The organism is Candidatus Poseidoniia archaeon, from assembly GCA_030748895.1.
Taxonomy (GTDB): domain Archaea; phylum Thermoplasmatota; class Poseidoniia; order MGIII; family CG-Epi1; genus UBA8886.
Map to the genome: position 1 here is coordinate 56926 of JASMLC010000004.1, position 57671 is coordinate 114596.

Below are 57671 nucleotides of genomic sequence, written 5' to 3' on the forward strand. Positions count from 1 at the left end.
CACTGGTCGGCCTCGCAGACTCGCTCTATCTCAGCTACCTGCACTACCTTGTCGCCGGCGGCGGCGGCTGCCCGACGCAGGACCTGCCGGGGCTCGATTGCGGCGTGGTGCTGGCAAGCGCGCAGGCGACCCTGCTAGGGATTCCGGTAGCGTGGCTGGGGGTGCTCGGCTTCCTGTTCATCGGGGGGCTGGCGCTCGACCGCTTCCTGAACCTCGACCGGGAGCGCACGCTGCTCAACCGGCGGCTGTTGCCGCTGGTCGGCCTCGGCGGCTGCGCCTTCGGCGCCTGGCTGACTTACGCCGAGGCTTTTATCATCCACCAGTGGTGCCCGTTCTGCCTGCTGGCGTTCGGACTGATGCTGGCGATGACGGGAGTCGCGCTGCGCACCTATGTGGATGACCTGCGGGCAATGCTCGGGAAATAGATGGCGTCAAAACGGAGACGGAAGCAGCAGCAGAAGGAGGAGCGCAAGCTGGAGCACCGCATGGACCAGCGACGCGAGGCGTTCAACGACATAGCGCTCAAGCTGGCGGCGACGCTAGTAGTCCTACTGGTCGCTGCGGGTGCAATCTGGTACCTGTTCTACTACGAGGATGTGCCTGACCAAGCGCCCGCCTGGAATCTGCAGGACAGTGATAGTTCCGACAAATACTGGGACTCAACCGAATTCTATGACTCAGGCAAGCCCACTCTGGTCGAGTTCATCCACACCGAATGTGGGCACTGTAACGCACAGGCGGATACCATGTGGGACATCCACGACAACTACCTCGGGCGGATGCACCTCCTGGCAATTGGTGGTTTCAAGCTTGGCAACAGTGTCGATGACCAGATGGACCTGCGCAATTTCAAGGCGAACCACGAAACGTACTGGCCGCACCTCTACGATGCCTCAGGCGAACTGATGAGCGGCTATGGATTCACCAGCTACCCCTCGTTTGCACTGGTCGTCGACGGCCGTATTGTATGGGACCACTCCGGCAAAATCTCGTACGATGAACTGGCGAAGGTGCTCGATCAGTACGTCGAGCCGGAAGAGTAGCGCCAAATAGCGGCGGCCGCTCCAGCACTGATGTTGCTCGAGTTCAGCGAAACGGGAGTCGAGCTCCTCTCACAGGAGTGGGGCTGGCTCGACATCATCCGTATGCTGGTCTCCGGCTTCCTCGCGGCTATCTACCTGTAGTCCGGCCTCGACAAGATTTTCGACCGGCAGGGGAACCTCGATTTCATGGGCGAGCACTTCTCGGGAACGGTGCTCGCGGGCAGCTTCCATTACGGGCTGGCCGTCGTCACCGCCACTGAACTTCTTGCCGGCCTGCTCTCGGCGGCCGGCGTGGTGTGGCTGCTGCTGGGATGGGGCATTGTGCCGGGGATTGTGGGCGCGCTCTTCGCCGCCATTTCCGGCTGCATCCTGATGACCGGGCAGCGACTGGCAAAGGACTACGTCGGCGCCGCGGCGCTGGTGCCTTACTTCCTAATCGCCATAATAGGGCTCTACATCTACCAGATGTAGGTTCAGAAGCCACAGATGGTTGCTATGTCATCGGTCGCGCCAGGGCTGGTGAGGCCAATGGCGACAAAGAGCACGATGAGGAAGAATATTGGCACGGCGGCGGTGCGGGTCGCCAGCGGAGGGTCCCAGCGCAGGTGCATGAAGAAGGAGGCGATGAACCACACCTTGACGAAGGCAATGGAGAAGAGGATGAACATCGTGGCGCTGAAGCTGAACTCCTGCAGGATGGCCATGACTTCGATGATGGTGAAGAAGACCAGCCAGCCGAAGACCGCCATGAAGCCGTTCGCGTAACTCGGGAAGGTGTGCTCGTCGTGCGCCTCATCCGGCACTGCGTCATCTGGGTTTTCGTTGTCGCTCATGGTTCAGAACAGGTAGAGGAAGGGAAATACGAAGACCCACACGATGTCGACGTAGTGCCAGTAGAGCCCGAACAGCTCCAGCGTGTCGTGATACTCCGAGTTGTAGCTGCCCCGGTTGGCCTTGATAATCAGGTACGCCAACGCAATAACGCCGACGAGGACGTGCGCCCCGTGGGTGCCGGTGGTGATGTAGAAAGTGCTCCCCTCAAGGCTGGTGTTGAGCCAGAAGCCGTGCTCGTACTTGGGGTCGATACAGTAGTTGGCAATATCCTTGACCGTGCAGCTATCATTCCAGAAGTGGCCGTTCTTCATCTCCCACCACTCGAAACCCTTGATGACCAGGAAGAGTATTCCCAGCAGGAAGGTGCAGCCGAGGAAGCGGGTGGTCGCCTTGTGGTCGTTGCGCTTCGCCGCATAGAGCGCCAGTACCATCGTCAGGCTGCTCAGCAGCAGTGCCATCGTGTTGATAATGCCAAAAATCAGGTGTGAGCGGATGACATCCGCGGCCGGCACCCAGTCCGCGCCGGCCGCGGCGCGGTAGCGCAGGTAAGTGCTGAGTAGTGTGCCGAAGACCATCATTTCGGTCAGCAGGAAAATCCAGGTCCCGAACTTGCGCGTCGAGAGAGTGGCGAAAGCAGGGTGGTACGCCTCGATTTCCTCATTCTCCTCGGAAGTCATCGGGTAATACTCGGAGAGCCACATGATGAAGCCGGTCAGCAGCACGAACAGCCCCACCAGGAAAACGAACCAGAACGAGGGATAGCCGTTCACCGCCAGCGTCAGGCCCAGCATGATACCCATCAGCCCCACCGCCGAGACCATCGGCGAGGCGGTGCCGTGGTGTTCTGCGTGCTCCACATCGCTCATGCGTCGTCCTCCCCGTCAGCGACGTGCAGCGTCGGGATTTTCAGGAAGCTGTTGGGCGGTGGTGGCGAGGAGGTAGTCCACTCCAGTGACCAGCCGCCCCACGGGTCGGCGCTCGCTTTCTCGCCGCCGTTCCAGGAACGGAGGATGTTCCAGACCAGCAGCAGCTGGACCGCGCCGAAGAAGAAGGCTGAGTAGGAGACGAACTCGTTCAGCTCCGCCATCGATGCATCGTAGTCGGCGTAGCGGCGTGGCATCCCCATCATGCCGAGGATGTGCATTGGGTAGAACGCGGCGTGGAAGCCGATGAACGACGTCAAGAAGTGCAGTCGCCCCAGTTTCTCATCCATGAAACGGCCAGTCACTTTCGGGAACCAGTAGTAAATTCCAGAGTAGAAGCCAAAGAGAGTGCCACCAATCAACACATAATGGAAATGTGCAACTACAAAATAGGTGTCATGCAGATGTATGTCAAGCGGTATTATTGCCACCACGATGCCAGTGATGCCACCGATGGTGAAAGTGGCGATTGCTCCCAGCGAGAAGAGCATTGCCGTATTGGTCGTAATCGAGCCACCAGTAATGGTGGCTAGCCAGTTGAAAATCTTGACCCCGGTCGGCACCGCCACCAGCATCGTCGTCAGCATCACGATGAAACGGAACAGCGGGTCGGTCCCGGCGGTGAACATGTGGTGACCGTAGACTATGAACGAAATCAGCCCGATGGAGGCCATGGCGTAGACCATTGAGGTATATCCAAAGATGGGGCGCCGCGCGAAAGTAGCGACCACGTCGGAAATGACGCCGAACGCAGGCAGAATCAGGATGTAGACTTCGGGATGGCCGAAATACCAGAAGAGGTGCTGCCACAATATCGGGTCAGCACCCGCTTCTACCGAGAAGTAGAGGCTGCCGAAGGTGCGGTCGGCGTAGAGCAGGATTACCGCCACCGTGAAGACCGGAATCGCGAGCAGCAGCAGGAACACCGCCACCGTGATAGACCAGGTAAAGAGCGGCATGCGCATCAGTGTCACACCAGGCGCGCGCATACGCATAATCATAGTCAGGAAGTTAATCGCGGTCAGCGTCGAGGAGGCGCCGAGCATAATCTGTCCCGCAGCCCACAAATCAGTACCGGGAGAAGTAGCGTGGTCGCCCGACGAGTAGGGGACGTAACCAGTCCACGCCACATCGCCCGCACCTCCGGTGAAAAAGCCAGCGTAGACCACCAGCGCGCCGGTTGGCAACAGCCAGAAACTGAGCGCGTTCAGGCGCGGGAAGGCGAGGTCGCGCGCACCAATCTGTAGCGGCACCAGATAGTTGGCGAAGCCAAAGATAATTGGCATGCCGGCCATGAAGACCATGGTCGTACCGTGCATCGTGAAGGATGAATTGTACTGGGTGTTGGTCAAGAAATCGTTATTAGGTTCCATGAGCTGGATGCGCATTAGGAGCGCCAGGAAACCGGCGACCAGGAAGAAGAAGAGGCCGGTTCCGATATAGAGCAAACCAATTTGCTTGTGGTCTGTGGCAGTCAACCATGGCTTCAGGTAGCCCCATAATTCGCCGAAGACCTGCTCGACCGACTGCTCCGTCGAGACCATGCGGTTCCCCACCACTACGGCCGCCAGCGTCCCAATCACGACCAGGCTGAGGTAGAACACCTTGCGCGACTCCGAGATTTCCTCCGGCCCGACCACGGCGTTGGTCCCAGGCACCGCAAAGGTGGCGCGGTTCCACTGGTCACTGCTGTCGGATGCGCCATTGCCGTTCACCGAGTTACCGTAGAGTGTGAAGTCGGCGATGCGCGTGTCGTCGCTGGGTGCGGTCCAGGAGACGTTCCAGCTGCGCTGGTCGTTGCCGGCCGCGGTATGCGTCAGGTAGCCATCAATCAGCTGCGTCGAGTCGTCGGCGCTCGCCAGGGCACCCTGCGTGGTGCTAAGGAAGAAGCCGCCCTGGTTTTCGCCGTCGGTCGCGACGCTGCTCTCCATGGTTATGGTGAACGTGTAGGTCTCCCCGGCGGTGAAATTGGCTGGCGTCGTGAGGTTTAGCGCGACGCCGGAGCTTGCGTCGGCATTGTGGCAGTTGCAGCCGTTGGCTGCGACTGCCGAGCCCAGGCTGGAGTCAATACCTGTGCTACGCGAAGTGGCGTTCGGCACCAGCGAGGCGCCGACCAGTAGCGCGACCAGCGCCAGCATCAACGCCGCGTTGCGCAGCTTCATGCCGCCGGCTCCGTGATAACTATCTCGCCCAGCATCTGGGAGTGGCCGTCACCGCAGAACTCGGCGCAGTAAATCGGGTAGGTACCCGGCTCGACCGTGCCAGTGTCGAACCACATTGCGGTAGTGGTGTTGGGGACGAGATCCTCCTTGATACCGAAAGCTGGCAGGTAGAATGAGTGGATGACATCGACCGCCTCGAGCTCGAACTTGACGCGCGTGTCAGGCGGCAGCTCGACCACGTCATAGGTGGTGCTGCCGTCAGGATAGGTGAAGGTCCATGACCACTGGCTGCCGCTCACCTGCACCGTCATTTCGTCGCCTTGGTCGACGTCCCAGTAGTCATCGAGTGGTCCCAGTGAAAGCCAGGTAATCCAGCACACCAGCAGCAGCGGCCCTATCGTCCACGCAATTTCGAGAGTGTGATCCGCTCGCTCTGCCGGAAATACACCGGCTTTAGGCGCGTCGGGCGGGTCAGAATCACCCTCCTTGTGTCGGTACTGGTAAACTGCATATACTAGCCAGCCAAAGACAAAAATTGTGATTATGATGGACCAGTAGAACACCTGCTGAGTCAGGCTGAGCGGATCTTCGCTGAACGGTTCCCATGATGTGGGAATCGGCAGGCTGAGAAGGTCTGCAACTAGTGACATTTTGGGTACCAGAACAACTTGCGGCCCGACCTAAGCAGGGTATAAAACATTTATGAACATAGTATACATACGATAATATTTATGTGATGTGTATTTATACGATGCTTTCAGGCGGTCAGCGCAACGGCAGCCACCATCGCGCCGAACAACAGGAACAGGAATATATTCGAGTAGCCGAACAGTGTCCACGCCACCCGTTTTGACGGGGTATGCTGCAGCTTCAGCGCTAGCTGCAGGAAGCGGCCGCCGAGCAGCACCGCCGCCGCGAGGAAGGGGTAGCCGAGCCCCGCCTGCCAGCCGGTGGCGAGCGATGTCAGCAACAGGGCGGCGGCGTAGCCGGTGACGTAGCGTCGCGTGGCGGCTTCGCCCGCCGTGACAGGGAGCATCGGGACGCCTGCCTGCGCGTACTCGCCCGGGCGCGCCAGCGTCAGCGCCCAGAAGTGGGGCGGCGTCCAGAGGAAGATGATGGCGACCATAGCCCATGGTAGCAGCGCCAACGGGTCACCTCCAGCGGCGGTCCAGCCAACCAGTGGTGACAGTGCGCCCGCCAGCCCGCCGATGACTATGTTCTGTGGGGTGCGACGTTTGAGCCACATCGTGTAGACCAATACGTAGAAGAGCGCACTGAACGCGGCGAATGCAGCGGCAAGCTGGTTAGCCAAGAGCGCCAGTACCACAACACCCGAAACACAGACAACGATGCCATACACCAGCACCGCATTCGGTGCCAGTTCCCCAGACGGCAGGGGGCGTTTGCCAGTACGCGCCATCAGCGGGTCGATGTCGCGGTCATACCACATGTTGATGGCCATCGAGCCTCCCGACGCGAGCGAACCGCCAACCAGCACGACCAGCGCGGTCTCGAGCGTCTCCGCCCACGTGCGCGCCAGGTCGTTGCCGACAAACATCGCGCGCAGCAGTTGCCGGTCGGCAATGTCGTGCGCCAGGATGGCGGCAATGGCGGTCACCTGCAACAGCACCACCACACGCAGTTTGAGCAGGCTCAGCCAGAGCCGCAGGTCAGCCACGCAGCGGCTCCGTACAGAGCAGCCACGCCACGGCGAGGTGCAAGAAGGTCACGACGCCCAGCAGCAGGTGCAGCAGCGAGAGCCAGCCCGGATACTCGGAACCAGAAGCCATCACGAGGTAGAAGCCGCCGACGAAGAGGTTCAGGATGAACGCTCCCAGCGCGCCATCGACCAGCCGCGTCACGACCGAGCGGCCGCCGTTGTTGCGCAGCCACTGGCCGCCCCAGAATAGCGCCGCGCCCACGCCAACGGCGAGGAAGCGGTGCAGCAGTTGCGCGATGACCCCCAGCTCGAGCCCGGGTAGCAGCGCGCCTTCGCAGAGCGGCCACGCTTCCCAGCCGCCGCCGCACGCGCCGCGGTGGTAGCCGGTCGCCAGCCACGCCCCCACCAGCAGCAGCACCAGCGCCGCCAGCGCCAGCCCGGCGACCGGGCGCGCCTGCTGTTCCGCGGTCGCGGGCGCGACTTGCAGCCCCTCCGGCAGCGCTCCTTCGGCGAGCCGCGCCAGCAGCGCGACGCGCAGTAGCGCGGTCACGAAGGCGAGCGCCAGCAACAGGTGCAGCGCGACCGACCACGGCGCATTGTCGAAACCGACTGTAATCGCGCCGGCAGCCGCCTGCAACAGTAGCAGCGCCGTCGCGTGCAGGTGCGCTTCGGCGGCGCCCGGCAACGCCGCGCGCCGCTGCCACACCGCGAAATGCGACCAGAGCAGCGGCAGCGCGATAACGCCAACCAGCAGCCGGTGCAGCCACTCGCTGAAAACCTGGTCGGTCGTGTAGGCGAAGTCGGGGTCGTCCAGCCAGCGCTGGTCAGCTTCGCCCGGATGGTCGGCCCACCATGCCTGCTGCTCTGCGGGCGGGACGTCGAAATGGTAGCCGCCGAAGCAGGCGGGCCAGTCGGGGCACGACTCGCCCGCGTCGGCAATCCGCACCCAGCCGCCGGTCAGGATAATCAGCAGCGCCAGCGCCGCCAGCACCAGCGGCACACGGTGGTTCCACGGAAGCATGGCGCGCGCGACTCCCCGCGCGATAAAAACCTTCGGCGTGCATGCAAGGCGGCCGGGGCGCGCCCGCTCCGGTGCGCCCCGGCCGCAAGCACCCTTAAATCCGGCACGGACGGGGGAAGCGCATGCGTGCCATCATCGCACTCGCCGCCCTGCTCGCAGGGCTGGCGCTGCTCGGCTCCGCGCAAGCGGCAGACTACGAAATCCACATCAACAACTTTGCGTTCGACCCGGACGAGGTCACCATCGTTGCCGGTGACTCGGTGACCTGGTACAACGTTGACAGTTCGTCTCATACTGTTAAAAATGACACAGGAGAATTTGATTCAGGGAATCTGGCCAGCGGACAAGAATTCTCCCATATCTTCCAAGCTGCTGGCAACTACAGCTACCACTGTGGCATTCATGAAACAATGACTGGCGTTGTTCACGTTGAAAAGGCAGAAGAAGAACCGGTTGATACGGACGGAGACGGCCTCTCGGACGAGGAGGAAGGAGAGTTGGGAACCGACCCGAATGACCCGGACACTGACGGGGACGGTGTCAACGATTACGACGAAGTCCTCTGGGAAATTGACCCCCTGAATCCTGATACGGATGGGGATGGCCTCAATGACACCGAAGGATCTGTGTACGGGACCGAACCCGCGCTGTATGATACTGACGGGGACGGATTTGGCGATGGGGAAGAAGTCTGGAGCGGTACCGATCCTAATGATTCTGAAGACTACCCCGGTTCCGACGAGGTGCCCTTCGAGCCAGTCTTCACCGAGATGGCGCTCGTGATGGAGACGCTGACAGCAGGGCAGATGCTCATGACCGCGCCGCTGGATGGCGAAGACGCCAACGCGTTCCGCTACGGTGTGTGGTATGCTTACGAGCTGATGACCGACGGCGATATGGACGAGGCTAACGCGAGCGTCAACAACACCATGCTGCTGGCGTTCGCCGCCGCATTCTTCGAAATAGGCGGCGAAGAGGATATGGATGCGGGCATCCAGCTCAACGACGTCAACGGCACCGTGGTCCCGGGCTTCCCGAGCGTCGTGCCGACTTCGTCGCTGCTCGGGACGCTGGCCGAGAACGAGAACGAATCGCTGGCGGTGACCATGATTCACACCCTCACTTTCGACGTCGCCGACCCGGGTGACTCACCCAGCTACTTCTTCCCGGGCGACGGCGCAGATGATGGTGAGCCGTCGCCGTTCGACATCCACTTCCACTTCGTCGCGCCCGAAGGCTGGGAAATCGCCAGCGTCGAAGGTCATGACGCTGATATTGTTGGCGACACCGCTAAGCTCGACCTGGCGGCCGGCGAGCAGATACCGGACGTGACCATCACGCTCGGGCAGTCGCTGCCGTACGACTGCGATGACGCGGCGACCTACTGCGTTATCATCAGCGACTACGCATTTACACCCTCGGAGCTGGCGGTCGGAGTGGGAGACAGCGTTGTGTTTGTCTGGAACGCGACAGTTGACGAGCACAACGTGGCGCAGGTCGCCGACGCGAACGCAATCACCTGGAACAACGGCTTCCGCTCTGGCGATAACGTCAGCGGCAGCGGCTACTGGATGCTGCCGGCTGAAGCGACCGCTGCTGATGCGACGGTCTACTACGTCTGCGAGCCGCACGCCGACATGGGCATGCGCGGTAGTATCACTGTCGGCGACGGTGGCGAGCCAGTGGACGACGGCGGCAACGATGGTGAACCACTCAATGACGATAGCGGACTTCCTGGACCGGGGGTCGTGCTTGCGGGCGCTGTCCTTGTCAGCGCTGCAATGCGCCGTCGCCGTTAGGCGTATTCCAAAATAGCCCCCGCACCTGCGACTCCGTGAGCGACTGCCTCTTCTGCCGGATTCGCGACGGGGAAATCCCGGGCGACCTGGTCTACGAGAGCGACGCCGTGCTGGCGTTCAACGACATCAACCCGCAGGCGCCGACGCACGTGCTCATCATCCCGCGCGAGCACATCGCGACGCTCAACGACCTCGAGCCGGCGCACCGCGAGCTGGTGGGCGAAATACAGCTCATCGCGCAGCAAATTGCGCGCGAGCGCGGCCATGCCGACGAGGGCTACCGCACGGTCTTCAACTGCAACGCCGCGGCAGGGCAGACCGTGTTCCACATCCATCTGCATCTGCTCGGCGGGCGCAATCTGGGCTGGCCACCCGGTTAAATAGCGGTCGTCGAGAATTCAGGCTAGCCCGCCACCCATCTCGATGACGCGTTCCCAGTGCTCATCGGAGACCGGCATCACCGAGAGCCGGCCGAATTTCACCAGGTGAAATTCGGCGAACTCCGGCTGCGCCTTGACCTGCGCTAGCGTGACCGGCTCGCGCAGCGCGGCGTGAAGCGCAACATCGACGACGGCGAGCCGGTCGTCGTGCGGCACGCCACAGTCGCACTCCGCCTGCCAGTGCGGATAGGGTTCACTCTCGACAGTGACTAGCCCGCGGACGCAGCGGTCGCTGCCCGTATGGTAGAAGAACGCCTCGTCGCCCGGCCGGCATTCGCGCAGGAGCTTTAGCGCCCAGTTGTTGCCGATGCCGGTCCAGCGAATGGTGCGGTCGCGCTCCATCTGCTCCCAGCTATAGCTCGACGGCTCGGTCTTCAGCAGCCAGCGCGCCATTCAGTCCTCGTCGGCGTCCGCGTCGTCCTCGTCGTCCTCGGCATCCGCACTGTCCGCGGGCGGCGCGCCCTCAGCGACGCCCTCGTCGAAGGCGGCCTTGGACTGCCCCAGACTCTTCGCCAGCTCGGGCAGCTTCTTCGCGCCGAACAGCAGCAGGATGATGCCGCCGATGATGAGCGCCTCGGTGGTGCCGAGCATGAAGCGGCAGCGGCGGGGGATGATTACGGTTTCGGGCGCAAGCGCTAAACTGCGCGCAGGCTGGCCCCCCGTGGACCGCGACGCGTGGATGACCGCCGCCGGGAGCGTCCAGCGGCATACTGCGCTGCACCTGCTGCTGGCGGGCGCGCTGTTCCTCGGCGCGTTCGAGCTGGCGCCGACGCTGCTGGCCGAGCTGCGCGACCGCCTCCTGCCACAGGACGCGACGCTGGTCTACCTCGCCCCGGCGGAATACCTGCTGCTGCGCTTCCGGCTCGCCGGCTACGCGGCGCTCTGCGGGCTGGCACTCACCGCCGGCCTCGACGCGTGGGTCGCCTTGCGGGGTCGCCTCGCGGTGGGCAGCCCCGGAGTCGTCCGCGTCACAACGGTGCTGCTGGTGGCGCTGACGCTCTTCGCGGTGGGCATCGCGTATGCACAGCTGCTGATGCTGCCACTGGTACTCGAATACCTGCACGGCGACGCGGCGACCGCCGGCTTCGCCTCGACCTACTCCCTGAGCGCATTCTACTCGTTCGTGCTGCTGCTCACGGTCACCCTGGGCCTCGCGTTCGAACTGCCGCTGGCGGTGCTGCTAGTGCTACGGCTCGAACTGGCAACCGTCGCGCAGCTGGCACACTACCGGCGACACCTCATCGTCGGCTTCTTCGTGCTCGCCGCCCTCATCACGCCACCTGACGTAATCTCGCAGTTCCTGCTGGCGGTGCCGCTACTGCTGCTGTTCGAGCTGTCGCTAGTGGCAGGGCGAATCGCTGGCAAGGGCTAAATCGCCCCGGCCATTGCGTGCTCCTTGTCCACGCCGATGATGAAGCAGTATTACTCCATCAAGCGCGAGCATCCTGACGCACTGCTGATGTTCCGCATGGGTGACTTCTACGAGACCTTCGGCGAAGACGCGCGCACCGTCTCGCGCGAGCTGGACATCGTGCTCACCGCGCGCGACCGGAAGGCGAAGAACCCGGTACCGCTCGCCGGCATCCCCTACCACGCGCTCGACAGCTACCTCGCCAAACTCATCCGCCGCGGCTTCCGCGTCGCCATCTGCGACCAGCTGGAAGACCCGAAGGCGGCGCGCGGGCTGGTGAAGCGCGGCGTGGTCCGCATCGTCAGCCCCGGCACCGTCGTCGAAGGCGCGCTGCTGGGGGCAGGCCACAACTTCCTCGCCGCCGCGCTCGAGAGCGACGGTCGCTTCGGGCTGGCGCTGCTCGACATCTCGACCGGCGACTTCCGCGCGGCGCAGTTCGCCAGCCGCGGCGGCCTCGAAGCGGAGCTGGTGCGGCACGCGCCGGCCGAAGTGCTGGTCGCGCCGGTCGCGAACGCGACCGGCGCCGACGGGGACGCTGGAGCCGCGCAAGCCGACGCTGGCCTTGCGGGCTGGCTCCGCGCGCGCGGCTTCGCCGTCACCGAAGCGGAGCTGGCGGGCTGGCTGCACCCGGTCGCGGCGAAGGCGCTCGACAAGCGCTTCGGCGCACTCGAGCTGGAGCCGCTGGCGACGACCGCCGCCGGCGCGGTGCTCGAATACGCCGGCGCGACGCAGTTCTCCGAGCTGGCGCACTTGCGCCCGCCGGTGGCGCTCGCGACGCGCGAGCAGCTGGTGCTCGACGCGGTGACGCTGCGCAACCTCGAAGTGGTGCGCGCGGTCGGCGGCGGTGGCGTGCGCGACTCGCTGTTTGGGCACCTGAACGCAACCGTCACGGCGGGCGGCGGCCGCACGCTGCGTGAATGGCTGCTGCGGCCGCTCGCGACGCTGGAGCCGCTGGCGGCGCGGCACGACGCGGTGGGCGAGCTGGTCGGGAAGACGCTGCCGCGACGCGAAATCCGCGACATCCTCAAGGGCTTCCAGGACGTCGAGCGGCTGCTGTCGCGCGTCGGCCACGGCTCGGCCTCACCGCGCGACCTCGCCGGGCTGGGGCAGAGCCTCGCCACCGTCGGCGAACTCCAGCAACTGCTGACGGAAGAGCCGCTCGAAGCGGCGCTGCTCGCGACGACCGCTGGCGAGATTGACCCGCACCCCGAAGTTTCGAAACATCTCGCACAGGCGCTGGTGGAAGAGCCGCCGCTGGTCATCCGCGACGGCGGGATTTTCTGCGCCGGCTTCTCGAAGAAGCTGGACGAACTGCGCGGGCAGGCGACGCAGGGGCGCGAGTGGGTCACCGCATTGCAGGCGCAGGAGCGCAAGCAGACCGGCATCGCCCGACTGAAGGTAGGCTACAACCGCGTCTTCGGCTACTACCTCGAAATCCCAAAAAAGGACGCGCAGAAGGTGCCCGAAAGCTACCACCGCAAGCAGACCGTCGCGACCGGCGAGCGCTACATCACCCCCGAGCTGAAGGAGCAGGAGTCCGCCATCCTGCGCGCCGACGAGCGCGCCACCGCGCTGGAGGGCGAGCTGTTTCGCGAGCTGCGCGAGTGGGTGCTGGCGCGGCTGCCGTCGCTGCAGGCGACCGCTCGCGCCGTCGGCCAGCTCGATGCGCTGGCGGCGCTGGCCGAAGTGGCCGGGACGCGCGACTACTGCCAGCCCGAAATGTCCGAGACCGGCGCGCTGCACGTCTCCGACGGCCGCCATCCCGTCATCGAGCGGCTGCGCGAAGGCGAGTATATTCCCAACTCGCTGCACCTTGACGACGCGCAGCGGCAGGTGATGATTCTCACCGGCCCCAACATGGGCGGCAAGTCCACCTACATGCGGCAGATCGCGCTCATCTGCCTGCTGGCGCAGGCCGGCTCATGGGTGCCGGCAGCGTCGGCGCGGCTGCCGCTGGTCGACCGCATCTTCACCCGCGTCGGCGCGCACGACGACCTGGTCCACGGCCACTCGACCTTCATGGTCGAGATGCTCGAGCTCGCCAACATTCTGCAGAACGCGACGCCGCGCTCATTGGTGCTGCTCGACGAAATCGGCCGCGGCACTTCGACTTACGACGGGCTGGCGATTGCGTGGGCCGTGGCGGAGCAGTTGCACGGTGGCAAGGGTGTCAAGACCATGTTCGCGACCCACTACCACCAGCTGACCGACCTGGCGCGGCTGCTCGACCGGGCGTTTAACGCGCACATGCAGGCACGCGAAGAAGGCCACGAACTGCTGCTGCTTTACCGCGTCGCCGAAGGCCCGGCCGATGCGTCGTTCGGCGTCCACGTCGCGCAGATGGCGGGCGTCCCCGACGCCGTGACGGCACGCGCCCGCGAAGTGCTCGGCAAGCTGGAGCAGGACGCCACCGTCGAGGTCTCGACCGCGGGCGGCCCGGTGCAGGCGGTCTTCGACCTGGCGCAGGCGGCAGCCGCCGAACAGAAAGCGGACCCGCTGCGTGAGGAAATCCGCAAGCTGGACCTGATGAACCTCACGCCGTTGCAGGCGTTGGAGAAGCTGCACGACCTGCAGCAGGAATTGCTCTAGGCGACGTCGAGCAGAAAGCTGCGCTGCTTCTCGTTGCCCTGCTCGTCGAACGCGGTGATGCGCGCGGTGTAGCTGCCGGTATCGAGCCCCTCATCTAGCAGGAAATACCAGCCGTAGCTCGCTGCGACACCCCATACGTTGCCGGCCGGCAGCGGCTGCAGCCGTCCATACGCCGCGTCGTCGAGCGGCTGCCCCGCCCCCCCCTCCTTCTTCAGCGCCAGCCGCGCTTCCGTGACTTCACGGTTGTCGCGCAGGTCGACAACGAAGAGCAGCGGTGCGTCGGCGTCGGGGACGACGGTGGAGTTCCAGCCGTCGTCGTCCTCGATGTAGAAGTCGAGCGCGCCGACGCGAGGTGGGGCGATGTCGCTGAAGGGGGGGTTCGATAGCAGGATGAAGACCCCCAGCCAGGCGAAGACCGCCGTAAGAATCGGGCCGGCCCAGCTCTTGCGCTCGAAGCTGCTGGTGTCGATTACCAGCGGCAGGATTTTGATAATGGCGAAGCAGGCGCTGAAGCCGAAAAGCAGGCCGTAGCGCGCCTGCCCCGTCGCGAGCGAGAGCTGCCAGCTCATGAGCCCGACGAGCAGCGCCCAGGCGACACCGATAAGCCCCGCCTTCGAGTCGCGCACCTCCTTCTCGAGCCACTCGGTGCGGTCGAATTCGGGGAACACGAACGACGGCTCCGCCTTTTCGCCCTTCTTCTTCTTGGCCATAGCGCCGCGCGCAGCGCAGCAGGCTACAAATAAAGCCCCCCGCTCGCGCGGCACCCGTGGCCAGCCTTCCCGATTTCAGGCAGCTCTCCGACAGCGTGCGCACGCTCGACCGCGGCCGCATCGAGCCGTTCCTGCAAGCGCACTGGCGGCTGCTGACGTTCCTGCTAGTGCTGCTGCTGCTCGGCGGTTTCTCGCCCTCGTCGGGCTATGTCCGCTTCGCGCTGCTGGTCGCGCTCTGGGTAGGCGGGCTGCGCTGGGCGCAGAACCGGGGGCAGCTCGAGCCGCTCGGCCTCGACCTCATCTGGGGCCGCTCGTTCCTGATGTGGCGCACCGACCACGGCAAGCGCTTCATCGAGCGCATGGCGCAGTATCCCGTCGTCTGGCGCCGCTTCGGCGACGTAGGGCTGGTGATGGTCTTCGGGACGATGGTGACGATGCTGTCGCTGCTGGTGTGGCAGGCGTTCCTCGTCTTCGACATTCCCAAGTCGGCCGCCGTCTCCCCCAAGCTGATGCTGGGGCTGCCCGGCCTGAACCCGGTCATCCCGCTCTGGTACGGAATTGCCGCGCTCGCGATTGCCATCGTGGTGCACGAGTTCTGCCACGGCATCCTGGCGCGCGTCGCCAACGTGCGGCTGAAGGCGCTCGGCCTGCTCTTCTTCGCCGCACCGGTCGGCGCCTTTGTCGAGCCCGATGAAGAAGAGATGGTCGCGATGCGGCGGATTGACCGCATGCGGCTCTACGCGGCCGGCCCCGCGTCGAACATCACGCTGGCGTTCCTGTTCGCGCTGCTCTTCTCGTGGGGCATGGTTGCCGCGCTCGAGCCGGCGCACGACGGGGCGCTCACGGCGTCGGTCGTCACCGACTACGCCGGTGCCAAAGCGGGGCTGGAGCCGTGGATGCTGCTCACCACGGTAAACGGCACCGACATCGAGAGCGCCGCCGACTTCGGCGCAGCGCTGAACCAGACCTGGGCGGGGCAGAACGTGACTGTGCAGGCGCTCGACAAGGGGCAGCCGCGCAGCTTCGATGTCACGCTCGACGACAAAGGCAGCTACTACCTGCAGTATTACCCCGATTATTACGAATCGTGGATGTCGGGGAAAGGTTTCCTCGGCGTCGCGGTCACCGACCAGTCGGCCGTCACCGAAGGGCTGGCGCACCCGGCGCAGGACGGCTGGTCGCTGCTGCGCTACATCACGCTGCCGTTCCTGAAGCTGCAGCCGTTCCCCGAGCATTTCACCGCGCTCTTCGAGCCGACGGGGTTGCCGGGAGTGCTGCCCGACGGGCTCTTCTGGATGACAGCCAACCTGTTCTACTGGATTTTCTGGCTCAACCTGATGATCGGCATGACCAACGCGCTGCCGGCGGTCCCGCTTGACGGCGGCTTCATCTTCGGCGACTCGGTCGCCGCCATGCTCGACCGGCTCAAGCGGCCATCGCTCTCGGCGGAGCGCAAGGAGCAAATCACTGACCGGCTTGTCTCGCTGCTCGCCATCCTGGTTATCTCGCTGGTCGTCTGGCAAATGGTCGGTCCACGACTGGTCGGGACTGAAGTGGCGTTCCTGCAGGCGCGGTTTGACGCGAGCGGTGACGAGGGGTGGAATGGTGACAGCTTCGATTTCGACGCGTCGCTCTCGGTCGGCGGCTTCGTCGAGTGGGAGTGGGATTTCGGCGACGGCGCCAACGCCAGCGGCGAGCAGGTCTCGCACGCGTGGGACGCCGGTGGAGCCTACTACGTCGTGCTGACCGCGAAGGACGCAGATGGCCGGCAGAGCCGCGACTACCACCCGGTGGTCATCGACCAGCGCGCGCAAGCGAGCGGTAATGTTTCCATGCTCGACAGCGCGACCGAGACAATCGCCGCCAGCCCCTACATCGGCGAGGTCCGCACCGTGATTACCGTGAGCGGCGAGACCCCGTTCCTTTCGACCGACGTCACCGTCACGCTCACTTCGCCTTCCGGGGAGACGCAGCAGCAGACCGTCACGGTTTCCCAGCAGTCAACGGTTGAGTTGCCCTGGACTGCCGACGGCGAGGTGGGTGACTGGAGGATCGACCTCGAATCGGAGGATTTCGAGTTTAGCTACGAAGTGGCGTGGGAGCTGGATTACCGCCTTGCGGCCTGATTAATCGCACTCATCGCAATCATAACTAATCTTAAGCCCCCCTGAGCCCTGCCGAGGCAGGATGAGCGAAGACCCGGTTCCACTGAAAGCGATTCACCACGTCGAGCTGTGGGTCGGCAACGCCAAGCAGGCGGCCTACTACTACCGCCACGCCTTCGGCTTCTCGCAGGTCGCCTATTCGGGGCTGGAAACGGGCGTGCGCGACCGCGCCAGCTACGTGCTGGGGCAGGGGCGCATCCGGCTGGTGCTCTCGACCCCGCTCGGCGGCGACAACGGCATGTCCGCCCATCAGGCGCGACATGGCGACGGGGTGCACGACATCGCGTTCCACGTCGATGACGCCGACGCCTGCTTTGCGGCGGCGGTCGAGCGCGGCGCAAAGGTGGCGAGCGAACCGCAGACGCTCAAGGACGAAAACGGGTCGGTGCGGCACGCCGCCATCCACACCTACGGCGACACGTTGCACTCGTTCATTTCGCACGACGACTACGACGGCCCCTTCCTGCCGGGCTACCGCGCCGCGGAGATTGCGGGCGAGTCGGTAGGATTGCGGTTCGTCGACCACATTGTCGGCAACGTCGAGCTGGGGAAGATGGGTGAGTGGGCCAGCTTCTACGCCGGGGTGCTGGGCTTCAGCCAGCTGCTGCACTTCAGCGACGACGACATCACGACCGAGTACAGCGCGCTGATGTCGAAAGTGATGGAGTCGGACAACGGTCGCATCAAGTTCCCCATCAACGAGCCGGCCGAGGGACGGCGCAAGTCGCAAATCGAGGAGTATCTCGACTTCTACGACGGTCCCGGTGTCCAGCACGTGGCGCTGCTGACCGACGACATCATCAACGCCATCGACAGGCTGCGCGTCAACGGCGTCGAGTTCCTGCATGTGCCTGATGACTACTACGACTCTCTGCAGGCACGTGTCGGCGCGATTGACGAGGATATGGAGGATATCCGCCGGCTGCGCATTCTCGTCGACCGCGACGAGGAGGGGTACCTGCTGCAGCTCTTCACCAAGCCGGTCGAGGACCGGCCGACGCTATTCTACGAGATTATCCAGCGCAAGGGGTCGCGCGGTTTCGGGCAGGGCAACTTCCAGGCGCTCTTCGAGGCCATCGAACTGGAACAGGCTGCGCGGGGGAATCTCTGATGCACCGCTACCACCGGCTGGGCGAGCTGCCGCGCAAGCGGCACATGGCGCTGCGCAAGCCGGACGGCGGCATCTACCATGAAGAATTGAAGGGCAACAAAGGCTTCGACGGCCCGTCGTCGCTGCTCTACCATCTCCACCGGCCTACGGCGGTGGTCGGAACGAAATTACTGCGCGAAGTGAAGCTGGAGGAAGACCCCGACCAGCGGCTGCGCATGCGCCACTTCTTCAGCGACCAGCTGAAGCGCGGCGGCAGCCCGGTGCTGGACCGCACGGCGATTATGTTCAACAACGACGTCGCGCTCTGGATGGCGTTCCCCGACGCGGAGGACAAGTTCTACTACCGCAACGCGCAGGCCGACGAAATCATCTACGTCAGCGACGGGAGCGGCGCACTCGAGACCGCCTTCGGGGAGCTGGCATATTCGCAGGGCGACTATCTTGTCATCCCGCGCGGCATCCTGCACCGCTACCGCTTCGGCAAGGGCGAGCAGCGCTTCTTCATCACCGAGGCGACCGGCGAGGTGCGCACGCCGAAGCGCTACCGCAACGAATACGGCCAGCTCATCGAGCGCTCGCCCTTCAGCGAGCGCGACTGGCGGGTGCCCGAGAATCTCACGACCGTCGACGAGCAGGAGCCGACGCCCATCGTGGTCAAGCAGCGCGACCTGCTGACCGAGGTGACGCTGGCGCACCATCCCTGCGACGTCGTCGGCTGGGACGGCTACTACTATCCCTACGCCTTCAGCATCCACGACTTCGAGCCGATTGTCGGCCGCTACCACGAGCCGCCGCCGGTCCACCAGACCTTCCAGGGCGACAATTTCGTTATCTGCAGCTTCTGCCCGCGCCCCTACGATTTCGGCGAGGACGCCATCCCTGCGCCGTATAACCACGCCAACATCATGTCCGACGAGGTTATCTACTACGCCAGTCCCAAGTTCATGTCGCGCAAGGGCATCGAGTACGGCTCAATCACGCTCCACCCCGACGGCATCACCCATGGCCCGCACCCCGGCCGCTACGAGGCGAGCATCGGCCAGAAGGCGACGGACGAGCTGGCGGTGATGGTCGATACCTACTACCCGCTCAGGGTCGCCAGACCGGCGCTCGAAATCGAGGATGGCGACTACGGCCGCTCCTGGCTCTCCGACGGCGAAGGCTTCGAGGACGCGCTCGGGGCTTGAGGGCTTGCTGCTTCCGGCTCTTGGCAGATTGTGGCCTCCGGTATTACCTGTGCGCTTCCAGCCAGGTTTCCAGGAAGCGGTCAACCATGCGGTCGACGAAAGAAGGTTGATAGGTGATCAGGTTGTTGACCACCCGGTCCGGGCTGCGCAAGGCATAGGTTCGCACGCGCCCTTCCTGTTCCACGTCGTCGTCTCCGTCTCCAGAGTCGCTGTCGTCCTCGTTGGAGTCATCGTTCTCCTCGCCACCCTGCTCGTCGCTAGAATCGCTAGAATCGCTGTCGCCATCCTCTTCATCTTCTTCGTCGTCCTCGTACTCATCATCCTCGTCGTCTTCCTCATCGTCATCTTCGTCATCGTCGCTGCCAGATGTGGAGTTAGACCCGTCAGAAGTGCTACCGCTATTCCAGGTAGAGCCGCCGGTTGTGTTTGATGTCTCGGTCGAGCCGCCAATTACATTACTGTAATCCGGGGCTGAGCTGGTCTGGGGTGTTATCTGGGAAGAGTTCGTCCCATCGTCCGGGAATATGGTATCTCCGGGCGATATCCAGTCTCCGCCTACGGCGGTCAGGCCAAGAAGGCCAGCTATGCTCAGCGACATAAGCGCTGTCAGGTAGGTTTTGCGGTTCATTTTTGCCTCTGGAGCCAGACTACCTGACTCCAAGTGTAACACCCCGGCTGCTAATAAAGGACTTCAGGGACAAAACCCGAATATTAGGACAAAACCCGAAATATCCATACCTCAGGAATTCCCCCCGGAACACCCCAAATCCTATAGGCCAGTCCCCTTGAACAGAACCATGAAGATTGCCCGGCTCCTGCCACTACTGGCAGCCCTGCTCCTGCTCAGCTCGTTCGCTGCTGCCGACGAGGGTGAAGACGACGAAAGCGATGACGACGAAGGCGGCGACGCTGGCGAAGGCTCGGGCGAAGTCGCCGCCTGGATGCTGGGCGCCGGCTTCATCTACGTCGTCGTGCGGCAGCGGCTGGTGCGTGACCGGCTCTTCATGGCGGGGCTGGAGCGCAAGCGCTACGGGGCGCTGCTGAAGCTGGCGCTAAACGGCCATATGTGGCTGATGGTGGGCGCCACCGCGCTGGCAGGCTACCACGGCTGGCTGATGGCGCAGTCGGAGGGCTGGCTGGAGGGCGACTCGCTCAGCGGACTGCTGGCGCTGGCAACGATGGCGTATCTCTCGGTCACCGGAATCCTGCTCTGGCGCCGGCTGCCGCCTGACTGGGTCAGCCGCCCGCTGCGCAAGCAGGCGCGGCTGGCACACGTCCAGCGCTGGGTGACGGTGGCGCTGCTGGTCACGCTGGCGCTGCACCTGGGTTAGAGCCGGGAGCGGACTAGAGCCACTTGGCCCAGGCGTGGATAGCGGCGGTCTCGCCGTCAGCCCACGCGCTCGGTATCTGGTCCCAGGTCTCGTGCCGGATATCGCCGATAGCGTAGAAGCGGTCGAGCGGGGCGCCGCCCTGCCCATCGAGTACCCGGCAGTCAGCATCAGTAAAAATGGTGCCATCTTCCGCGACGGTCGCGCCCAGCTCCAGCGGCAGTTCGTTATTGACCTTGAACCAGCCGAATGACATGAAGACCTTGTCGAAGACGCGTGCTGGCACATGCTTGCTCTTCAATATTCTTTGCGTTTGGCTCATAGTTTTCCTGTTGAAAGACGTTCAGTAGCGTAACCTGCGCCGGCAGGCAATTCCCAGCAGCAGGGCAATGGTGAGGATTGTCGACAGGCCCGGGCTTTCCTCTTCGTAGCCACTGCCCTTTGACGTGTATTCAGCTTCATTCCAGTGGTCTTCTTCACTCGCTTCGCCGTCACCATTCACGGCGTTCCCTCTCAGCGTAAACGATACACGTAACGAATCATCAGCAGGCGCCACCCACTCAACTTTCCAGCTCCGCTGGTCGTTGCCCTCAGAGTTGTGGGTCAGCGAGCCATCCTCTTTTTCCTGTGTGTTCGAATCTACTGAAGAAAGGTCACCAGCGCTTGCCTCGAGGTTGAAGCCTCCCTGGTTCGTCGGATTAGACGTGACCTCGGGACCACCAGACAGCGCGACTGTCAGATTGTAGCGGACTCCAGCGTCATACGTAGCGGGCAGTCCCGAAAGCGTCACCATGAGGTCACTGGCTGGCGAGCTACTGTGGCAGATGCATCCACTCTTTGAGTCATCAACCGAAATCCCACCACTGTAGGAACTAGCGTCCGGGAACGTGATAACTGCCACAGCAATTATCAGGACCCAAGCTAGCACAGTGCCCCGGAGTGGGACTTCATCCATCAATCAGAATCACTCCATTCCAGTGTGCTGGCGCCCCAGGGGTTGCTACCTGCTTGCTCGCCGTGACTCAAACTCCTGACAAGGTTATAGAGGAAAACCAGCTGTGCCAAGAAGGCAATTACGGCGCCAATTGTGGCCACGAGGTTGTAGAGTTCCCAGGTCACCTCATCGTAGATGTAGACGCGGCGAGGCATGTCAGTCAGCACGAAGAGTGAAGCGAAAAGCAGGAGCCCGAGCACTGTGCCCCAGAAGTGGATTTTGCCCAGCTTTTCGTCCAGGAACCGACCGAACATCCGAGGGAACCAGTAGTAAATTCCACCCACGACACCCATTACTACGGCGCCTAGCGTGTAGTGGAAATGTGCTACAATATAGTAGGTCCCCCTCAGGTGGTAGTCGATTGCGGCTGATGACAGGAATACGCCTGTCACGCCCCCGATGACGAATACGGCCACAGCACCCAGAGCAAACAGGTTGGCAGTGGGGAAAGTGATTCTCCCGCCATACAGCGTTGCTATCAGGCAAATCATTAACACTCCGAACGGAATCGAAATCAGCTCGGTGGTCACGCTCATGAACTCCCTCAATAGCGGGTCAATGCCAGTGATGAACATGTGGTGGACCCAGACGATAACACTGAGGGCCGTTCCGACAATGAGCGAATAGATGATGTAGCGCTTGCCATAGAGCGGCTTGCGGGCAAATACTGGAATTATCTCAGCTACAATCCCCAGTTCCGGCATCAGCACCACGTAAACCTCAGGATGGCCAAAGAACCAGAACAGGTGCCCCCACAGGATTGCGCCATTCGTCGAGTCCGCGAAGAACATCGTCCCGAAGATGCGGTCACCGACCAGCATCAGCAGTGCTCCTAGCAGGGCCGGGAAAATCACCAGCATTAGCACCACCGTGAACAGCATGGTCCAAGTGAAAATCGGCATGTCCCAGAGGCTCATTCCCGGCTTGCGGTGGTTCAGGATTGTGACTATGAAATTGATGGTTGAAGCCGTCACCGACATCACCAGCAGTACCAGCCCCGCGCCAGCCAGGTTAACTCCATTGCCGGGACTGTACTCGAGTGAGGTCAGCGGCGAATAGAAGGTCCAGCCCACGTCGGCGGCCCCACCTAGCAGGAATCCCGAAGCAGCTACCAGCCCTCCGAGCAGGAACGCCCAGAAGCTGAACGCGTTCAGTCGCGGGAACGCCATGTCCTTCGCCCCGATCTGCAATGGGACCATGTAGTTCGCGAAACCGAAGGAAAGCGGTGACGCGAAGAAGAGCACCATCACGGCACCATGCATGGTTACGATTGAGTTGTAGAACTCACCTGGCTCTCCCGGTCCCCAGTCGAGCAGGGCCGTCCCACTATTGGGCTGGTAGAGCTGTAGCCTAATCAGCAGCGAGAGCGCGAGGCCGATAAATCCGAACAGGAGTGTGGCGAAGAAATACATCAAGCCGACATCCTTGTGGTTGGTGGTTGAGAGCCATCGCTTCAGTACGACTGTGTTCATGCTGACCCTCCATCATAGAGATTGGTGTAGTCATCTGGTTCTACAATCACCAGAGTGCCTTTCATATCGGCGTGATCTGCGCCACAGAGTTCCATGCAGTAAATGGGATATTCTCCGGTATTAGATGCATCAAACCAGATTACGTTCGGCTCTGTGTCGCCTGGAATGGCATCAATCTTCAGCCGCAGGGCAGGAACGGCAAAATTATGCCAGACGTCATCCGAGGTCACCTCCAGAATGACCGTGGTGTCGGTTGGCACTGTGAGGGTGTCGTATGACTTATTGCCGCTGGGGTACTCGAACTCCCAGAAGTACTGCGCGCCAGTCACTTTCACAGTTACCTGTCTGCTCGCCATGCCTTCATCCGGGTTCTCGTAGAAGTTGACCATGTCAATCGTTCCAATTGTGAGCCCCATCAGGATGACGAATATGCCAGCTGTAACTGCCCAAGTCCAGGCCGGGTCTCCCCGGTGCTTGGGGATTTCGCCCAGCTTAGGGGCATCAGCAGGTTCGAAATCTCCCTCCTTGGCGCGGAACTTGAATAGGAGCCAGCCCATCCAGCCATACACTACGAGGGTGACGATACCACCAATCAGGGTATAGATGCTGAACAGCCTGTCATACTTCTCGGCATGAACACCGGTTGTACCGGTGCTAACACAGGATGCGCAGGCAGTAACCTCGCCTGCAAGCAGGATTATGACACCGAGTGCGCTGGCAATGGCGAGTGTAATTCTCCTCATTAGAGTACCTCCAGGTAGACGAAAAGAAGAATGAACACCCAGACTGCATCAACGAAGTGCCAGTAGAGCACGATGCTCTCCGGCAGTTGCGTTTCCTTGTGGAGCGAATCCGTCCTTGCCAGCCAGTGCAGGATGCTGAGGACCACGATACCCACCAGCACGTGTAGGCCATGCAGGCCGGTAAGCGCGAAGAAGGCGGTCCCGAAACTGGATTCCTGCGTCAGTCCAGCCTCATAGAGTGTGAAGTATTCGTAGCCCTGCCCGATTAGGAAAAGTGCGCCCAGTAGGATTGTGACTGGCAACCACATTGAATCAGAGGACTCGCTAAGTGACCGGTGAGCCGTGTAGGCACTTAGGAACAGGAAGAGGGAAGTTAATCCAACAAAAGGCATATCGAATTCGACTGTTTCAGGAGGCCAAGAATCAGCCGAATAATGGCGGGCCCAGAACCAGAATGTGAAGAAGACTAGGAACACCAGAGCCTCCGTGATAACGATGATTATCGTAGCGTAGTAACCATCTCTCCATCCACCCGTTTTACTCCAGGACCATAGTTCTACTTCTTCGCCAATCCAGTGCCAGAGCCCATATACTATTATGACCAAACCTAGTGGTAGCAAGGGCCATGCTAGGAGTCCGGCTAGTAGCAGCGCGATAGCTAACGCAACTAGGATTGGTTGGAAGCTGTCATGCTCGTTTTCTGGGTCGAGATTCGAACTCATGGTTGAGCATTACCTCTTAAACAACGTAACTATACGTTCTTACCAATACATACCTATTTATAGGTTTGGTTTTATGTTCACTTATCTAGAAAATGAATGGAGACGACTTCGACCTCTACAACACGCCTCGGGGGCTGAAGCCCATCACCAGTCCCATCAAGCGGGGAATCCTGAACTTGCTCAAGGACAGCCCGCGGACCCAGCGGGAAGTCATGGCCTCGATTGGGCGAGCGCAGTCTACGACTGCGCGTCACCTGCTTGAACTGGAAGCGGCGAGTCTGGTTAGGTCATCGGTAGACCCCGCGGACTCCCGGCGCAAGGTCTATCACCTCACAGGGCGGCTCGCTGCCACGGGTGGAGGACCCACTAATGCCTTCTCCAGCTATTTTACCCAGACCGTCCGCAATGGACTGGCCAATGATGCACCACTGATGGAGCGCATCAACCACGGCCTGCGCTACGTTACCCAATCATGGGGACTCTCGCTCGACTCGATGCTGCGCGAAGTGGGGCACGATATCGGAATCCAGATGGCGGAAAGCCTTGACAGCAGTGCGGAACTGGATGCCGTGATTGAGAGTCTTGCAACGCTCTGGGAGGATAACAAGATGGGGCTCATCGAGAAACATCAGGATAATCCACTGGTCCTGCGCATAGACGGAAACTACGACTGCACCGGCGTCCCCGATGTGGGCAAGCCGCTCTGCGCTCTCGACGAAGGCATCATGGAGGGTGTCCTCTCGAACTCCATCGGTGGTGACTGGAAAGTCCGTGAATTCGCCTGCCACGGCACCGGGCACGACCACTGCCTGTTCAAGGTCGAGCCCCCCTGGTGAGACCTAGTTCGCCGACCTTCCGGAAACCGTTCCATGAACCCGCTGCTAGAAATCCTGCTGGTTTCAATGCGAGATGCGTTCCGGCAGGTTGCAGTTTTCGTAGCGGTAATGGTGCTGCTCTTCTCCTGAATCCAGTACCGCACGGCAGGTGGACTAGTTGAATTACTGCAACGAAAAAGGCGCTGGCAGCCACTGACTGGTGCACTGATGGGGCTGACTCCCGGCACTGGCGGCACACGCTATCTCACAGGATGGCGATGCGCTCTTTCCGCTGCTGGCGCGCAATCGCATGGCGTCGCTCTGGGCGACTATCCATACCACTGTCCCGGCACTGCTGGTCGGCACTATCCTCTACCTGCTCGACTTCAGCGCCTGATGGCCCTTACGCCATATTTATTGCATAAATAATACAATCAGATTACAATCATAATCTTTTTATAATACATTGTATCGGCCATTCCATGAGCGAATGGAATTACACCAGTTGCTCGAAGCCCTTCGATTCAGTCGAGGAGGCGCTCGAGTTCATGCAGGCGCGAAAATTCTCCGGGCAGGTGCTGAAGCGGACCGAAGAGTACACCGCAGTCTGCCCGACCTATCCCGAAGGCTACTACCCCGACGCGGTTTCCGTCGCGTCCTACGCGCCGGAGAGCGGGGTGACGCTCGCGGCCGACGAAGGCGAGGCTACAGCCGACTGCTGTGGGAGCTGCTGCTAGCATGGGCCGCCGCTCGCACTACGCGATTACCAAGGTCTCGGCCGACCTGCCGGCGGCGCTGGTACAGCAGCTGGACGGCTGGAAGGGAGAAATCCAGGGCATCAACCGCTCGCGGTTGATTTCGGACCTGCTGCGCTGGGCGCTCGACCGCGGGGCGGTTGACGAGCTCTACCCGGAGTGCGAGTTCGACCACAAGCACGCTGACGCCGAGGCGGATTGCGGCTGCCACTGCGTGACCTGTTGACGATGGACGACCAGACCTTTCTCTTTCTGCTGGCGGCCATCATGTTCGCCGGCGCGCTGGCGTTCGGCTACATCCCGCTCGGCTTCCGCTTTTCCCACGCGCGGCTGGAGCAGTTCATGGCGCTCGGTGCCGGGGTGCTGGTCGGCTCCGCCTTCCTGGTCATCATCCCCGAGGGGCTGGAGCTGACGCTGGGCGCGGCAGCCGGAATCGCGCCGCTGTTCCTTGGTGGCGCAATCCTGGCCGGCTTCACGCTGATGCTATTGCTCGAGTTCTTCGGGCTGCCGCACGCAGTCCACCACGAGGCGGACCGCGAGCTGCTGAGCCTCTCGGCAACCATCGGACTGATCATCCACGCCTCGGCCGACGGGCTGGCGCTAGGCGCCTCGGTCACCAGCAGCACCGAGACGGGTCTGATTGTCTTCGCCGCCATCATGCTCCACAAGGGGCCGACCGCCTTCGGGCTCGCCTCCTTCCTGGCGCACATCGAGACCGGGCCGGCGCGGTCGCGGCTCTACCTGCTGCTCTTTGCGCTGACGTCGCCGATTGCCGCAATCCTCGCCTTCTACACGCTGCGCGACAGCGCGCTAGCAAGCGACGACAACGTGGGTCTGGCACTGCTCTTCTCGGCCGGCACGTTCCTCTACGTCGCAACGGTCGACGTGCTGCCCGAAGTGCACAGCCACGACCACGAAGGCGAGTCACCAACCAGCTTCGTCATCCTGGGGATGCTGCTGGTGCTGATAGTCGCGCTGCTCGGGCCGGGGCATTAGCGCCGCCTGAAAGCCTAATACCGCCCGCCTGAAGTCAGCGGAGATGCGACCCGCACGCGCGCTGCTGGCCGGGATGGTCGACTACGCCGGACTCTTCCCGCCGGCGCAGCTCCCACTGGACGATGCGGTGCGCGAATACGCTGCGCACCTCGGCGACGCGGAAGCGTGGATGCTGGGGCGCTTCATCATCCCGGCGCAGCGGCTGGGCGAGCTGGAACCGCACCTCAGGGCGTTCCCGGAAACACTGCGAATCGCCGCGCTGGGGAAGGGCGGTCGTTCCGAAGACGAATATTTAAAGAATATTGACGCCGACCTCGCCGCCATCAAAAGCTTTCGCGCTGCGCACGGCGACGCGGTCGCGGTCGAGAGTTTCGAAGCGCGGCTGCCGCCGCTGCCGGTCGCCGCCGACTTCGTCGCGGCAGTCGCGGAGCGGCTGCGCGGGGCCGGGCTGGCGCAGTTCCACGAGTTCGCGGTCGGCGACCATCTCGAAGCGACGCTGGCAACGCTCGCCGCTGCCGGGGCAGGAGCGAAGCTGCGCTGCGGCGGCGTGAGCGCCGACGCATTCCCGGCGCCCAAGCAGGTTGCGCGCTTCATCGTCGCCGCGCGCGACGCCGGCGTCGCCGCCAAGTTCACCGCCGGGCTGCACCATCCGGTGCGGTACTTCGACGAAACCGTCGGGACCGAGATGCACGGCTTCCTGAATCTTTACGTCGGCGGGATGCTGGCGCACACGGCGGGGCTGGGCTGGCAGGAATTGGCGGGAATCATCGCCGACCAGTCGCCCGACGCGTTCGCGCTGACCGGCGTCGGCGTCGAGTGGCGCGGGCGGCTGGTGCGCGCCGAGGATGTAGCGCGGCTGCGCGAAAACGCGCTGCTGGGGCAGGGGAGTTGCTCTTTTGCCGAGCCGGTGGCTGACCTGCGCGACATAGGATGGCTCTGATGGCTGGCGACGCGAATGACCCGAAGCTGCGGTCGTGGGTCGCGGTCGCCGCCGACTCGCATTTTCCAATCCAGAACCTGCCGTTCGGCGTCTGCCGCCCAAAGGCGGGCGGCGAGCTGCGCGTCTGCTCCGCCATCGGCGACTCCGTCGTGGACCTGGCGGTGCTCGACGAGACTGGCGCGTTCGACGGTACGCCGGTCGCCGGCACCGAAGCGTTCCACGAGCCGACGCTCAACGCCTTCATGGCGCTCGGCCGCGAAGCGTGGTCGGCCACCCGCCAGGCGCTCAGCCGGCTGCTGCGCGACAACTGTGGCGAGCTGCGCGACGACGCGGAACTACGCGCAGCGGCGCTGCTGCTGGCCGACGCGGTCGAGATGGAACTGCCGGTCGATGTTGGTGACTACACCGATTTCTATTCGTCGCGCGAGCACGCGACCAACGTCGGGACCATGTTCCGCGGCGCCGAGAATGCGCTAATGCCGAACTGGCTGCACCTGCCCGTGGGTTACCACGGCCGCTCGTCGTCGATTATCGTCAGCGGCGCACCCGTAAGGCGACCGCAAGGGCAGACGCGCCCCGACGACGCGCAGCCGCCGGTTTTCGGCGCCAGCCGCATGGTCGACTTCGAGCTCGAAATGGGCTTCTTCATCGGCCCCGGCAACGCCCCGGGCGACCCGGTCCCCGTCGCGGAGGCCGAGTCACACATCTTCGGGATGGTGCTGGTCAACGACTGGTCGGCGCGCGACATCCAGAAGTGGGAATACCAGCCGCTCGGGCCGTTCCTCGCGAAGAATTTCGCCACCACAATCTCGCCCTGGGTCGTGACGCTCGACGCGCTCGAGCCGTTCCGCTGCGCCGGCCCGGAGCAGGAGCCGCCGCCGCTCGAGAACCTGCGCGGCGGCGGTGACGGCGCGTTCGACATCGCGCTCGAAGTCTGGCTGGCGCCTGACGGTGGCGGCGCGACACGGCTCTGCCAGAGCAATTGCCGCTACCTCTACTGGTCGATGGCACAGCAGCTGGCGCACCACGCCTCGGGCGGCTGCAACCTGCGCACCGGCGACCTGCTCGCCTCCGGCACCATTTCGGGGCCGACCGACGACAGCCGCGGCTCGATGCTCGAGCTGGCGTGGCGCGGCGAGCAGCCGCTGACCCTAGACTCGGGCGAACAGCGCGGCTCGATTCAGGACGGCGACACCGTCACGCTGACTGGCTGGTGCCAGGGCGACGGATTCCGCGTCGGCTTCGGCGAATGCAGCGGAAAGCTGCTGCCGGCGCACTGAGTCCTCGCGCGCACGCCGGGCGCAGGGCGCGTTCGAGATAGCGCTTATATAAACCAGCGAGTGGCGCCCCCTCCGTCCTCCGTTCCGAAGGGCATCCAGGGACTCAACATGGCTCGAAGCACGCGCAGGCGCCGTGATGGCATACGCAGTCGCCCGCTACAGCGACCCAGCGCAGCTGCCGCCATTGCTCCGGCTGCCCCGCAAAAGCGACAGGCCGAGTCGACACCAGTCCACTGGCCCAGCCTGCTGGCGGTGCTCGGAATTTTCCTGCTGGCGCTGACGATTCGCTCGGCCTGGACGCTGGATGCCGCGACCGAGGATGGGTTCAAGCTCACCGGCGGGAGCGACCCCTACTACCACAAGCGGGTCGTTGACTACGTCATGGAAAATGGCGAACACCTCGTCCGCGACGAGATGCTCAACTACCCCTACGGCGCCAACAACAACCGGCCGCCGCTCTTCGACTGGTCAATTGCGATTACGGGGCTGGTGCTGGCGCCCTTCTTCGGCGACGCCGCCGAATCAACCTGGTGGGCGATGGAAGTGCTGCCAGCGGTCTACGGCGCGCTGATTGTCTTCCCCGTCTACGCCATCGGCCGCGCGCAGTTCGGCCGCGAAGCGGGATTGCTCGGGGCGCTCTTCATCGCAGTCAATTCCGGCCATATTTCCCACTCGACCATCTCGCTGGCGGACCACGATTCGTACGTGATTTTCTTCGGGACTTGTGCCTTCTTCTTCTTCATGCGCGCCCTCACCGAGGGAAGCGACGCGCGCTGGGTCGCCGACTGGCGCTCCGCCGAGAGCATCAAGCGCGGCTTCACCGACTTCCTGCAGAGCGAGCGGCTGGCGCTCGGCTACGCGGGACTAGCGGGGATGACACTAGTGCTGGTCGCGCTGAGCTGGAAAGGGTTCCCCTACCTGATGGTGATTCTCGTAATCTACCTGATTTCCCAGATGGTAATCAACGCCTTCCGCAGGATTGACAGCCTGACGACCGCGATGCTCGGAATAGTCGCGCTTTCGCTGCCGATCCTGCTCGCGCTCCCCTACTACTGGAGCATGGGCTTCATCAGCCCCTGGTGGGACGCGCCCGCCTACATCCTGCTCGCCTTCATCGGCGCCTCGGTGCTGCTGGTGCCGACGCGCGACCTGCCGTGGCTGCTGGTGCTGGGCGGCACCGTAACGGTCGCCACACTGGGCTACCTGCTGCTCACCTACGTTTTCACCGACCTCGGCTTCCTGCTCTTCAGCGGACAGGGCTACTTCGTGCGGACCAAGCTGTTCGACACGATTGCCGAGGCGCAGCCGCCGACCTTCGCCAACTTCGTCTTCTCCTTCGGCCTCGTCTCGGTCTGGTTCGGCTTCTTCGGGCTTATCTGGATGGCTTGGCAGCTTTTCGCCAACCGGCTCTGGAAGAAGGACTACCTCCTCATCCTGATCTGGGCAGCGGTCGCGCTCTACATGGCGCAGTCTGCGATTCGATTCATCTTCAACGCCACACCCGTAATGGCGCTACTCTCGGGCTGGGTCACCTGGCTGCTGATTGAGCGCGCCGGTTTTGGCGACGTGCTGGAGGCGTGGCGCCACTACTGGGGGCGCCACGGACCGAGCATCCTGTTCCTCGCGCTCGGGTCGCTGCTAGTCGGCTTCCTGACTTTCTTCACGGTCGGCCCGCTGGTCGGCTTCCTCGTCGGAATCCTGCTGCTGGCACTGATGCTCTCCATCGGCCACATGGCGGCGGACGAGGACCAGTACAGCCTGCGCGACCGGCTGGGTGGATTACGTCGCGCCTTCGAAATCAAGCGGCCCGCCGTCGCGTTTGTCGTGGTGGGGATGCTGCTACTGCCCAACGCCTTCTACGGCTACGATGCCGCGGTCCCCTACGAAGACAAGAAGGACCACGACACCGGCGTCTACGATTTCTTGCGCTACTCGCTGCTGCGGCCGGAGGAATACCAGTATGACCAGCGCAACAACATCTCGCTCTACCCCGACGGCGTTAGCGGTATGTACAACCGCACGGGAGTATGTAATCTAGCCACGTATACTACTAAAACTGATTGTGAATCCAATAGTGGACGTTGGTCTGCCAGCCCGATCTGGTATATGGGCATCACCGGCCCCTCGTTCCCCGCCAGCTACTGGATAGACGGGCTGGAGTGGCTGGCGGAGCAGGATACCGAGTTGCCGCAGGAGGACCGCCCCGGCTTCATCTCGTGGTGGGATTACGGTTTCTGGGCCATCGACATTGGCGAGCACCCGACCGTGGCCGACAACTTCCAGTTCGGCTACCAAATGGCGGGCAACTTCATCACCGCGCAGTCGGAGGAGGATGCGCTGGCGCTGCTGCTCTACCGGCTGGTCGAGCCCGAAGTGGACCGCGAGAGCGACCGCTTCCCGCCCGCGATTCGCGAAATCATGCTCACCTACTACTCTGAAGATAACGTCACGGCGCTCGAGCAGATTATCGCCAACCCTGGCGAGCAGGTGCCGGAGGGCGAGGACATCAACAAGCGCAACGCGGCGATTCGCGCCGGGCGGCCCGTCCTGGCGTCCGCCTCCCTCACTGAGCTGGCGGACGTAATCTACGATGTCGAGCAGGCAACCGGCCACTCGATTCGCTACTTCGGCGCCGACACCCGCCTCATGCCCTACTCGGCCGAAAACACCGGTATCCTCTACGCGCCGGTGACGCTGGCGGACTATGAGCTGAACGACTTCGTCGCGGTGAGCCTAGGGCTCTCTAACGGCCAGACCGTGACCTACGAGGAGGCGGACGAGCTGCTGCGGAACGACCCCACCCTCACCGTCACTTCGCAGGCGCTGGACTACAAACCGCGCTTCCTGAACAGCATGTTCTACCGCGCCTTCATCGGCTGGTCCGGGCCTGATATCGGCCGCGAGGCGACCGACGGCATCCCCGGCATCAGCGGCGAAATCGGCGCCGACACCAGCCTGCTACCGCTCCCCGGCTGGGGGCTGAAGCACTTCAAGCTGGCGTACGCCAACAACGGCCTGCGCATCCTGAAATACTACGACGGCGCGACCATCAACGGCGTCGTGCAGACCGAGGAGGGGGCACCAATCCCCAACGCGACCGTCACGCTCCTCGATGAGGGCGGCACGCCGCACGACTCGGTCGTCACCGACGCGCTGGGGCGCTACAGCGTCGTCGCGACGGCAGGCAACCACACGCTGATGGTCTCGATGGGCGAGTTCGGCTCCGATATCGAGCGGGTGCACCTCACCTCCAACAACATCCTCGCCCGCGAGGTGGGCATCCTGATTTCGGAGGCACAGGCGACTCGCGCCACGCAGCCGGAAATCCGCATCGACATAGAGGTCGAGGCGGCCAGCCTCAGCGGCGAACTCTACTGGGACGCCGGCGAACGCGAACCGATTGCCGGGATTCCAGTTACAGCAACCCAGACCGCGACGGGGCGCGAGTTCAGTGTCGACAGCGGCGCCGACGGCAGCTTCGCCTTCGACGCTATCGCGCCGGGCGAATACCGCGTCACGGCCGACCTGAACGGGCACGAGCTGGAGTTGGCGAACTACGAGGGCGTCGCCGGCCTGCAGGCAGACCAGTCGCTGGAGATTGACGGCGCAGTCGTCCCCGCCAGCGTGCTGGGGCTGATTGGCCCCGGCATCGGCTACATTCCCGGAATGGTCTCCTTCACGCTCGAGGACCACACCAACGGCACGCTGATGCAGCGCGAGGCGCTGACCAGCTTCCGCTTCGACAACCTGCTGCCGGGCAACTACACCCTGCGACTCGACAACGACAACAAGTTCAGCGAGTGGGACAACAACACTGTCGCCTTCACCCTCGCCGCAGGCAAGGAGAGTTACCACAACACCACCATCACCGAGGGCACGCGCGTCAGCGGCGTCCTCAGCTGGCAGGGCGAACCGGTCGCCGACGAACATCTCTCAATCACCCACGTTGGCGGTCGGCACGCGACCGAAGTCACCAGCGACGCTAACGGCTACTTCACAACCATCCTCCCCGCGGGAACCTACGACCTCTACACGCTCCACTCCGACGCCAACGCGGCGTGGCTGGCGCGGATTGACAGCGAGGCGCCGGGCGGCCTGCTCGACGCGGCGATGCAGCCAGCAGGCCGTATTACCGGCCTGCTCTTCAACGACCGTGACGGCGACGGAGAGTTCGAGGAGACGCAGGACGAAACTGTGGTGCGCGACGCCGAACTGCGCTTCGAATCGGTCAACGGCCGCGTCACCGTCCGCAGCGACAATCGCGGCGAATACGACGTGGGGCTGCCGCCGGGCGACTACACTGCCTACGCCAACTACATCGACATGAACGACAAGCTGGCGGGCCTCAAGCGCATGCAACTCGACTACGGGACCCTGCAGAGCGACCTGCCGATGTCGCCCGGGCACGACCTGTTCGTCATCCTCATCGAGGAACACCTCGGCATGGAAATACCGATTTCGGGGCTCTTCACGCTCGACACCACCGCCGGGACAGTCTACACCTGGGGTGACGAGATGGCCACGATTGTTGCGCTGCCGTCCGGCAGCTACCAGCCCGCCATACTGCGCGGCGGCTACGAACCGCTGCCGCCCAACGACAAGTACGACCACTTCGCGATGGGCGAGCTCCAGTTCCAGCTGGTGCGCACACCAGTTACAGTCACGGGAACGGTCGTTTACGACGGCGTGCCGGTGCCCGGCGCGCAGCTCTCGTTCAGCCCGGCCGACCGCATCGGCGACTATTTCCTCAACTTTACCGCGGATGAGGATGGTGGCTTCTCGGTCGAGCTCCCGCCGCACGAATACGTCTACAGCTTCACGTCCGATCTGGCGGGCCAGCGCTACTTCGCACAGGGGTCGCTCACGCTGCCGCTCGCCGGTGCGCCGGTCAGCCTCGGTGAGGTCGCGACCCACCTGCTGCTGGAAGTGGGCGGCGGCGCGCTACATCAGGGCGAGCTGAAGGAGGGCGAAGTGCTCTTCACCAGTACTAGCGCGCCGTACGACGTAACGCGCATCTTTGCGACCCGCTTCAGCGGCTATCACGGCTGGCTGCCGCCCGGAGAATACTGGGTCACCTTCGAGGGCGCGAGCGACAGCTCGCATTACAGCCACCTCTCGACGCTCGAACTGTCGGCACCGGCGCTGTTACACGACCTGTCGCTGGCGCAGGGGCATTTCATCAACGGCGCGCTGATTTCAGAGCCAACCGGCGAACTGGTCGACGAAGACGTGACGCTGATGTTCATTTCCGGGCTGGGGACTGCTATTGCCCGCAGCAACGGCGTCGACGGAGATTACGGGCCGTTCGACCTGCAACCGGGCAGCTACCAGCTCGAAATCACCCTGCCGGGCTTCCAGCCCTACAGCGCGCCGGTCGAGGTTACCGGCAGCTCCTACTTCAACGTCGACATGATTCCCGAAACACTGCCGCTGACGCTCAACCTGACCTACCGCGACGCCGACGGAGTGCTGCAGCCCCTCGCCGGAGTCGCGGTGACCTTCAGCCGTGAGGGCGGCTGGTCGCAAACGTGGACCAGCGACGCCAACGGCACCATCCAGCTACCGGAGATGGTTCCGGCACGCTACGACGTCAGCGTCGACGACTACCTCGACGACGGTGCCGACCAGTTCTACCTCGAGCGCACACTGCGGCTGCGCCCCGGCGACGGTCACCAGTTCTTCGACTACCCCGCGACCTGGAAGGCGCGCTTCCAGGGCAGCGTCTTCTACGACCGCAACTTCGACGGAACCCCGGACGGCGACGAGCTGCTGGCGGGCGCGACGGTCGAAATCCGGCTGGGCACCGGCGGGTCTGTGCTGGAATCGCTGGAGACCGACGGCAGCGGCAGTTTCCTGATTTACCTCAAGCCGGACAACTACCTGCTGCGCGCTTTCTCCGGGAGCGGTACTGCCTACACGCTCATCGAACCGCTGGACTTCAACGGCTCGCGCGACTACAACCTGTCGCTAGAGCGCGGAGTCGAGTACGAATGGCACTTCGTCGCCAGCGACGATGGCAGCCCGGTAGCCTTCGACGACGTGCGCTTCCGCGCCGGCGACGAGCTACTGCTGCACCTCGAGCCCACGGACGGGACTATCACCACCATCCTGCCGCCGGGCACATACAACCTCACGGCACTGCTGGAAGTCCTCGACGGATCGCCAGACCGCATCTTCGTGCTCGACGAGGCTATCGCGCTGGCGCTGGCTGACGACGGCAGCGCGACCACGCTTGAACTGGAGCGGCAGCTGCTGCGGGGCGCCGATGTCGCCGTCGACCGGCTCACGGCGCCAGCCGCCGTCGGGCAGTCGGTGAACTTCACCTTCAACTTCACCGGGACCGGCCACCGCACCACCACCTTCCAGGTCGAGGTAACAGGCGACGGGGATAACTGGACAGCCATTTTCCGGGCGCCTGATGTGAGCGTGGGGCCGGGCGAGAGCCGCGAACTAGTGCTCGATATCACGCCGGGTGACGGCGTTATTCCCGGCGTCTACCGCAACTTCAACGTCCGTTTCTTCTGGGAAGGGCAGGAACTCTACGACGACGTCAGCTTCGATTTCGCGCTGGAAGTGACACCGACCGAGAGGCCGCCGCCCGACTTCAGCATCAGCGAAGTTACCTGGGCGCCCGACAACATCGAGCCCGGGACCGAGGTGACGCTACAGGCGACCGTCACCAACACCATTGCCGGCTCGGGCGAGCAGTTCCCACAGGTCGGCTTCTACCTTAACGACGAACTGATTGAGATGACCAGCGCCGCCTTCGACGGCGAGGGCGAGTCGGTGGTCGAGGCGACCTGGGTTGCCAGCGAAGGCATCCACAGCTTCCGCGTCGAGGTCGACCCGCAGGAACTCTTCAGCGAGCAGGACGAGACCAACAACGCGAAGCCGCTGGCGCTGACGGTCGAGGCGGCCGCGGAAGAGGCGGAGGGCTTCCCGTGGCTGATGGCTTTCGTGGTCGCGACGCTACTGCTGACTATCGCCTATTTCGCACTCAGGCTGCGGCGCTGAAGCAGAGCTTCAGGAAATCGTGAGGTCCTTGACCTCGTAGTTCTCGGCATGCTTGTCGATGTACTCAATCAGGTCGGAAACGTGCGGCGACTCAAGCATGATTTCGCCACTCTCGTGGTCCACGATTCGGAAGGGCATACCTCCCCCTGCCTTGATATCTATTTATCAGTTTCGAATTTTGCCCCAACGCCTTAACCCCGCGGCGAAATAGGCCGGCGTGAAGCAGTACCTGGAGCTGGTTGAGGAGGTCCTCGACCGCGGAACGCGCAAGCAGAACCGGACCGGTGTTGACACCATCTCGGCGTTCAACGTCAACTACGCCATTGACCTTCAACAGGGCTTTCCGCTGCTGACGACCAAGGAGATTTCGTGGAAAAACATCGTCGTCGAGAATCTCTGGTTCCTCTCGGGCGACCGCCACATCGGACTGCTCCAGAAGCATGGCTGCAAGTTCTGGGACCCATGGGCCGACGCGGAGGGTTTCGTGCCGAGCGCCTACGGCAATTTCTGGCGCCATTTCCCGGTCCACGCCGAAGGGGGAGCGGGGTTCAACGATCAGGTGCGCTACGTGCTGCGGACGCTGCGCGAGAACCCGGCGAGTCGCCGCATGGTGGTTTCTGCCTGGGCGCCCGGCAACGCGCAGGCGAGCCAGCTGCCGCCGTGCCACCTGATGTTCATCTTCAACGTGCAGTATGACGCCGACGGCGAGCCGCACCTCTGCCTGCATCTGACACAACGCAGCTGCGATGTGGCGCTGGGCGTTCCGTACAACATCGCCGGCTACGCCTTCCTGCTCTCGCTCTTCGCGCATCTGGCGGGGATGCGGGCCGGCACCTTCGGCCATTCGCTGGTTGACGCGCACATCTATACCGCCAAACCGGACGGCTCGATGGGCGAATACGACCACGTTCCGGGGCTGCGCGAGCAGTTGCAGCGCGAGCCGCGGCAGCTGCCGCGGCTCGCTATCAGCCCCGACCTCAAAACGCTGGACGACGTGCTGGCGCTTTGCGACTCTGACCTCGACGATATCCTCGCTGCGTTCCGGCTCGACGGCTACGACCCGCAGCCGGCGATTTCCTTCAAGGTCGCGGTGTGAGCGGGACCATCCTGGCGGCGGTCTCGCCCGACGGGGTTATCGGCCGCGACGGTGGGATTCCATGGCATTATTCGGGCGACCTGCAGCGGTTCAAGCGGCTGACGCTTGGTCACACTATAATCATGGGCCGCCGCACCTGGGAGTCGCTGCCACGCAAGCCGCTCCCCGGGCGGCGCAACATCGTACTCACCTCGCGCCCGCTCGACGGGGTGGAGTGCTTTGCGTCGCTGGCGGAGGCGGTCGCGGCCGCCGACGGGGAGCTGTTCTTCATCGGCGGTGCGAGGCTCTATGCTGAGGCGCTGGGCTGCGCCGACTGCATCGACCTGGTGCTGGTCCCCGACGCAGTGCCGGTCGAGGGGAGCGTGCTCTTCCCGCGCATCCCCGACGGGTGGGTCGCCGGCGCGGTCGAGCCGCACCCCGACGAGCCGGCGCTGCGGTTGCAGCGCTGGCGGCGCGGCTGAGGGCATCTTTATACCGTGCGGGAATCCCCGGCCCGGAAGCATGTCCCGCAAGTCCTTCACATTCCTGCTAGCGCTCCTGATGCTGCTGCCGCCCGTCCAGGGCGACGAGAATGACCCTGACCTGACCATCGAGGATATCAGCTTCAGCGATGACTCGCCGGCAGGCGGCGATGAGATTATGATTACCGCTGAGGTTGCTAATGATGGGGGGGCAACCGGCCTGCAGTCGGTGACGGCAAATGTTACCTTCTACTGGGACAACAACTCCATCGGGCAAGATATGGTCACTATTCCTGGCGGCCAGTCAGCCGACGCCAGCGTCGAGTGGACTGCCGTCGGTGGCACCCACAACATCACCGCCATTGTCGACGAAGAAAACGATGTGCAGGAATCTAACGAGGATAACAATCAGCGCAGCGAATACATCACGGTCACCTACCCCTCAATCGCTGTGATTGACGACGATGGGGGAGAGAACAACGGTGGCACGAGGGTCGACGTAGATGGATACTATACCGACGCGCTGGATTCACTAGAACTCACCTACGATCTGCTGCGCGTCGATAGCGGAGATGACGGACCTGACGCAGACACGCTCACCAACTATGGACTGGTGATTTGGTTTGTCGGTTCGGATTTAAGCACCACCTTTACGCAAAACGATCAGGACGCGATGGCTCAGTTCCTCGACGATGGGGGGACTGCCTGGGTCACGGGACACGATATCCTCTGGGACTTGAACACCGCGACTGGCTCTCGCTCTGAGGGTGACTGGGAGTACGATTATCTCGGCGTAGGTTATGTCGACCACGACAATGGCACAGCTAATCCTGTTGGTGGTGTCCAGGATGACCCTGTCACTGACGGGGCGGAATATGACACCGACGACTCCCTATTCTTTGACTATGGCGATGACCTCGCACCGCGCAGTGACTTCCACGGTATCTTCAACACTACCGATGACGATGGCACCCTCTGGTCAGCGCTGCGCACCGAGGAAGGCTACGGGATGGTGTTCCTGGCGTTCGAGTTCGCCTACATCGCGAGTACTGACAACCGGACCGATCTGGTCGACAGGATTGTCGAATACCTGCTGGAGGAGCTGGAGCACGACGTCTCACTGAGCCGCTTCAACTCACCGCGCGACGGAGACACCATCGAGCCCGACGTTACGCAGGTCATCAACGTCACAGTCCGCAACCGCGGTAGCGAGGACGAGAGTAACGTGCAGGTGAATCTGGACATCGATTGTCGTAACAGCAGTGCTAACGACCACTCTGACTCGAAAACCATCTCGTCACTACCCGCTGGCGCTACTACAACCGTTACCTTCGACTGGGACGTGCCGGAGGAGGAGGACTACGTCTATGATATCGAGGCAGAGGCGTATATTTCCAGTGACGAGAAACGCACCAATGACAAGCGCAGCATCACTGTTGATACCTATGTGCTGCACAACCTCGCCCTCGAGGCGGCGCGCGCGACGCCACGGCTTGGAGAGCCCGATGAAGAACGCACACTCTCGGTGAAGGTCGAGAACAGTGGCGACGTGACACTGACGCGCGATGTTCGCGGGCTGGTCTTCGAGGGCGACGAGGAGCTATGGGATGGCGGCACGCAGGAAGTGACGCTGGGACCAGGCGAGAACACCACCCTCGAATGGGACTGGACTCCCAACGGCTACGGCACCTTCACCTTCCGCGCCCAGCTCGAGCAGGAAGACGAAGACTCGAATGACGACGTGGCGGCAGGTGAACTACGCGCGGTGAACATCGAGTTCCGCGACAGCTTCGAGTCGGGACGCAACGGCTGGAGCGACTATCGCCCCATTTCCAACGCCTGGCACCTGATAGACACTGACAATGACGAGAATCGCGAAGCATATAGTCCAACACACTCACTCTGGGTCGGTGACGAGGGCAAAGGCGATGGCGAATATGACGATAACTGGGACTACTCTGTCTTTACTGACCAAGATATAACGCTGGGCGCTGGTAGCGAGCTGGTAATCCAGCACTGGTATTCAATGGAATCCAGCTGGGATGGCGGCAACGTCCAGATTACCACGGATGGCGGTGAGAGCTGGACAGTTATCCATCCTAATGGAGGCTACCCTGATGATGCGGTTGTAGGGCTGGACAATCAGCCTGGCTTCACTGGCTCCTCGGACGACTGGGAGGAAGCACGCTTTGACCTCGTCGATTTCTCGGGTGAGGACGTGCGCTTCCGCTTTCGCTTTGGGAGCGATAGCTCTGTCAATTCTTACGAAGGATGGTATCTGGACGACATCGAGGTAAGCGGCTCTGATGGTACCTTTAGTGACGATCTGGAAGATGGCGACGGAAACTGGAATTTCTCTGGTGAGAACAGCGAATGGTCGCTGGATGATGCACGTGCGGTCTCCGGCAGCCACGCCTGGCGACTGGGCAATCCGGAAACTGGCACCTACAGCCCCGGGCTGAACGACTCGCTCGAGTCGCCCACGATTGACCTGGGAGACGGCTCCGAGAAGGGGGTCGCGATTATGGCATGGTTCGCGGTCGACGGGCCGTATGACGAATTCTATCTGGAGATCAACGTTTCCGGCGAGTGGGAGATGCTTGAGAGTGGGCCGGGCGATGACGGTGACTATTCCAGCGACTACGACGAGGCGGATGGCGAGGGATGGCTCTACCTCGAGAGCGACCTTTCGGATTACAGCGATGAAGTGACGCTGCGCCTTCGCTTCATCTCCGACACCTGGACACAACTGGAAGGACTCTATGTTGATGACTTTACCGTCTTCAGCCTGCCGCAGCTGCAGGACGACGTCGGCGTGCGTGATATTGATGCACCCGACGAGGCGGGGCCGGGCGAGGCGGTCGACTTCAGCGGTGACGTCTACAACTTCGGCGCCAACGACCAGACGAACGTGGATGTGCGCGCGACGGTCACGCGCGACGGCGACGGCAGCGAAGTCTACAACCAGTCCCGCACGATTGCGCAGCTTGATTCAGGCGAGAACGCGACGCTCGACTGGACCTGGCAGGGGGGCGATAACGGCAGCTACACCATCCGCGTCCAGAGCCTGCTCGACGACGATGAGCGGCCCGGCAACGACGCCTCGGAACAGGTCATCGACATTCGCGAATCGGCCTGGGCGGTCGCACTGGCAGTCGAGGAGGCGGTTAAGGACGTCCTCTCGGGCGAAGCGACCTTCTTCAACTTCACCGCCACCAACGAGGGCGACGAGGGCGGCTACTACGACGTCGCCGCTGCCGGCAGCGGCGACGGCTGGTATGCGATTCCGCTTGAGGAAGTTATCTACATTTCGGCCGGTGGCTCGACCGACTTCACCGTCACGGTCATCGCGCCGACGCAGGAGCCGACCGGAGCAAGCCGTGACTTCACCGTCAGCGTCACCAGCCAGAACGATGCGGCGGCGCGCGACTCGGAGGAGATAACCGGCACCGCCGATTACCGCGAAGGCACGGACGGCGACAGCGTGCTGCTGGTTGATGCCAACTTCGGGCATAACAATGGCTACAACCACTACTACCAGACCGACGAGATTGACCGACGTCTAAAGCTGGCTCTACAGGACTATTTTGGCGAGGGTGAGGCGCGGGGCTATGACGTCCATACACTCCCCTACGACAGCTCAGCCGGCGACTACGGCGAGCTGGACCCCTATCCGACGGTCGAACTGCTGACGCAGTACGACATCGTGGTCTGGACACAGGGTGAGCATCACCAGCGTGACCTGGATGCATGGCGCGATACAATCGGTGGTTACCTCGATTCTGGCGACGGAGGACTCTGGCTGATTGGATCGAACTACCTGACTGCGCTCAACAGCAGCGATGGTTACCGGGAACCGGGAGACTTCGAGTACGACTATCTGATGGTCGAGCGGATTGACAACGACCGTGAAACGCCCGACCCGCTGGTCGGCGCCAGCAACGATGAAGTATTCGACGGAGCTGAGTTCAGCAGTTCCGACCGCACCATCTACTCCAGCTCCTACTCCGACTGGGTTATTCCACGTTCAATCGCAACCGGTGGTATCTACGCAGACGCAGGGAGCTGGTGGCACGTCTCCGACAACTCGGAAGCCACGGGTGACCCGGAACGCGAGGCGAGCAGCCCGACACATGCCCTCTGGGTCGGTGACGGTGACAAGGACACCGGCGAGTACGATGATAACTGGGACGAGGTATTGCTGACGCGCGATTCCTACGAACTGGGCGAGGACGGGCAGCTCAACTTCCAGAACTGGTACTCGACCGAGAACGGCTATGACGGAGGCAATGTGCAGATTTCGACCGATGGCGGCGGGACCTGGGAGGTCATCAACCCGGCCGAGGAGTATTCAGATGACTCGGTGATTGGTCTAGATAACGAGCCTGGTTACACCGGCAGCTCGGACGGCTGGGTATCCGCCTCGTTTAGCCTTAGCGAATACGCAAATGAGGAGGTAACATTCAAGTTCCGCTTTGGAAGTGATAGTTCGGCCAGCAGCTACGAGGGCTGGTACATTGACGATGTCGAGTTGCAGGACGCGAGTGGGGTCCTCTTCAGCGATGACCTCGAGTCGGGCGGCGATAACTGGGTTTTCGGCGCGTCGTCAGGGTACAACCTGACGCTGCGCTACGAAGGCGACTACCAGCTGATGCTGAGCCCCTTCACCTTCGCTTTCCTCGACGACGAACGCGAGCGCTCCGATATCGTCGAGCGGGTGCTTGACTGGCTCTTCGCCGCCGCGGCGGCGCACGACGTCGGCACGCGGCTGCTGGACGTCCCGTCGGAGGGCGACGAGAACACGACTGTCGAGTTCAGCAGCACTATCCGCAACTACGGCTCCGAGGACCAGTCCAGCTTCACCGTCCGCGCGCAGGCGCTGCTGGACGGCGACGTCATCTGGAGTGACACGCAGACGGTCGGCTTCCTCGCCGCGGGCGACGAGGTCGAGCTAACGTGGAGCTGGGAGGATGGCGGGCCGACCGGCGAATACGTCATTGGCGTCGAGACCGAGCTGGCGGGCGACGAGAATACGAATAACGACCGGCGCGAGGCGGATTTCGAGGCAGTCATGCTCCACGCCCCGGCGGTCTCGACGGTCAGCGCCAGCAAGGAGGGCGAGCCGGGGCAGACGCTGACATTCAAGGTAACCCTGCGCAACGACGCGACCGGCCGCGACAAGCTGAGCCTCTCGCTCTCGGGCACGGCAGCCGACTGGGCTGAGTTGCAGATAAGCGCGGTCACGCTCGAATCGGACGATGAACGCGATATCGATATTGATGTTGAGCTGCCGGAGGACGCGGCGGATGGTGAATATAGCCTGATGGTAGAGGTCACGGCAGGTGACGTTACTGTCACGCAGGAGCTGACTGCAACCGTTACCGAGGACCCCACCGAATATGGCGTCACACTCGAGCTGGAACCACAGTTTATCGACCTGATTGCGGGGCAGTCTGCCGATTTCAGCGTAACCGTGGCCAATACCGGTGACGACAGTGATACCTTCGATCTGGAGGCGCTGGGCGACCGTCCCGAATGGGTCTCTTTCGCCGCCTCGCAGGTGAGTCTGGCAGCGGGCGAATCCATCGAGGTTGACGGCACGCTCACGGTTCCGGACGACGCACTCGATGACCGCTACGAACTCAGTGTGCGAGCAGTCTCACAGGGCGATGACAGCGCCAACGACGAGCAGGCCCTCACCGTTGACGTTATCGAGCGGCAGCACGACCTGCAGTTCCGGCTCGTGACAGGCGAGCTGACACGCGTGACCGTCGCGCCAGGCGAAACTGCCAGCTTCAACTTCTCGCTCGAGAACCGGGGCAATTCGGCTGATACATTCAGCATCAGCTTCGAGGACACGGCCGCCGACTGGGCGACGGCCGCGCCAGCCCAGGTCACGCTCGAGCCCGAAGACAAAACAAATATCACGGTGACCGTCACGGTTCCGACTGGCGCCGCGCTCGCCGAATACCGGGTGGGAATCATCGCTACGGCCGACGACGGCCAGACCGACCAGCGGCGGACGCTGACGCTCGAGGTCGAAGTGCCGGTCACCGAGACGCACTCACTCGAGCTCTGCTTCACGATGCCGTCAGGCGACTGCCTCTCGCAGCGAGCGCTGGAGGTTGCGGTCGAGCAGGGCGAAATCCAGACCGGCGCCTACGGCTTCCGCGTCACCAACAACGGCAATTCCGACGCTGAAATCAGCCTCACACTGACGCTCCCGTCAGGGTCGACCGACTGGCAGGCGAGCTTCACCGACGGCGGTGGCAACCGCTGGTATGTGCGGCTCGACCCCGACACGGCCGACTACCCACTCCAGCTCATGCCCGGAGGGCAGATGGACTGGGGTGCACTGGTGATTAACAACCATAAGCTGGCCGCTGGCGGCAGCTACGCCTTCACGCTAACTGCGGAAGTCGTTGGCCAGCCGGGAACCGCGCAGCAGCTGTCGGTGACCGTGACCGTGACCGAGCCGGACGCCCCGCCACCGACCGACGAGGAAGGCGGCGGACTGCCGGCGCCTTCGCTGCTGGCTGTGCTGCTGCTGCTCGGTGGTGTCGCCTTGCGGCGCCGCCGCTAGTCGCGCCAGCCGGGGTCGTTGCGCAGCACCCACAGCGGGCTGCCGAAGAGGTAGCCAGCGTCGAGCAGCGCCGCTGCGGTCCAGAGCAATTCCCACGCCGCATGGTCGAGCCACGCCGCCAGCAGCGCGAACTGGAGCAGCAGCACCGCACCGAAAATCGGCAGCTGGTTCGGGCCGCGCGCCTTGTGGTAGGGCAGCGTCGAAACCATCGTGAACGCCGCCAGCCCGAGCAGCGCCGGCGGCCACGTCGCCCCGTCGCCGGTGAGCCAGGACCAGCGCAGGCAGACTGTCAGCACCAGCACCATCATCGCCGGCGTCGGCATCCCCGAGAAGTGGCGCAGCTGCTCCTCGCGGTCGTGGGTGAAGCGCGCCAGCCGCAGCACCCCCAGCAGGCCCACCAGCAGCGCGCCCGCAAGTGCGAGCAGGTTCGGCAGGTCCACCCCGCCCGAGAGCGAGAGCGCCGGCCCGCGCGAGAGGTCGTAGTAGAGCGTGTAGACCAGCAGCGCCGGCGCGAGGCAGAAGCTGATGACGTCGGCCAGCGAGTCGAGCAACGGCCCGAAGCGGTGGCTCGACCCGTATTTGCGCACCAGCATCCCGTCGATGCTGTCGAAAAACGCCCCGACGATGAGCAGCAGCATCCCGACCAGGATTGCGTCGCGCGTCCCGTCGAGGAAATAGGTAATCGCCAGCATCCCGCAGGCGGCGTTGGCGAGCGTCGCGAGGTCGCCGACTGAAATCCTGAACAGCGGCCGGAAGAGCCTGCGCAGCATCACGCCCCCGCCAGGCGCGCTACCGTCTGCCCCGCCCGCAGCTTCTGCCCCAGCCGCACGACCATCTCCGCCCCCAGCGGCAGTTCGAGGTCAACGCGCGAGCCGAGGTGGATGATGCCGATGCGCTCGCCCTTCGCCAGCTGCTGCCCCTCGGAAAGGTAGCTGGTGATGCGCCGCGCCAGCGCGCCGGCCACCTGCGTCACCGCCACCGGTCCGACAGTGGTCTCCAGTTCGGTGCGCACCTGCAGATTGCCGTCGGCGGCCGCGCTGTAGGCGGGGCTGAAGCCTGCCCCGGAGCGCTGCTGCGCGCTGACGCGGCCGGTAATCGGCGCGCGGTTGACGTGCACGTTGAAGGGCGACATGAAAATTGAGAGCCGTACGTGGTCGTCCCGCCTGTCAACCGAGAGCACCGTACCGTCGGCGGGACTGACGACGCCAACGCCGACCGGACGCGGCGGGTCGCGGTGGAACCAGAGCAGACCACCGCCCAGCGCCAGTAGCGCCGCGGCCGCCCATGCCGCGGCATCGAGCGGCAGTTCCGACGGGGTGCCGGCAGCGGCGCCGAACGGCAGCAGTACCAGCCCGCCCACGAAGGCGATAGTAATCCATTCGGGCGTTCCGGCAGCGAAGGGCGGCGTGCGCATTCCCGCCGGTGACTCGCGCCACGGCAGGTCCATCACGCCGAGGATGGCGTCCTGCATCTCCGGCAGGTAGTGGAAGACGATATACGCCAGCGCGACCAGCGCGACGAGGCTGCCGCCCTTGCCAATCCAGGCGTGCGCGTAGTAGAATGTGTCATCGCCCCACACATGCTCGTAAGTTAGCCAGATTACGACTGCGTTGCGGATGAGATTCAGTACGTAAATCGTCGGCACCGTCGCCAGGAAGGCGTAGACGCGCCGCTCTCGCGGCGCGCTGGTACAGAGCACCCCGCCAACGAATATTATCATCGATTGCAGCGCGGTGCACGCCAGCACGATGCTGACCGCAGGCGACATCGGATCGCGCCACGCCGCCTCGACGGGGACGCTCACTTCCTGGTGTGCTGAGCCGAGGCGGTACCAGCGCGAACCTTCGCCGTAGTCGAGTGGCCCGAGCGTTGTCGGAGCGCCTGCAATATCGAGCAGCCAGATCGACTGCTCCGCGACGACCTGGATGAGCCAGCCCGCGAGGAACGGCACCCGCTCGACGAGGAAGTAGATGCCGCCAGCAACGACGGTCATCGCCACCAGCCAGCGCAGCGCCGGATATTCAGCGCGCCACTGAATGGTGAGCCAGTGGTGGTACGCCAGATAGCCGAAGAACGGTAGCGCCATGGCGCAGAAGAGCGCATTGACCGGGTCGCGAATCAGGATGTAGTGCTCAACCTCGCTCCACCAGAAACCTCCCAGCGCCAGCCAGCCAACCATGCAGAGCCGGTGGCCTGCGGCGGCCGGGAGCCTGCGGCCCGCCATGCGGTGCGGCCCGCTTGAGAGCCGATAGCCTGCCGCGAGCAGCAGCAGCGACCCGATGGCGAGCACCTCGCTGGCTGGTATCATCAACCTGCGCGACCCCGCGCCGCTAAAAAAACCTCTTCAGCCGAAATGGGCGCACGCCGCCGCATATGATTCGGGGTCACCGATATCGAACCAGGTCCCACTATACGCGATGCCGCGCACCGTCGCGCGACCGATGCGCCACGGCAGGAAATGGCCTAGCGCGTCACGCTCGCCGCCCGCCGCGAGGTAGGCGGCGAGCGCACACACCCCGCCGGGCGAGAGCAGCCAGCAGGCGGTCGCCGCCAGCGTCGAGCGCGGCTCCGCCGGCTTCTCGACGAAATCAACTATTATGCCATCCTCGAGCGTCGCGATGCCGTAGAGCTGCGCCAGCCCGGTATCGCCAACGTCGTAGAGCCCGATAACGTCGTCGCCCGTGCTTGCGTGCAACGCAGTCATGCGGGCGAGATCGAAGTCGAAAAGGTTGTCGCCGCCGACGATGAAGAGCGGTCCCGCCAGACGATGCTGTGCCACCAGCTGCCCCAGCGCGCCGAGGGCGCCGGGCTTCTCGCCTTCGGCGCGCGCCTGCTCGACCGCCAATTCCAGTATCAGCGGGCCGTCGTAGCTGGCGATGAACACGTCAAACTGGCTGGCAAAAGCGGCGTTGACCGCCAGCAGCACGCGGTCGGGCGCAACTGCCTCGAGCGAGCGCAGGACGTGCGCCAGTAGCGGCTCGCCGGCGACTGGGAGCAACTGCTTTGGAGTGTGGCGCACCAGCTCCCCCATACGGCGCGCGAAGCCGCCCGCCAGGACGATGGCGTCCATCAGAGCGATATCTTGCCGCCCGACATCAGTTCCCTGATAGCGTCGTCGGCCGCCGCGGCCAGCTTCTTGTCATCGTAGAGCGCTTCCTTGACCTCCTTGCGGCGGTCGCGCACCACCTTCCAGCGCGCCTGCTGTTCCTCGCGCGCCACATTCCGGTGGGTCCGCAACTGGTCGAGCATCTCCATCGCGCGCTCGTGCTGGTGGTCGGCGCGTTTACGCACGTCAACGAACTCCTGATGCTTCTTGTCTGATTCGCCCGAGAGGTGTGCCGCCTCCTTCATCAGCTCGGTCATCTTGTCGTAAAGCTTCGAATTGAGCTTCGCCAGCCGCACCACTTCCAGATGGTGCTGGTCTGCCTCGCTGAACCGCTCGTCAATCGACTGGTCCAGTTCGCCTACCTCGGCGTGCAGGTGCTCCTGCTCCTCGAGTGAGGACTGCTGCTCGCCCAGACTACGGCGCAGGATGGAAATCCGCTCGAGCAGCGCCCGCTCCTTGGCAATCGTCATCTCGGTTGTCTCGAGCCGGCGCTCGGACGCCATGATTTCGGACATCAGCGCCTCGACCGTCTCGCGCAGCCCCTTGCTGCCTTTGCCATCCTTGCGTCGCGCCTGCTTGGCGGCAATCAACTTGCGCGCCTGGTCCTGTAGTTTGTTGCGCGCCTGCATACTGCGCTGTTTCGCCTGCGAATGCGCCTTCATTTCGTCGCGCATGGCCAGGATTTTCTGCATCACCTTTCCGCGCTGGTCATGGATGGCATCGCGCTCGTCGCGTAGCATGCGCGCCTCGCTGTTGTATTCGTTACGACGGTCGACAAAACGCTGGAACCGCTCTTCCGAGCGTTGTGTCTCGGTCTTCGGCTTGCGCTGCTGCCTCTTCTTCTGCGCCATGGGAGCGAGGTGACGGCTGGCGCACTGATATAAAATCAGCCCTGCCAGATTATAGTATTATCTTTTAAATAATAATCGTCGAGAACTAGATAAACGGGTTGAGCACCTGATAAATTGTGTCGCCGGCCGGTCCCAATTCCAGCGGCATCTCCTCTCCGGTGAAGGTTTCGGCCACTTCGATGTAGCGTGCGGCCGCCTCCACCCGCAGGTCGTCAGTCAGCGCGGGCGGCTTGCCCTTGCCGGTAAATCCTTGCTCCGCGAGCCAGGTGCGGACGTATTCCTTATCGAACTTGCGCGGCTCTTCTCCTTTCTCGAAGCGCTTTTCGTAGTCGTCTGCCATCCAGTAGCGGCTGGAGTCGGGCGTATTGACCTCGTCCATCAGCATAATCTTACCGCTGGAGATACCGAACTCGTACTTGGTATCGACAAAAATCATGCCGTGCTCAGCGGCGCGCTTGACGCCCCGGTGGTAGAGCCGCATCGATATTTTTGCCAGCTCGCGATAGAGCCCGGGGTCGACCGCGCCGCGGCGGAAGAGCTCCTCCGGGGCGACCGATTCGTCGTGTTCACCCTGCTCTGCCTTGGTCGAGGGAGTGATGATTGGCTCGGGCAATTTCTCGTGCTTGCGCATCCCGTCTGGCAGCTCGTTGCCGCAGAAATTGCGGTCGCCCTTCTCGTAGGCGGTCCAGATTGAGGTAGGAGTAATCCCGGTCAGGTAGCCTCGCACAACCATCTCGACCTGGATCGGGTCGCAGCGGCGAACGGTCCAGACGTTGGGGTGCGGCCGGCGCAGGACGTGGTTGGCGACGATGTCGGCCGTCTCGCCGAACCACCAGTCGGCCAGCTCGACCAGCGCCTGCCCCTTGAAGGGGACAGTTCCCAGCACGCGGTCGAAGGCAGAGATACGGTCAGTGGTGACCATCGTGATGGTCTCTTCCTTGATGTAGTTGTCGCGCACCTTGCCGCGGTAGAGCTCGCCCTGGTCCTCGTAATTGGTCTCCACAAGAGTATGGGGGAGCTGCTGTTTCAGAATGTCGCGGGCGACCATGCCGCCCCGAAAGCAGGAGTGGGACTAAAAGCAATACCGGTGCCCATGCAGCGGCCGGCGCAAATATTGAATAGCCACAAGTGACTCCCGCGGAGCGTGCTTAGCGACATATTGAGAAAGCGTAGCAACGAACTGCTGCGCCCACTGGGTGTTTTCATGGGTCGCATCGGCATCCGCCCCAATAACCTCACCTTCCTCGGACTAGCGCTGACTGTTGCTGCAGCGTGGCAACTGTACGCATCGGACCACGACGGGAAGCCTGTCGCCATCCTGCCTGGAGTAGCACTGATGTTGCTGGCTGGGCTGGCTGACGGCGGCGACGGGCTGCTGGCGCGCGCTGCCGGCCAGACGAGCGTGCGCGGCGGCTTCCTCGACGCGCTGACCGACCGCTACTCGGACAGCCTGCTCTTCGGCGCGCTGCTACTCGGCGGCTGGCTGGTGCCGCTACCACAGGCGTCCGGAATCCCGGGCGAGGCGTGGGCGCTGGCAGCGCTCATCGGCGCGTTGCTCACCTCCTACGCGCGCGCAGCAGCGGAGCGCCTCGGCGTGAGCCAGCAGGCGGTCGGCCTCATCGAGCGGCCGGAGCGCATCATCCTGCTGGCACTCGGCCTCGCGGTGGGCGAACTGGCGGGCGACCCGGCGCTCTGGGCTACCGGCACGCTAGCGCTGCTGGCGCTGCTGGGGAACCTCACGGTGGCGCAGCGGCTGGTCCATTTCTGGCGGAACGCGTCGGAAGTATAGCAGCCGGTGGAAGCGCAGAGCGGTTCCACACAGGCTGCGCCGCTGCCGCAGGCGGGAGTTAACGCGTCGGAAGTATAGCAGCCGGTGGAAGCGCAGAGCGATTCCACTCAGGCTGCGCCGCTGCCACAGGCAGGAGTTATATAGGGGTCGTCGGTGGAAAATAATGGTTGACTGGCGTGAACTGGCGGCGACCGGCCTCGGGCTGGGGCGGGCGCCATACGGCCCCGGCACCGCCGGGAGTGCTGGCGCAGCGGCGCTGGCGTGGGCTGCCGTGACTTATGGCGGACCGCAGGGCGGCTACGCGCTGCTGGCGGTCGCGCTGCTGCTCTACCCGGCCGGCCGCAGCCTTGCTGAGTGGGCCGAACGGGAATGGGGCGAAGACCCCGGCCGCTTCGTGCTGGACGAGGTGGCGGGCTACCTGCTCGGCGCCGCCACTATCTGGCTCGCCGCTGGCGTCCCCGAAACAGTGGATTTGCTGGCTCTGTTCGTCCTGTTCCGCGCTTTCGACATCCTGAAGCCGTGGCCGGTCTCGCGGCTCGAGGAAATCGGGGGTGGTGACGGGGTGATGCTCGACGATGTCGCCGCCGGAATCCTGGCGGCTGCCGTGCTGCTGCTGGCGCCGCTCCTGTTTTATTGACCCCCCTCATCTGCGGCGCCATGGCCGAAATCGTCCTCTATCTGCATATCGTCGGCGCGATTGCGCTCTTCAGCGGCTTGATTGCAACCGCGGTCGCGATGCTGCGCATGGAACGCGCCGCGGGCGAAACGCGCTGCGAGCTGGCGTCGATGGCGCGCGCAATGGCGTCAATGGCGGCAGGAGGCGGCGCACTGACGCTGCTATTCGGGCTCTATATGGTACTCAATGAGCCACAGTTCGAGTTAGGGCAGGCATGGATTGACAACTCGCTCGGCCTGCTACTGGTAATGGTTGCAGTTATCCCGCTAGTGATGGTCCCACGGCTGCGCGCGATTGCCGACGGGGACGATGGGGCAGGCGATCCAGTGCTCTGGATTACGACAACTGGCATGCTAGGGGGATCTTTCGGCATCGAGTACTTGATGGTTGCGAAACCGCTAGCACACGGCAGCGACGACGGCGTGCTGTTGCTGTTCCTGCTGCTCGGCGCAGGGGCAGGCTGGCTGCGGACGCGGGAAGCCTGAGTTTCGTTTTTTACCCACCCTCATATTGGGGGCATAATGACTGAAATCGAGATACGTGTCGGACTCAAGCCGGGTATGGCTGACCCCGAGGGCGCCAACGTCCAGAAAGCACTGGGATTGCTCGGCTTCGATTCCGTCGGGGCGGTCGCGTCAGCGCGTTGCTACCGCATCTCGCTTGAGCTTCCCGAGCCGGAGGCGCTCGAGGAAGCGGAGCGCATGTGCCGGCGGCTGCTTGCAAATCCTGTGGTGCACGACTATTCGATTTCGGTGGCGGAATGAGGCTGCAGCCGCTAGCAGGCGCGGAGCAGGCGTTCGCCGTCCCGCTCGACGGCGACCTCGAGGCGACGGGCGAGGCTCTGGGACTGGGGCTCTCGCTGGCGGAGCTGGAGAAGGTGCGCGACCATTTTCGCGACGAAGGGCGGGTGCCGACCGACGTCGAATTGCAGGCGATTGACCAGGCGTGGTCGGAGCACTGCTGCTACAAGTCGTCGCGCCCCGTGCTGGAGGAAACGGTATTCGGCCTCGACGTACCGCGCAAGGTCGCCGTGCGGGAAGACGCAGGAATCATGGAGTTCGACGCCGACCACTACTACGCCGTCGGGCTGGAGTCGCACAACCACCCGTCGGCGCTCGACCCGTACGGCGGCGCGGCGACCGGTATCGGCGGTATCCTGCGCGACGTGGTCTGCATGGGCGCGCAGCCGATTGCGCTGGTCGACCCTCTATTTTTCGGAGAACTGGACACGCCGCGCAGCGAACTGCCTGACGGCGTCAAGCACCCGCGCTACCTGATGGGGGGCGTCGTGGCGGGCATCCGCGACTACGGCAACCGCGTCGGGATTCCCACGGTAGCGGGGCAGGTGGCGTTCCACCCCGCCTACACCGGCAACCCGCTGGTGAATGTCGGCTGCATCGGCATCATGCCGAAGAGCGAGCTGATTCACAGCCGTGCCGGCGGTGCGGGCGACATCTACATCCTTGCCGGCGGGCGGACCGGGCGCGACGGCATCCACGGCGTCACCTTCGCGTCGCGCGAACTGGAAGCCGGTTCCGAGAGCGACATCGGCGCAGTGCAGCTGGGCGACCCGATTACCAAGGAGCCGCTGATGCACCTCTGCCTCGAGCTGAACCGCGCCGGGCTGCTGACCGGGATGAAGGACCTCGGCGGCGGCGGACTCTCCTGCGTCGTCGGTGAGCTGGCGCTTGACGGCGGCTGCGGCGCGCGCGTCGACCTCGAGCGGGTGCCGCTCAAGCAGCCGGGAATGGCGCCGTGGGAAATCTGGGTCTCTGAGTCGCAGGAGCGCATGATGTTCACCGTCCGCCCCGATAACGTCGCGGCGGTGCTCGAAAGCTGTGCGGCGTGGGACGTCGAGGCAATCGAAATTGGCGAGGTCGTCCCGCAGAAGCGGACGCGCGTCGACTGGCACGGGACGACCGTGCTCGACCTTGACCTGGAGTTCACGACCGGCGGTCCCGCCTACCGGCGGCCGTCGCTCGAGCCGCAGGCGCCGACGGCCGCTACGGTCGAGCTGGAGCAGCCCGCTGACCTTGGGGCACTGCTGCTCGAACTGCTTGCGACCCCCGAAATGGGGTCGCGCGAGTGGGTTATCCGGCAGTACGACCACCAGGTGCGCGGCGCCACAGCGCTGAACCCGTTGCAAGGCCCCGTAGGCCGTGAGGGACCGGGCGACGCCGCCGTGCTGAAGCCCGTTCCCGGAAGCTGGCGCGGGCTGGCGCTGACCAGCGACGTCAGCCCCTGGCTGATGGAGGCCGACCCCCGCGCGGGGACTCTGCTGGCGATTGCCGAGGTGTGCGGCAACCTGACGGCGGTCGGCGCGCGGATTGACTCGCTCGCTGACTGCCTCTGCTTCGGCAACCCGCAGAAACCTGAAATCATGGGACAGTTCTGTGCCGCGTGCGAGGCGCTCGCCGAGGGTGCGCTGGCGCTGGGGGTGCCGTACGTCTCGGGCAACGTCAGCTTCTACAACGAAACCCCGCAAGGCGCGATTCCGCCGACGCCAGTGCTGATGGGAGTCGGTATCGTCGAGGATATCCGCAACTGCGTCACGAGCGACCTGAAGGCGGAGGGCGAGCTGTGGCTCGTCGGCCCCACCGGCCCGGAGATGGGCGCCAGCCTGCTCTCGCGCACCCTCGGCGGGGCCGGGGGTGCGCTGCCGCCGGTCGACTTTGCGGCGCTGGTACCGCGCATGGAAGCGCTGGTGGCAGCCATCGCCGCGGGCGAAGTGGTCGCGTGCCACGACCTCTCGGCGGGTGGCCTGGCGCTGGCGCTGGCCGAGATGTGCCTTTCCGGGCAGGGCGCAGCGGTCGAGCTGCCCTCCGGGCCGGCGATGACGGCGCTCTTCAGCGAAAGCCCCGGGCGCTGGCTGGTGCAGGTCGCCCCCGGCTGCGAAGCGCGTTTTGCGAAGCGCTTCGATTACGCAGAGCGGCTCGGCGCGCCCGCCGGCGAACTGCGCGTGACCTGCGGCGACGAAACGCTGCTGACGCTCGCACCGGCAGCACTGCGAGCAGCTTGGGAAACACCGCTCGACGCGCGGCTGGCCTAAGCTTTTATCAACCCCTTTAATGGCGGCAGGATGACACTCGCAGCGACGTTGATACTGCTTATTTTCATAGTTGCCTTTGTACTAATTTTAGGAGAATTTGTCCACCGTACTTTAGCTGCATGGGGAGGTGCTGTAGCTATGCTTATTGTCGGAAAAATATATGGTACCTTAGATTGGTGCTCTGGACATGGTAGTAATCATTGTGAACACAATTTGTTCTCTGCGATTGATTTCAATGTAATTGGGTTGTTAGTAGGAATGATGATTTTTGCCGCAATGTTAGAGATATGTGGTTTCTTTGAATTTGTTGCAATAAAAGCTACAAAGCTATCGAAAGGAGACCCTTGGATGTTAGTTGTTTATTTGGGTACTTTCACAACTTTAATATCTGTTGTTATAGACAATGTAACTGCAATCATTCTGATTGCACCAATTACAATCAAAATATGTGATAAGATAAAAATCAGTGCAATCCCTCCATTAATTGCTGAAGCTATTCTATCAGATACGGGTGGTGTCGCTACATTAGTGGGAGATCCACCTAATGTAATGATTGCCTCATTTACTGCAAGTGACCCCAATGTATCTGCGTTTACTTTTAACAGTTTCATTGAACATTTGACGCCTTTGACATTCTTTGCTTGGGTCGCTACATTAGGATATATGCGATATTATTACAGAGACTGGAGTGAAACGAAACCTGGGAATGTGGAAGAGGTTTTGCAGGAAAATGAATGGACAGCTGTAAATGACAGGGGCATGATGAACAAAACCTTGATGGCTTTAGTTGGTACCATAATTCTATTCTCACTACACGAACTCGTACTAAGTCCCAGAGGCATACATATTGAAATTTCTGCGATTGCGCTTAGTGGTGCTGGAATTGCTATGGTTTTGTCATTGCCTGATATTCATACTGTAATTGAGAAAGTTGAATGGACTGCGTTAGTATTCTTTGCAGGTTTATTCGTAATGGTAGGGGGCCTTGAACACATGGGACACTTAGAATCTGTAGCTAATTGGATTTTTGGTAATTTTGGCCCTGATGGAGCTATCACAAGTAACCCTATGATATTAGCTGTAGTCATGATATGGGTAGCTGCAATAGCATCAGCTATCGTTGACAATATACCCTTCTGCGCAGCGATGCTTCCTATTATTCAAAAACTAGGAGAATTAAGTGAAGAAGTAAATGTAATACCATTATACTGGGCCTTGGCAATGGGTTGTGGTTTTGGTGGAAACGCAACACCTATTGGATCTAGTGCTAATGTAATGACCGTTTCAATAAGTGAAAAGGGCGGTCACGCCATTACCACGGCTGAGTGGATGCGGGTGGGTCTGCCTGTGATGATGATTACTTGTGTCGTCGCGACCATTTTCATGGTCCTCTTCTACGACTCGCTCTACGTCAATCCCTGAGCCAGGATTGGACGGCAGGCGGCACAGTCCTCCACGGCGCTAACGGCAGCCCCGCACTCCGCGCAATGCGCGCGCTCACGGAAGCGTTCCAGCCATGCCGCACGCAGCTCTGGCTCATCGGCTTCCATCGCGTGCCGTAGCTCCTCGTCCGCGCCTTCCAGTGCAGTCAGGTGTTCCAGCCCCGGCATCGCCGCGACGCTGTGCGGCTGCGGTCGCAGCAGCGGCGCCATGAAGACTCCGGCGACGAAGCCGGCGGCGTGCGCCGTATGGCCAACGCCGTCGCTGATGCCGGCCGCGACGTAGGCGGTCTCGCCGCCCATGAAGACCAGCGCCGCCAGCAGCACCGGTACACGCGGCAGGAAGAGCGGTCCCAGCAGCATCGGAATTTCATCGCGTGGATAGAGCAGCGCGAAGGCGCCCATCACCGCGAAGACCGCCCCCGAAGCGCCGATGTGGATGCCTGCCTCGCCCTGCCAGAGCGCCAGCAGCCCGCTCACCAGCGATGCGAGCAGACCGCCGGCGAAGAAGACGATAAGCAGCCGCCGCGTGCCGATGCGCTCCTCGAACGGCGCGCCGAGCAGCAGCAGCACCAGCATATTCATCAGCAGGTGCAGCGGCCCCGCGTGCAGGAACATTGCGGTTACGAGCGTCGCCCATTCCGCGCCGGGCTGCGCCAGGTAACCGGGGCGGAACCCCAGCTCGAGCCAGGTGGCCACCGGCGCTCCCGCCAGCCACCACGCGCCGAAGAGCGCGAAGTTGGCCAGCACCAGCGCCTGCGCCGCGTACATCCGGGCGCGCAGTCCGCTGACCAATACCGTGGCCGCGAGCAGCAGCAGCAGCAGGGAGAGCGCGCTCATTGCCGGGGGCGAGCGCAGCGCCGGTTAAGGCTCACGCTAGGGCAGGGGGGTTGGGGCCTCCGGGAGGCCCCCCGTAGCGCCTGGAGCGCCTGTTTATGCGTCTTCCCGGCGGCGGAGGGCTACACCCAGGCCAGCCAGGAGGGATGCCATGCTCAGTCCGAAGAGGGTCAACGCGAACGACGGAGTCGTATCGGACGCTGCCACAATCGAGACGGTGCCGCTGATGACGTTGTCGTCCTGCTGATTCAGGAACTCGTCATGGTGAGTGCGGCCGTCCGCGATGTCCTCGGTCTCGAGCGTCGGGTTGATCTGGGCATAGACGGTCACGTCCCAGTACTCGCCGCCGTTACCCTTCTCTGCTCCCTTCTCAGGAATGAAGGGGTCGACCCAGGTTATTGAAGCGGTGCTGTAGGTCAGGACCTTGTTGTCCACCTTCTTCTGCTCAGTCAGCACAGCCGTGGGCGCCATGCGGGCAATTTCGGTGTCGCCGATGCGGGTAACCCGCTTCATGCCGTCCGGGAAGGAGACCATCTTGCCGCCCTTGGGGTCGTAGACGTAGAAGACGACCAGCACATCCTGTGCGTAGTTGCCGTCGTTCTCGGCCGTGACCCGGATAGAGACGCCGTTGTCGTCGCCCTCGAGGACCGCAATGCGGTCAACCGAGATGCCAGTCAGTGAGAACTGAGGCGGCCGGATGAAGAGCGACGCTGAGAGAGGCTCGTCCATATCCGCGTTGTTCGCGGTGTCCTTGCCGTTCAGCTTGATGTCGAACTCCCGGTTACCGGCAGGTTCGCCAGTGTCCCAGTCGAAGTCGGGGGCCCAGATAGAGAGGGTGATGGTCACCTGCTGGTCAGCATCCAGCGGGATGCTGGTGGTTCCGTCTATCGAGGAAGTGGTCACCGGTGTTCCAGAGCTGGAGTCGGTCACCGCCCGGTAGATGGACCAGTCAGTGGTGTCGTATGCACTGCCTCCCGCCACGAGTGCCGGAGAGATTTCCAGCACGTTGGCAAGGGTTCCGATGTTGCGCGCGGTGTAGACGACATCCACACCCAGCGAGGGGTAGATTTCGTACACACGCGTGTCGTGGTCGACCTTGTCCCAGAAGATACCGTGGTCGAGCGTACGGACCACCTTGACGCCACCAATGGAGGCGCTACCCAGCGGACCCTTCGCCTGGAAGACAAAGGAGTACTGGTTATCTGGTGCAGGGTCGTAGTCCATCCCGTTCAGGCCCAGCTTGCTGGTGTCGAGGTGGATGTAGTAGGGATTCCAACCGCCCGAGTCACCCGCCAGCGAGCCGCCGACGGCGCTGTGGTCGCTTCCATCGACTATCGTGAAGCCGTTGGGTGACCAGAGTGCAACGGTCCTGCCGCTGTCGAAGGAGTGACCCTTCTGCTGTGCGAAGACCATGATCTCGTTGCCGGCGCTCATGTCGTAGTCGGCCCAGAACATGAGGTAGCTGTCATCGGTCCAGAGTGGCACATAGTTGGTACGCGCCTGCTCGGTCGCGACTGCCGCCGCGACGACCACGATTGTGCCAGCCATCATCGTGTGGAAGCCACAGTAGTAGGTGAAAGTCCCGACTTCGCTGAAGGTCAGCGAAGCACTATCGCCTGCGGCGAGCGTGATTTCAGGCCAGTCACCATCAGTGGAGGTCACTGTGTGGG

At 63.0% G+C, this 57671-nt stretch carries 51 protein-coding genes (2 of these 51 only partly in view); 28 read left to right on the forward strand and 23 right to left on the reverse strand.

All coding sequences use genetic code 11. The features are described from left to right. The 3 genes from QGG57_02585 to QGG57_02595 all read left to right on the forward strand — a co-directional run. Nucleotides 1-425 carry the 3' portion of a vitamin K epoxide reductase family protein gene (locus QGG57_02585; protein ID MDP7007061.1) on the forward strand. It extends 52 nt beyond the left edge of the window, so only the last 425 of its 477 coding nucleotides appear in the window; its start codon lies off the left edge, out of view; the stop codon is at nucleotides 423-425. Then, nucleotides 426-1043, forward strand: a complete 618-nt coding sequence (locus QGG57_02590) for a redoxin domain-containing protein (protein ID MDP7007062.1) — start codon at nucleotides 426-428, stop codon at nucleotides 1041-1043. Between the two features lie 186 nt (nucleotides 1044-1229). Next, nucleotides 1230-1514 (forward strand): hypothetical protein, encoded by a 285-nt coding sequence (locus QGG57_02595; protein MDP7007063.1) that lies wholly within the window; start codon nucleotides 1230-1232, stop codon nucleotides 1512-1514. Between the two features lie 2 nt (nucleotides 1515-1516). Here the strand turns inward: QGG57_02595 and QGG57_02600 are convergent, their stop codons facing one another. From QGG57_02600 to QGG57_02625, 6 genes are all read right to left on the reverse strand, one after another. Continuing rightward, the gene (locus tag QGG57_02600) at nucleotides 1517-1876 is read right to left on the reverse strand and encodes a cytochrome C oxidase subunit IV family protein (protein MDP7007064.1); all 360 of its coding nucleotides are present in this window, start codon (nucleotides 1874-1876) and stop codon (nucleotides 1517-1519) included. 3 nt (nucleotides 1877-1879) lie between these two features. Then, entirely contained in the window at nucleotides 1880-2743 is an 864-nt protein-coding gene (locus tag QGG57_02605; GenBank protein ID MDP7007065.1) for a heme-copper oxidase subunit III, read from the reverse strand. Next, on the reverse strand, nucleotides 2740-4962 hold the full coding sequence (gene ctaD / locus QGG57_02610; GenBank protein ID MDP7007066.1) for a cytochrome c oxidase subunit I: 2223 nt from the start codon (nucleotides 4960-4962) through the stop codon (nucleotides 2740-2742). Before ctaD ends, QGG57_02605 begins: the two co-directional genes overlap by 4 nt. Then, on the reverse strand, nucleotides 4959-5612 hold the full coding sequence (coxB, locus tag QGG57_02615; GenBank protein MDP7007067.1) for a cytochrome c oxidase subunit II: 654 nt from the start codon (nucleotides 5610-5612) through the stop codon (nucleotides 4959-4961). The genes ctaD and coxB (QGG57_02615) overlap by 4 nt, the downstream gene beginning before the upstream one ends. 107 nt (nucleotides 5613-5719) lie before the next feature. Then, nucleotides 5720-6640, reverse strand: a complete 921-nt coding sequence (cyoE, locus tag QGG57_02620; GenBank protein MDP7007068.1) for a heme o synthase — start codon at nucleotides 6638-6640, stop codon at nucleotides 5720-5722. Then, complete coding sequence (locus QGG57_02625) at nucleotides 6633-7643, reverse strand: COX15/CtaA family protein (protein ID MDP7007069.1); 1011 nt, start codon at nucleotides 7641-7643, stop codon at nucleotides 6633-6635. Before QGG57_02625 ends, cyoE begins: the two co-directional genes overlap by 8 nt. 122 nt (nucleotides 7644-7765) lie before the next feature. Between QGG57_02625 and QGG57_02630 the strand changes: the two genes are divergently transcribed. Both QGG57_02630 and QGG57_02635 read left to right on the forward strand, forming a co-directional pair. Beyond that, entirely contained in the window at nucleotides 7766-9442 is a 1677-nt protein-coding gene (locus tag QGG57_02630) for a plastocyanin/azurin family copper-binding protein (GenBank protein ID MDP7007070.1), read from the forward strand. A 35-nt stretch (nucleotides 9443-9477) separates the two neighbouring features. After that, complete coding sequence (locus tag QGG57_02635; GenBank protein ID MDP7007071.1) at nucleotides 9478-9822, forward strand: histidine triad nucleotide-binding protein; 345 nt, start codon at nucleotides 9478-9480, stop codon at nucleotides 9820-9822. Nucleotides 9823-9840: 18 nt separating this feature from the next. Here QGG57_02635 and QGG57_02640 read toward each other — a convergent pair whose 3' ends face one another. Together QGG57_02640 and QGG57_02645 are read right to left on the reverse strand one after the other, a co-directional pair. Further along, nucleotides 9841-10275: an EVE domain-containing protein gene (locus QGG57_02640; GenBank protein MDP7007072.1), complete on the reverse strand. Its 435-nt coding sequence runs from the start codon at nucleotides 10273-10275 to the stop codon at nucleotides 9841-9843. Continuing rightward, complete coding sequence (locus QGG57_02645; protein MDP7007073.1) at nucleotides 10276-10473, reverse strand: twin-arginine translocase TatA/TatE family subunit; 198 nt, start codon at nucleotides 10471-10473, stop codon at nucleotides 10276-10278. It lies immediately after the preceding gene. Nucleotides 10474-10543: 70 nt separating this feature from the next. Here QGG57_02645 and QGG57_02650 point away from each other — a divergent pair, with 70 nt between their 5' ends. Next, nucleotides 10544-11254: a twin-arginine translocase subunit TatC gene (locus QGG57_02650; GenBank protein MDP7007074.1), complete on the forward strand. Its 711-nt coding sequence runs from the start codon at nucleotides 10544-10546 to the stop codon at nucleotides 11252-11254. 24 nt (nucleotides 11255-11278) lie between these two features. Beyond that, nucleotides 11279-13882, forward strand: a complete 2604-nt coding sequence (gene mutS, locus QGG57_02655) for a DNA mismatch repair protein MutS (protein ID MDP7007075.1) — start codon at nucleotides 11279-11281, stop codon at nucleotides 13880-13882. Here the strand turns inward: mutS and QGG57_02660 are convergent. Then, on the reverse strand, nucleotides 13879-14592 hold the full coding sequence (locus QGG57_02660) for a hypothetical protein (GenBank protein MDP7007076.1): 714 nt from the start codon (nucleotides 14590-14592) through the stop codon (nucleotides 13879-13881). The genes mutS and QGG57_02660 overlap by 4 nt on opposite strands. Before the next feature lie 56 nt (nucleotides 14593-14648). Between QGG57_02660 and QGG57_02665 the strand changes: the two genes are divergently transcribed. The 3 genes from QGG57_02665 to QGG57_02675 all read left to right on the forward strand — a co-directional run bounded on the left by QGG57_02665 (nucleotide 14649) and on the right by QGG57_02675 (nucleotide 19055). Then, nucleotides 14649-16718 (forward strand): site-2 protease family protein, encoded by a 2070-nt coding sequence (locus QGG57_02665; protein MDP7007077.1) that lies wholly within the window; start codon nucleotides 14649-14651, stop codon nucleotides 16716-16718. 61 nt (nucleotides 16719-16779) lie between these two features. Then, nucleotides 16780-17868 (forward strand): 4-hydroxyphenylpyruvate dioxygenase, encoded by a 1089-nt coding sequence (hppD, locus tag QGG57_02670; protein ID MDP7007078.1) that lies wholly within the window; start codon nucleotides 16780-16782, stop codon nucleotides 17866-17868. Beyond that, the gene (locus QGG57_02675; protein MDP7007079.1) at nucleotides 17868-19055 is read left to right on the forward strand and encodes a homogentisate 1,2-dioxygenase; all 1188 of its coding nucleotides are present in this window, start codon (nucleotides 17868-17870) and stop codon (nucleotides 19053-19055) included. The genes hppD and QGG57_02675 overlap by 1 nt, the downstream gene beginning before the upstream one ends. A 43-nt stretch (nucleotides 19056-19098) precedes the next feature. Here QGG57_02675 and QGG57_02680 read toward each other — a convergent pair whose 3' ends face one another. After that, nucleotides 19099-19683 (reverse strand): hypothetical protein, encoded by a 585-nt coding sequence (locus tag QGG57_02680; protein ID MDP7007080.1) that lies wholly within the window; start codon nucleotides 19681-19683, stop codon nucleotides 19099-19101. Between the two features lie 169 nt (nucleotides 19684-19852). Here QGG57_02680 and QGG57_02685 point away from each other — a divergent pair, with 169 nt between their 5' ends. Beyond that, nucleotides 19853-20386, forward strand: a complete 534-nt coding sequence (locus tag QGG57_02685) for a hypothetical protein (GenBank protein MDP7007081.1) — start codon at nucleotides 19853-19855, stop codon at nucleotides 20384-20386. A 13-nt stretch (nucleotides 20387-20399) separates the two neighbouring features. Here QGG57_02685 and QGG57_02690 read toward each other — a convergent pair whose 3' ends face one another. Genes QGG57_02690 through QGG57_02710 form a run of 5 tightly spaced genes read right to left on the reverse strand, consistent with a single transcriptional unit; the run spans nucleotide 20400 to nucleotide 24314 of the window. Beyond that, nucleotides 20400-20684: a hypothetical protein gene (locus QGG57_02690; GenBank protein MDP7007082.1), complete on the reverse strand. Its 285-nt coding sequence runs from the start codon at nucleotides 20682-20684 to the stop codon at nucleotides 20400-20402. A gap of 42 nt (nucleotides 20685-20726) precedes the next feature. Continuing rightward, nucleotides 20727-21338, reverse strand: coding sequence for a hypothetical protein (locus tag QGG57_02695; GenBank protein MDP7007083.1), 612 nt, complete (start codon nucleotides 21336-21338; stop codon nucleotides 20727-20729). Then, a complete protein-coding gene (locus QGG57_02700) occupies nucleotides 21338-22849 on the reverse strand; it encodes a cbb3-type cytochrome c oxidase subunit I (GenBank protein MDP7007084.1) in 1512 nt (503 codons plus the stop codon). Before QGG57_02700 ends, QGG57_02695 begins: the two co-directional genes overlap by 1 nt. Then, the gene (gene coxB / locus QGG57_02705) at nucleotides 22846-23592 is read right to left on the reverse strand and encodes a cytochrome c oxidase subunit II (protein MDP7007085.1); all 747 of its coding nucleotides are present in this window, start codon (nucleotides 23590-23592) and stop codon (nucleotides 22846-22848) included. The genes QGG57_02700 and coxB (QGG57_02705) overlap by 4 nt, the downstream gene beginning before the upstream one ends. Further along, nucleotides 23592-24314 carry a heme-copper oxidase subunit III gene (locus QGG57_02710; GenBank protein MDP7007086.1) on the reverse strand — a complete coding sequence of 241 codons (723 nt, stop codon included), beginning with the start codon at nucleotides 24312-24314 and terminating at the stop codon, nucleotides 23592-23594. The genes coxB (QGG57_02705) and QGG57_02710 overlap by 1 nt, the downstream gene beginning before the upstream one ends. A gap of 92 nt (nucleotides 24315-24406) precedes the next feature. On the opposite strand from QGG57_02710, the gene QGG57_02715 reads away from it, so the two are divergent. The 8 genes from QGG57_02715 (at nucleotide 24407) to QGG57_02750 (ending at nucleotide 36114) form a co-directional block, all read left to right on the forward strand. Further along, a complete protein-coding gene (locus tag QGG57_02715; GenBank protein ID MDP7007087.1) occupies nucleotides 24407-25150 on the forward strand; it encodes a MarR family transcriptional regulator in 744 nt (247 codons plus the stop codon). 274 nt (nucleotides 25151-25424) lie between these two features. Next, nucleotides 25425-25526: a hypothetical protein gene (locus tag QGG57_02720; protein ID MDP7007088.1), complete on the forward strand. Its 102-nt coding sequence runs from the start codon at nucleotides 25425-25427 to the stop codon at nucleotides 25524-25526. Nucleotides 25527-25611: 85 nt separating this feature from the next. Next, nucleotides 25612-25866, forward strand: a complete 255-nt coding sequence (locus QGG57_02725; protein MDP7007089.1) for a hypothetical protein — start codon at nucleotides 25612-25614, stop codon at nucleotides 25864-25866. 1 nt (nucleotide 25867) lies between these two features. Next, the gene (locus tag QGG57_02730; GenBank protein MDP7007090.1) at nucleotides 25868-26110 is read left to right on the forward strand and encodes a hypothetical protein; all 243 of its coding nucleotides are present in this window, start codon (nucleotides 25868-25870) and stop codon (nucleotides 26108-26110) included. Between the two features lie 2 nt (nucleotides 26111-26112). Further along, nucleotides 26113-26880 carry a ZIP family metal transporter gene (locus QGG57_02735; GenBank protein MDP7007091.1) on the forward strand — a complete coding sequence of 256 codons (768 nt, stop codon included), beginning with the start codon at nucleotides 26113-26115 and terminating at the stop codon, nucleotides 26878-26880. Between the two features lie 43 nt (nucleotides 26881-26923). Further along, complete coding sequence (locus tag QGG57_02740; protein ID MDP7007092.1) at nucleotides 26924-27820, forward strand: hypothetical protein; 897 nt, start codon at nucleotides 26924-26926, stop codon at nucleotides 27818-27820. Further along, nucleotides 27811-29100, forward strand: coding sequence for a fumarylacetoacetase (fahA, locus tag QGG57_02745; protein MDP7007093.1), 1290 nt, complete (start codon nucleotides 27811-27813; stop codon nucleotides 29098-29100). Before QGG57_02740 ends, fahA begins: the two co-directional genes overlap by 10 nt. Before the next feature lie 252 nt (nucleotides 29101-29352). Next, a complete protein-coding gene (locus tag QGG57_02750; protein MDP7007094.1) occupies nucleotides 29353-36114 on the forward strand; it encodes a carboxypeptidase regulatory-like domain-containing protein in 6762 nt (2253 codons plus the stop codon). A 9-nt stretch (nucleotides 36115-36123) separates the two neighbouring features. Here QGG57_02750 and QGG57_02755 read toward each other — a convergent pair whose 3' ends face one another. Then, the gene (locus QGG57_02755; GenBank protein MDP7007095.1) at nucleotides 36124-36252 is read right to left on the reverse strand and encodes a hypothetical protein; all 129 of its coding nucleotides are present in this window, start codon (nucleotides 36250-36252) and stop codon (nucleotides 36124-36126) included. Between the two features lie 79 nt (nucleotides 36253-36331). Between QGG57_02755 and thyA the strand changes: the two genes are divergently transcribed. The 3 genes from thyA to QGG57_02770 are packed head-to-tail and all read left to right on the forward strand — an operon-like array spanning nucleotide 36332 to nucleotide 44254. After that, nucleotides 36332-37210 carry a thymidylate synthase gene (gene thyA / locus QGG57_02760; GenBank protein ID MDP7007096.1) on the forward strand — a complete coding sequence of 293 codons (879 nt, stop codon included), beginning with the start codon at nucleotides 36332-36334 and terminating at the stop codon, nucleotides 37208-37210. After that, nucleotides 37207-37671, forward strand: a complete 465-nt coding sequence (locus QGG57_02765; protein MDP7007097.1) for a dihydrofolate reductase — start codon at nucleotides 37207-37209, stop codon at nucleotides 37669-37671. Before thyA ends, QGG57_02765 begins: the two co-directional genes overlap by 4 nt. A 40-nt stretch (nucleotides 37672-37711) precedes the next feature. Next, entirely contained in the window at nucleotides 37712-44254 is a 6543-nt protein-coding gene (locus QGG57_02770; protein MDP7007098.1) for a CARDB domain-containing protein, read from the forward strand. On the opposite strand, the gene QGG57_02775 is transcribed toward QGG57_02770, so the two are convergent. The 5 genes from QGG57_02775 to QGG57_02795 all read right to left on the reverse strand — a co-directional run bounded on the left by QGG57_02775 (nucleotide 44251) and on the right by QGG57_02795 (nucleotide 49259). Continuing rightward, entirely contained in the window at nucleotides 44251-45024 is a 774-nt protein-coding gene (locus tag QGG57_02775; GenBank protein MDP7007099.1) for a CDP-alcohol phosphatidyltransferase family protein, read from the reverse strand. The two genes, QGG57_02770 and QGG57_02775, sit on opposite strands and share 4 nt — an antisense overlap. Beyond that, the gene (gene artA, locus QGG57_02780; protein ID MDP7007100.1) at nucleotides 45024-46562 is read right to left on the reverse strand and encodes an archaeosortase A; all 1539 of its coding nucleotides are present in this window, start codon (nucleotides 46560-46562) and stop codon (nucleotides 45024-45026) included. Before artA ends, QGG57_02775 begins: the two co-directional genes overlap by 1 nt. Before the next feature lie 36 nt (nucleotides 46563-46598). After that, the gene (locus tag QGG57_02785; GenBank protein ID MDP7007101.1) at nucleotides 46599-47324 is read right to left on the reverse strand and encodes a sugar phosphate nucleotidyltransferase; all 726 of its coding nucleotides are present in this window, start codon (nucleotides 47322-47324) and stop codon (nucleotides 46599-46601) included. Further along, nucleotides 47324-48211 carry a hypothetical protein gene (locus QGG57_02790; protein ID MDP7007102.1) on the reverse strand — a complete coding sequence of 296 codons (888 nt, stop codon included), beginning with the start codon at nucleotides 48209-48211 and terminating at the stop codon, nucleotides 47324-47326. The genes QGG57_02785 and QGG57_02790 overlap by 1 nt, the downstream gene beginning before the upstream one ends. Before the next feature lie 85 nt (nucleotides 48212-48296). Beyond that, nucleotides 48297-49259: a phosphoribosylaminoimidazolesuccinocarboxamide synthase gene (locus tag QGG57_02795; GenBank protein MDP7007103.1), complete on the reverse strand. Its 963-nt coding sequence runs from the start codon at nucleotides 49257-49259 to the stop codon at nucleotides 48297-48299. Between the two features lie 96 nt (nucleotides 49260-49355). On the opposite strand from QGG57_02795, the gene QGG57_02800 reads away from it, so the two are divergent. From QGG57_02800 to QGG57_02825, 6 genes are all read left to right on the forward strand, one after another. Further along, nucleotides 49356-50000, forward strand: coding sequence for a CDP-alcohol phosphatidyltransferase family protein (locus tag QGG57_02800; protein ID MDP7007104.1), 645 nt, complete (start codon nucleotides 49356-49358; stop codon nucleotides 49998-50000). Between the two features lie 163 nt (nucleotides 50001-50163). Beyond that, the gene (locus QGG57_02805; GenBank protein ID MDP7007105.1) at nucleotides 50164-50637 is read left to right on the forward strand and encodes a phosphatidylglycerophosphatase A; all 474 of its coding nucleotides are present in this window, start codon (nucleotides 50164-50166) and stop codon (nucleotides 50635-50637) included. A gap of 20 nt (nucleotides 50638-50657) precedes the next feature. After that, nucleotides 50658-51161, forward strand: a complete 504-nt coding sequence (locus tag QGG57_02810) for a DUF2269 family protein (protein ID MDP7007106.1) — start codon at nucleotides 50658-50660, stop codon at nucleotides 51159-51161. Between the two features lie 36 nt (nucleotides 51162-51197). Then, the gene (purS, locus tag QGG57_02815; GenBank protein MDP7007107.1) at nucleotides 51198-51440 is read left to right on the forward strand and encodes a phosphoribosylformylglycinamidine synthase subunit PurS; all 243 of its coding nucleotides are present in this window, start codon (nucleotides 51198-51200) and stop codon (nucleotides 51438-51440) included. Beyond that, entirely contained in the window at nucleotides 51437-53725 is a 2289-nt protein-coding gene (gene purL, locus QGG57_02820; protein MDP7007108.1) for a phosphoribosylformylglycinamidine synthase subunit PurL, read from the forward strand. The genes purS and purL overlap by 4 nt, the downstream gene beginning before the upstream one ends. Nucleotides 53726-53755: 30 nt before the next feature. Further along, on the forward strand, nucleotides 53756-55147 hold the full coding sequence (locus QGG57_02825; GenBank protein ID MDP7007109.1) for an ArsB/NhaD family transporter: 1392 nt from the start codon (nucleotides 53756-53758) through the stop codon (nucleotides 55145-55147). On the opposite strand, the gene QGG57_02830 is transcribed toward QGG57_02825, so the two are convergent. Both QGG57_02830 and QGG57_02835 read right to left on the reverse strand, forming a co-directional pair. Beyond that, nucleotides 55132-56004, reverse strand: coding sequence for a rhomboid family intramembrane serine protease (locus QGG57_02830; protein MDP7007110.1), 873 nt, complete (start codon nucleotides 56002-56004; stop codon nucleotides 55132-55134). The genes QGG57_02825 and QGG57_02830 overlap by 16 nt on opposite strands. A gap of 93 nt (nucleotides 56005-56097) precedes the next feature. Next, a protein-coding gene (locus tag QGG57_02835; protein MDP7007111.1) for a cupredoxin domain-containing protein crosses the window boundary here: on the reverse strand, nucleotides 56098-57671 show its final stretch. The gene runs 5530 nt beyond the window's last position; the window shows 1574 of its 7104 coding nt (coding positions 5531-7104); its start codon lies off the right edge, out of view; the stop codon is at nucleotides 56098-56100.

Coding starts and splice junctions, on each gene's coding strand:
- QGG57_02660 (MDP7007076.1), bottom strand. CDS start 14,592: ATGGCCAAGAAGAAGAAGGGCGAAAAGGCGGAGCCGTCGTTCGTGTTC.
- QGG57_02600 (MDP7007064.1), bottom strand. CDS start 1,876: ATGAGCGACAACGAAAACCCAGATGACGCAGTGCCGGATGAGGCGCAC.
- QGG57_02640 (MDP7007072.1), bottom strand. CDS start 10,275: ATGGCGCGCTGGCTGCTGAAGACCGAGCCGTCGAGCTATAGCTGGGAG.
- QGG57_02625 (MDP7007069.1), bottom strand. CDS start 7,643: ATGCTTCCGTGGAACCACCGTGTGCCGCTGGTGCTGGCGGCGCTGGCG.
- QGG57_02810 (MDP7007106.1), top strand. CDS start 50,658: ATGGCCGAAATCGTCCTCTATCTGCATATCGTCGGCGCGATTGCGCTC.
- QGG57_02605 (MDP7007065.1), bottom strand. CDS start 2,743: ATGAGCGATGTGGAGCACGCAGAACACCACGGCACCGCCTCGCCGATG.
- QGG57_02710 (MDP7007086.1), bottom strand. CDS start 24,314: ATGAGTTCGAATCTCGACCCAGAAAACGAGCATGACAGCTTCCAACCA.
- ctaD (MDP7007066.1), bottom strand. CDS start 4,962: ATGAAGCTGCGCAACGCGGCGTTGATGCTGGCGCTGGTCGCGCTACTG.
- QGG57_02595 (MDP7007063.1), top strand. CDS start 1,230: ATGGGCGAGCACTTCTCGGGAACGGTGCTCGCGGGCAGCTTCCATTAC.
- QGG57_02725 (MDP7007089.1), top strand. CDS start 25,612: ATGAGCGAATGGAATTACACCAGTTGCTCGAAGCCCTTCGATTCAGTC.
- QGG57_02675 (MDP7007079.1), top strand. CDS start 17,868: ATGCACCGCTACCACCGGCTGGGCGAGCTGCCGCGCAAGCGGCACATG.
- QGG57_02685 (MDP7007081.1), top strand. CDS start 19,853: ATGAAGATTGCCCGGCTCCTGCCACTACTGGCAGCCCTGCTCCTGCTC.
- QGG57_02680 (MDP7007080.1), bottom strand. CDS start 19,683: ATGAACCGCAAAACCTACCTGACAGCGCTTATGTCGCTGAGCATAGCT.
- QGG57_02735 (MDP7007091.1), top strand. CDS start 26,113: ATGGACGACCAGACCTTTCTCTTTCTGCTGGCGGCCATCATGTTCGCC.
- QGG57_02715 (MDP7007087.1), top strand. CDS start 24,407: ATGAATGGAGACGACTTCGACCTCTACAACACGCCTCGGGGGCTGAAG.
- QGG57_02770 (MDP7007098.1), top strand. CDS start 37,712: ATGTCCCGCAAGTCCTTCACATTCCTGCTAGCGCTCCTGATGCTGCTG.
- hppD (MDP7007078.1), top strand. CDS start 16,780: ATGAGCGAAGACCCGGTTCCACTGAAAGCGATTCACCACGTCGAGCTG.
- QGG57_02730 (MDP7007090.1), top strand. CDS start 25,868: ATGGGCCGCCGCTCGCACTACGCGATTACCAAGGTCTCGGCCGACCTG.
- QGG57_02825 (MDP7007109.1), top strand. CDS start 53,756: ATGACACTCGCAGCGACGTTGATACTGCTTATTTTCATAGTTGCCTTT.
- purS (MDP7007107.1), top strand. CDS start 51,198: ATGACTGAAATCGAGATACGTGTCGGACTCAAGCCGGGTATGGCTGAC.
- QGG57_02755 (MDP7007095.1), bottom strand. CDS start 36,252: ATGCCCTTCCGAATCGTGGACCACGAGAGTGGCGAAATCATGCTTGAG.
- fahA (MDP7007093.1), top strand. CDS start 27,811: ATGGCTCTGATGGCTGGCGACGCGAATGACCCGAAGCTGCGGTCGTGG.
- QGG57_02830 (MDP7007110.1), bottom strand. CDS start 56,004: ATGAGCGCGCTCTCCCTGCTGCTGCTGCTGCTCGCGGCCACGGTATTG.
- coxB (MDP7007067.1), bottom strand. CDS start 5,612: ATGTCACTAGTTGCAGACCTTCTCAGCCTGCCGATTCCCACATCATGG.
- QGG57_02740 (MDP7007092.1), top strand. CDS start 26,924: ATGCGACCCGCACGCGCGCTGCTGGCCGGGATGGTCGACTACGCCGGA.
- QGG57_02775 (MDP7007099.1), bottom strand. CDS start 45,024: ATGCTGCGCAGGCTCTTCCGGCCGCTGTTCAGGATTTCAGTCGGCGAC.
- purL (MDP7007108.1), top strand. CDS start 51,437: ATGAGGCTGCAGCCGCTAGCAGGCGCGGAGCAGGCGTTCGCCGTCCCG.
- QGG57_02630 (MDP7007070.1), top strand. CDS start 7,766: ATGCGTGCCATCATCGCACTCGCCGCCCTGCTCGCAGGGCTGGCGCTG.
- QGG57_02645 (MDP7007073.1), bottom strand. CDS start 10,473: ATGCTCGGCACCACCGAGGCGCTCATCATCGGCGGCATCATCCTGCTG.
- QGG57_02590 (MDP7007062.1), top strand. CDS start 426: ATGGCGTCAAAACGGAGACGGAAGCAGCAGCAGAAGGAGGAGCGCAAG.
- QGG57_02785 (MDP7007101.1), bottom strand. CDS start 47,324: ATGGACGCCATCGTCCTGGCGGGCGGCTTCGCGCGCCGTATGGGGGAG.
- artA (MDP7007100.1), bottom strand. CDS start 46,562: ATGATACCAGCCAGCGAGGTGCTCGCCATCGGGTCGCTGCTGCTGCTC.
- QGG57_02700 (MDP7007084.1), bottom strand. CDS start 22,849: ATGAACACAGTCGTACTGAAGCGATGGCTCTCAACCACCAACCACAAG.
- QGG57_02695 (MDP7007083.1), bottom strand. CDS start 21,338: ATGGATGAAGTCCCACTCCGGGGCACTGTGCTAGCTTGGGTCCTGATA.
- QGG57_02795 (MDP7007103.1), bottom strand. CDS start 49,259: ATGGTCGCCCGCGACATTCTGAAACAGCAGCTCCCCCATACTCTTGTG.
- coxB (MDP7007085.1), bottom strand. CDS start 23,592: ATGAGGAGAATTACACTCGCCATTGCCAGCGCACTCGGTGTCATAATC.
- QGG57_02805 (MDP7007105.1), top strand. CDS start 50,164: ATGGTTGACTGGCGTGAACTGGCGGCGACCGGCCTCGGGCTGGGGCGG.
- QGG57_02790 (MDP7007102.1), bottom strand. CDS start 48,211: ATGGCGCAGAAGAAGAGGCAGCAGCGCAAGCCGAAGACCGAGACACAA.